A 56,406-nucleotide genomic window follows, 5' to 3' on the forward strand; every position below is an offset into this window, starting at 1 on the left:
AAGTTTAAAAAAACATTTTGATGAATTTTATCCCCAATTAGAAAAAAGAGCTGATAAAGGAGTAACTCCTTATAATCTTAGAAATTGTGCTTATTTAGATGAATTTGAAAAGGAAAAGATAGGTTGGCAAAGAATAACACAAGAGCCAAGTTTTATCTTGGAAAGAGAATGTATTTTGTTAGACTCTATGGCTTTTATGGTAGCAAATTCTAAAAATGAACTCAAATATCTTTTAGGGTTTTTAAATTCTAGTTTGATATTTTATTATTTTAAAAATATAGGACATTTGTATTCTGACAAAGGTTTTTTATTATCAAATCAATATGTAGAAAAATTTCCCATTCCAAAAATAAATTCTAAAAATCAAAAAACAGCCGATGAGCTTGTCAATTTAGTGGGTGCCATTTTAAATTTAAAAGAGCAAGATAAAAACGCAAACACCCAAGAACTTGAAAACAAAATCAATTCTTTAGTCTATAAACTCTATAATCTTAGCGATGATGAGATAAAATTAATAGAACAAAATTTAAAGGAGCAAAGATGAAAATACGCGTGTATTATGAAGATACCGATGCGGGCGGGGTGGTGTATCATAGTAATTATTTGAAATTTTGTGAAAGGGCTAGGAGTGAAATTTTTTTCAATAAAAAAGTGGATATTTTTAATGCTTCTAAGGGGCATTTTTTGCTAAGAAGGGCAAATTGTAATTTCTTAAGACCCGCAAGACTTGGCGACATCCTAGAAATTCAAACAAAAATCACAAAAATCAAAAGTGCTTCTGTGGAACTTTCGCAAGAAATTTATAAAGAGAGCTTGCTGCTTTTTAAAATGGATTTAACCCTAGCCTTTGTAAGAGAGCAAAAACCTGCCCCAATGGGATTGCAATTAAAAAAACTTTTTGAAGAATTATTTTAATTCTTCAAAACTTGCTTCTTTGCCTTGCATAAGACGCACCCCATAAGACACTTGAGAATTTTCAATTTTTTCATCAAATAAACTATTGCTTTTTTTGTTTAAAAATTCCGTATAAAAATAATCCACTCCTATACTTGTAGCATAGGCAATCCAATTATAGTCTATGCTTTGATTAAAAATTTCATTAAGATAAACAAGAGTATCGTCTTGATTATGAATGGAATTAGCGATAATGAAATTTTCTCTATCGCCTTGCTGAGTAAGGCTTAAAAAGGTTGGATTATAATTGATTTGAGTGGATAAAAGCACAAAAGGACGGATATTGTAAATTCTTAATTGTGAGCTTGTTAGGGCTGTTTTGATTAAGGGAGTGTTGAAAAATATCGAAGCGTTATTAAGACCCCCTTGAGCTTTTAAAAGCCTGTTAAAATCAAGCTTTTCTCCTTCTAGGGTGTAAATTCTAGCGTTTTGATTTTGGCTTAATATGCTTGAATTTAAATTGCTAGATAAGGCAGAAGAGTCGCTAAAGATAGCGATATTATCATTTGCTTTTTTCAAAAGCGTGGCAATTTGAGCGTCATAATCTATGCTTCCAAAAATGATATTTGGGTTTGAAATTTGGACCTTGTTTTTATGGATAGTGGGGATGAAAATTTTCATAGAACCTGAGTAGTTTTTTAGCTCATTAACACCCTTTAGAGTAAAACCCGCTATGGCATACTGGTATCCTTGAGCTTGAGCTTGACTAAGTGCTGATTGAATTTGGCTACTTTCTTCTGTCCCTGTTAAAAAAACCTTCACTCTAATTTCTGCCCTTTGTCTTAAAAGATAGGCTATGCTTGAGTTAATCAGGGTGCTTGAGTAGCTTTTAATGGTTTTTTCAGGGATAATAATGGCAAGTTTGACCGAAGTGATTTTTAAGAGATTGTTTTCAAAATCCGTAATGGAATTTAAAAGTTTGGCATAAACATTGGCTAAAAATTGGTCGCTTTGCTCGCTAAATTCACTTAAAAAACTAAGATATAATCTTCCTTCTAAAAGCTCAAAAAGACAAGAAGCACTGCAAGTTTGAGTGCTTAATTTGGGATAAAAATTTTCAGCCACTTTTACATCGACTAATTTCTGCTCTTTTGCGTAAAGCAAACAGCAAAATAGAAAAAAGGTCAAAAATATTTTTTTCATAAAAATCCTTTAATTTTTTTTAAATCCTGTATGAAATTTTTCTCATAGCTTGGGTTTTTTTCTATAAAATCCAAATCATAACTTGGCATTATAAAAAAATTGTGATAAGCAAAAATTTCGCCTTTTAAAATATGGAAATCCTTAAACCCTAAGCTTTTAAAAGCGTATTCTCCTAGACAAAGCAAAAAAGTGGGCTTGATTAGCTTTAGCTCATTTAGAAAAAAAGGCAAACAAGATTGTAGCGAAAAATCATCAAATTTTCCATTACAAAAACATTTAAAAAGATAAGAAAAATAAAAATCTTCATCGCGAAGTCCTAAATTTTCGTATAAATAATGTTTTAATTTTTCGCCTTTTTTGGAGTTGAGTAAAATTCCACTTTCATTTTCGCTTTTTGTAGCGAAAGTATCAACAATGAGTAGTTTTACTTTTTTTATATCTTTTTCCATTAGGCTAAATTGGCGTGTTTTAGAAAAAGAGCAGAGCGTGCAAGATGATATGAGTTTTTTTAAATCCTTGAAATTTTGTGCTTGCTCGGGGCTTTTTGTGGGTGTATTTAAGGGCGTATCGATGAAGCTAAAACCCATAGCTTTTAGATAATAAAGAGAGCGTATCATTTAGCTTGGCTTTTGCGTTTTAAATTGAGTTTTAATTTTGGCTTGTTAGCTTTTAAGCTTTGCATTTTTGACCCTTGAAAAAATAATTTTGAAATTTAGCAAAATTACCCTTAATCAAAAGCAATTTATAAGTAAGATTAAGATAGAATACCAGCTTATTTTATAATTTTTTAAGGAAAAATCAAATGAAAAGAACTTACCAGCCACACGGCACTCCAAGAAAACGCACTCACGGCTTTCGTGTTCGTATGAAAAGCAAAAATGGTCGCAAGGTAATCAATGCAAGACGCGCTAAAGGTAGAAAAAGACTTGCTGTGTGAGGAATTTTGATAAATTTAGCACCAGTGGGGAATTTGCCTCTGTATATAAAATGGGTAAAAAATGGCACTGTGAGGGTGTAATCATTTTTTATCTTAGTGGTTATGAAAAAAAAATAGCCGTTGTGGCTAGTAAAAAAGTTGGAAAAGCAGTGCTTAGAAATCGCTCAAAACGGATTTTAAGGGCTTTGTTTGCTAGATTTGAAAAAAATCTTCAAGCGGGTAAATATATTTTTGTAGCTAAAAGCGAAATCACCGAGCTTTCTTTTTCTAGCTTGGAAAAAAATCTAAAATGGGGACTAAGAAAACTAGAATGTTTCAAATAATATGCCTAAAAATACTCCGTTTTTATCAAAAATTCTTAAGCCCTTTAAAACCCTCTGTTTGTAGGTATTATCCTAGTTGTTCTGAGTATGCGCTTTGGCAGTTTCAAAAAAAGAATCTTTTTTTGGCTTTTTTTTCTACTTTTTTTAGAATTTTAAGGTGCAATCCTTTTTTCAAAGGGGGCTTTGATTATCCTAGAATTTCTAAGAATTTCCATACTATGAATTTATGCTTTAAGCCTATATTTTTGGCACAAAAGCAGCTTTATTTTTTATATATACCTTATAAAAACAAAAGTTTTTATCTTGTAAAAATTATCTTTAAAAGGACAAATCAGTGAATAATTCAAATAATATTTTTCAGCAAAAACGCATACTTTTGGCTGTTGTGCTTTCTTTTTTATTTTTTATTGTGTATGATTATTTTTTCATTCCTAAGCACCCTTTAAAAACAGAGCAAAATATCACACAAGAAAAGACACAAAATGCCAGTGTGAATAATACTCCTAATATACAAAATACCCCTACGCCAAATACAGATTTACCTTCGCAAAATGCTGTGATAGCTAAGGTTGAGAGTGCGCATTTTGAAGCAGTTATTGATTCTTTGGGTAGAATTTCTGCCTTTTATCTTAAAGACAAAAAATACCAAAATGACAAAGGCGAATTTATCAATCTTGTTAGCAAGGAAAATAGTCCCTATCCTTTAGAAATGCGTTTTAGCGATACAAACATAAATTCACAAGCCTTTAAAACCCCTTATATCGCAAGTGCTAATAAGCTTTTTGTGGATGAAAATGGAAGTGGGGTTTTAAAGCTCACTCAAAAGCTCTCAAGCTTAACCGTTGAAAAAGAACTTATTTTTTATCCTAAGGGAAATTATGAAATAAATATAAAGCTCACTCAAAATGCGACTTATTTTATCAGTCCGGGTTTTCGCCCTAATATCGCTGTGGATAGCTATACAGTGCATGGTGCTTTGGTGATGGACGATAAAGATACCATTCATACCTATGAAGATGGGGATGTAGAAAAAGATGAAAGCTTTAATAATGCCCTTATGACTTCGGCTTTTGATAGATACTATGCGACTTTCTTTTATAATTTTGACAAGCCTCTAAATGTAGCCCTTAGCAAGGATGCTAACAACAATCCTTTGATTTTTGCTTATAGTGATAATGAATTTAAGGCAGGGGGCTATATAGGCTCTAAAGAGCATGTGATTTTAAGAAGCATAGACCCACGCCTTGAAGCTGTTGTTGAGTATGGTTGGTTTACTTTTATAGCCAAACCTATGTTTGAGTTTTTGAATTTCTTGCATCAGTATATAGGAAATTGGGGCTGGGCTATAGTAGTGATGACCCTAATCGTGCGAATTATTCTTTTCCCGCTTACTTATAAGTCTATGATTTCTATGAATAAGCTTAAAGATTTAGCTCCTAAAATGAAAGAACTAAGGGAGCGTTATAAAGGCGACCCGCAAAAAATGAATATGCATATGATGGAGCTTTATAAAAAACACGGAGCCAATCCAATGAGTGGGTGTTTGCCTATACTCTTGCAAATTCCTATTTTCTTTGCTATTTATAGGGTTTTGCTAAATGCTATTGAGTTAAAAGCGGCTCCTTGGGCTTTGTGGATACACGATTTATCGGTGATGGACCCTTATTTTGTCTTGCCTATTTTAATGGGAGCTACGATGTTTTTACAACAGCTTATCACTCCTATGACCATACAAGATCCTATGCAGGCTAAGATTATGAAATTTTTGCCTGTGATTTTTACCTTTTTCTTTATCACTTTCCCTGCGGGACTTACGCTTTATTGGTTTGTGAATAATCTTTGTTCTTTGGTGCAACAATGGGTGATTAATAAAATTTTTGCCAAAGAGCATGCTAAAAAACAAGGGGAGCAAGAAAAATGAAAATCGAAGCCATTGACCTTCAAAGTGCTTTAACCGAAGCTTCAAGGAAGTTAGAATGCTCTGTGATGGATTTAGAATATGAAATTATCCAGCATCCAAGAAAGGGTTTTTTGGGTTTAGGAAGAAAAAAAGCCATCATAGAAGTGAAGGCTAAAAAAAGAGTTTTCAAAAAAACTCCTAAAAAAGATTTTTTAAATTCAAAAAATCACAAAACACACTCGCAAGAAATCAAGCCCTTAGAAGCGAATTCTTATGAAATCAAGCCTTCTTTGGAGCAAGAAAATGAAAGTAAAAATGAGAAAAATCAAACTCAAAAATACGCCGTTAAAAGCGAAGCTATTTTTGATAGTTTTCACAGGGGAAGTAGGGCTAAGAATGAAGATATTTTAGAAGAGATTCGCGTTCAGCTTGTAAGACTTTTGGAAAGTTCGCAGTTTAAAATAGGGCTGAGCGAGCTTAAAATGTATGATGAAAATTGTGTTTTGATTTGCTTAGATGGCGAAGATGCTGCTTTGATGATAGGCAAAGAAGCACATCGTTACAAGGCTATTTCTTATCTTTTGCATAATTGGATTAATTTAAAATACAATCTTCTAGTGCGTCTTGAAATCGCTCAATTTTTAGAAAATCAAACTCAAGCTATGCAGCTTTATTTGCAAGGTGTTATTGAAAAGATTAAAACTCAAGGACGCGGACAAACTAAGCCTTTAGATGGGGTTTTGATTAAAATTGCTTTAGAACAATTAAGAGCTGAATTTCCAGACAAATATGTAGGAATCAAGCAAAATAACGAGCAAAGATTTGTTGTGATAAATGATTTTTTAAAAAAAGATGAATGATACCATAGCAGCCATTGCCACAGCTTATGGCGTGGGTTCGATTTGTATTGTGCGACTCAGTGGAGAAAAAGCCTTAAAAATTGCTTTAAAGCTTAGTCGTAAAAAAAATCTCACTCCGCGTCAGGCTATTTTCACAAAACTTTTCAATCAAAATAATGAGCTTATAGACGAAGCTATAATGATATATTTTAAAGCCCCTTTTAGTTTTACAGGCGAAGATATAGTGGAATTTCAAACTCACGGAGGATTTAGTGTGAGTGAAATTTTGCTTGAAGAGCTTGTGGGTTTAGGTGCTAGGCTTGCCTTAGCGGGGGAGTTTAGCAAAAGAGCGTGTTTAAACGGAAAAATGACTCCTTTAAAGGCTTTAAATATACAAGAATTGATACTTTCAAAATCCGCATTAGCAGCTAAAATCATAGCACGCAATCTGCAAGGAAAATTAGGCGAGCTTTTAGAAAAAATTCGCACAGATTTGGTTAAAACCTTAGCCTTTGTAGAAGTTAGCATTGATTATGCTGATGATGATTTACCAAGCGATTTACTAGAGCAAATTGCTAAAATGTGTGAAGAAAACGCTAAAATTTTAAAAGAAATTTACACCCTATCTCAAAGCAAAAAAGGACTCATAGAAGGTTTTAAAATCGCCATCATAGGTAAGCCTAATGTAGGCAAATCTTCGCTTTTGAACGCTTTGCTTTCTTATGAAAGAGCCATAGTTTCAGATATAGCAGGAACGACTCGTGATACCATAGAAGAAAGCTTTAAGCTTGGCACACATTTATTACGCATTATCGATACAGCAGGCATTAGAGAAAGTAAGGATAGTATAGAGCAAATGGGCGTAGCCTTAAGCAAAAAAAGTCTTGAAGATGCGGATATTATTTTAGCTGTTTTTGACGCTTCAAGAAAGGAAGATGAAGAAGATGAGAAAATTTTTGAATTACTGGCAAATACGGATAAAAAAATCTTTTGGATTTTAAACAAAAATGATTTAGAAAGGGTTTTTAAAAATACTCAAAATAAAAATTTTATCAAGCTTAGCGCTCAAAAAGACCTAACTTTGTTGAAAAAGCAATTACAAAATTATCTTAATTCTTTTGATAGTGAAGGTATTATGGTGAGTTCTTTAGAGCTTATTCAATCTTGTAAAATTTCAAGCGAAGCGATTTTTAGAGCTAAAGAACTTTTGAAAGAAAATTCCTTAGAGCTTTTTGCTTTTGAGCTTAATTTAGCCCTTAGCGAACTTGCAAAATTTACCAAAGATTTCCAAAGGAGTGAAATTTTAGATGAAATGTTTGGTAATTTTTGCTTAGGAAAATGAAAGGATAAAGATGGATAAACAAACCATAAAAGCACACAAAATTAGCGATGAAGAATACGCACAAATTTTAGAAATTTTAGGGCGTGAGCCAAATTTGCTTGAACTGGGTGTAATTTCTGCGATGTGGAGTGAGCATTGCTCTTATAAATCCAGCAAAAAATACCTTCAAGGTTTTCCCACAAAAGCACCTTGGGTGATACAAGGACCCGGAGAAAATGCAGGAGTGATTGATGTAGGTCAGGGTATGGCGGCGGTTTTTAAGGTGGAAAGTCATAATCATCCTAGCTTTATCGAGCCTTTTGCAGGTGCGGCTACGGGAGTGGGGGGAATTTTGCGTGATGTTTTCACTATGGGTGCAAGAGTGGTTGCGGGTCTAAATTCCTTAAAATTTGGCAATATCCACGATGAAAAATGTGGCAAACATCAAAAATACCTTGTTAAAGGTGTAGTGAGTGGAATTTCACATTATGGAAATTGTATGGGAGTGCCAACTATAGGCGGAGAATGTGCTTTTGATGAGTGTTTTAATGGAAATATCTTAGTCAATGCCTTTGCCTTAGGGCTTTGCAAAAGTGAAGAACTTTTTTACGCTAAGGCTGAAGGAGTGGGAAATCCTGTTATTTATGTGGGGTCAAAAACAGGGCGTGATGGACTTGGCGGGGCTGTGATGGCAAGTGATAGCTTTAATGAAGAAAGCAAGTCTTTGCGTCCAACCGTGCAAATTGGCGACCCTTTCAGTGAAAAACTTCTTATGGAAGCTTGTTTAGAGCTTTTTAAAACAGATTATATCGTAGGTATTCAAGATATGGGTGCAGCGGGGCTTACTTCAAGTTCTTTTGAAATGGCAGGAAGAAGTGGGAGTGGTATGAAGCTTTATTTGGATAAAACTCCTATGCGTGAGAGTGCTATGACGCCTTATGAGCTAATGTTAAGTGAGTCTCAAGAAAGAATGCTTATTTGTGCTAAAAAAGGCTGTGAAGATAAGGTTATAGAAATTTTCAAAAAATGGGATTTAGATGCTGTGGTGATGGGCGAAGTTACGGATACGGGAAAAATGGAGCTTTTTTGGCAAGGTGAGCTTGTAGGGCTTATACCTATCGAGCCTTTAAGCGAAAAAGCACCGATTTTAAGCCGCCCTTTGAGTGAGCCAAAGTATTTAAGCGAAAATAAAAACTACAAATTTGAGTTAAAAATAAGCACCAAAGAACTTTTTATCCAAATCTTGCAAAATGAAAATGTAAATGATAAAGCCTTTATTTATGAGCAATTTGATTCTAGCGTGCAAACTAATACCCTAAAAGCAGATGGAGCCTTAGGTGCTAGTGTTATTCGTGTTAAAGAAAATGGAGCGGGTGTGGCTATGGCTATGGAGTGCAATTCGCGTTTAAATTATATTAGTGCTAAAATAGGAGCGGCTTTGGCTGTGGCAGCTGCCGGTAGAAAAGTAGCTTGCACGGGTGCTAAACCCCTAGCCATAAGCGATTGTTTAAATTATGGCAATCCGCAAAATCCTGAAGTGATGTGGCAATTTGCGCAAGGGTGTGAAGGCATTAAAGAAGCGTGTAAGGAGTTAAATACTCCCGTAGTTAGTGGTAATGTTTCACTTTATAATGAAAGCGAAGGACTAAGCATTTATCCAAGCCCTACCATAGTGAGCGTGGGTGTTTTAGAAGATGCGAATAAAACCTTAAAAGCCAGTTTTGATAAGGAAAATTTAAGCATTTATCTTTTAGGGGAAAGTTTTGGGGAATTTGGGGGTTCTTTGGCTATGAAAATACAAGATAAAAAAGTATCAGGCACACTTAAAGAGTGTGATTACAAGGCTGAACTTGCACTTTGGAATTTGCTTTTTAAGGCAAATCAAAATTCTTTGCTTGAGTGTGCTAATAGCGTAGGAATTGGGGGTATTGCTATAACTTTGGCAAAAATGTGTGCGATTTCTAATGTGGGACTTGAGTTAAAAAGTGGTTTTGATGATGAGAAAATGATTTTTGATGAGAGTGCAAGTCGTGCCATAGTGGGAGTGGAAAAAGAAAACGAAGAGGCTTTTTTAAATTTGGCTAGAGAATTTGGAGTGAAGGCTTATAAATTAGGCTTAAGCACGAAGGATAAGCGTTTTAAGCTTGATAATATTGATTTAAGCAAAAAAGAGCTTGATAAGCTTTATTTTGAAAGTTTTAAAGAGCAAATTCAATGATTTTAGTTTTGATTATACTCGCTATTTTGGCGTTTTATTGGTATTATAAGACTTGGGGAAAACAGGATTTTTTCAACTCAGCCACAAAAGGAGCTAAAGGCTTTGCAAAGGGCTTTGTCCGCGGGGTTATGGAAGAAAGAATAGATGAGTTTAAAAGGCGTATGAATTATTATGTTATCGCACTTCTAGCCAAAATTGCAAAAAGTGATGGCAGGGTAAGTGAAAATGAAGCAGAGTTGATTAAGGAGCTTTTGAATGCAAATGCCAAAGATGATAAAGAAAGAGCGTTTTTAAAGGCAAGTTTTAATGAACACAAAGAAAATTTAAGCGATGCTTTTTATGTGGCAAAAGACTTTTTAAAAGAAGTGCCTTTGCCTAAAAATGAGCGTTTTAATGTTTTGCGTGTGCTTGTGTTTATGGCTTTAATCGATGTAGATTTTAATGACAAAAAGCGTGAAATTTTAGAACAAATCGCTAGGGCTTTTGATATAGCAAAAAGTGAGCTTGATGCTTTTATTTCTAGTCTTTCAAATTTAAAAAGCACGAGAGAGGGATTAAGTTTAGATGAAGCTTTTGCTATTTTAGAACTTCCAAATACTGCGGATTTAAATGCAGTGAAAAAACAATACAGAGCCTTAGCGAAAAAATACCATCCTGATATTTTAAACGCAAACAAGGTTAGCGAAGAAGAGCTTAAAAGGGGAGTGGAAAAATTCCAAAAAATCAATGAAGCGTATGAAAAAATCAAACAACATTTAGAAAGGTAAAAATGAGAGCATTATTGAGTGTAAGCGATAAGGAAGGTATAGTTGAATTAGCCAAGGAGCTTGAAAATTTAGCTTTTGAAATCCTTTCAACAGGGGGGACTTTTAAGCTTTTAAAAGCTAATGGCGTTAAGGCGATAGAAGTGAGTGATTTTACAAAAAGTCCTGAGCTTTTTGAGGGACGAGTAAAAACCTTGCACCCTAAAATTCACGGAGGTATTTTGCATAAAAGAAGCGATGAAAATCATACAACACAAGCTAAGGAAAATGAAATTTTAGGCATCGATTTGGTTTGTGTGAATTTATATCCTTTTAAAAAAACAACAATAATGAGTGATGATTTTGATGAAATTATTGAAAATATTGATATAGGAGGACCCGCGATGATAAGAAGTGCGGCAAAAAATTACAAAGATGTGATGGTGCTTTGTAGTCCTCTTGATTATGAAAAAGCGATTGAAACTTTAAAAAAGGGTGAAAATGATGAGAATTTTCGCTTGAAGTTGATGATAAAGGCTTTTGAACATACGGCAAATTATGATGCTTATATTGCAAATTATATGAACGAACGCTTTAATAATGGCTTTGGAGCAAGTAAATTTATCGTAGGGCAAAAAGTATTTGATACCAAATATGGAGAAAATCCACATCAAAAAGGTGCTTTATATGAGTTTGATGCTTTTTTTAGCACGAATTTTAAAGCCCTTAAGGGTGAAGCGAGTTTTAATAACTTAAGCGATATGAATGCGGCTTTAAATTTAGCAAGTAGCTTTGATAAAGCTCCTGCTGTTGTTATAGTCAAGCACGCAAATCCTTGCGGTTTTGCCATAAAAGAAAATTTAATTCAAAGTTATACGCACGCTTTAAAATGCGATAGTGTGAGTGCTTATGGTGGTGTGGTTGCGATAAATGGAACTCTTGATGAAGCTTTGGCAAATAAAATCAATGAAATTTATGTAGAAGTTATTCTTGCGGCGAATGTTGATGAAAAAGCTTTGGCGGTGTTTGAGGGTAAAAAACGCATTAAAATTTTCACTCAAGAAAGTCCTTATTTACTTCGTAATTTTGATAAGTATGATTTTAAGCATATTGATGGGGGATTTGTGTATCAAAACAGCGATGAAGTAGCCAAAAACGAGCTTAAAAATGCTAGTTTGATGACCCAAAGAGAAGCCAATGAAGAAGAGTTAAAAGACCTTGAAATTGCTATGAAAATCGCAGCATTGACTAAGTCAAATAATGTTGTTTATGTAAAAAAGGGCGCTATGCTTGCCATTGGTATGGGTATGACAAGCAGAATCGATGCTGCAAAGGCGGCTATTTCTAAAGCCAAAGAAATGGGGCTTGATTTGCAAGGCTCTGTTTTGGCAAGTGAAGCGTTTTTTCCTTTTAGAGATAGTATAGATGAAGCGAGTAAAGTGGGAGTAAAAGCCATAGTAGAACCCGGTGGCAGTATAAGAGATGATGAAGTAGTAAAGGCTGCTGATGAATATGGTATGGCACTTTATTTTACAGGAGTAAGGCATTTCTTGCATTAATAAATTCTCATTTTCACATAAAGTTTAATAAAAATTAAATAAACTATGTGTAAAATGTTTCTAAAAATTTCTGTTTTTAGGAAGTTATAATGTTTAAAAGTATAGGTTTTAAGGTTTCTGCTGCGATTTTTGTTGTATTGTTAATCAGTTTTATCATAATGCATATTATTTTGAATTTAGATTTTAAAAATACTGCGGATAAAATGAGTAGGGCGAATTTAAACACCATAAGCACTTCTGTTTTTCAAACGATGAGAATGGCTATGAATTTAGGCGACCCTGAAAAAATTCAAGAAGCCATCAACGATGCAAAAGCTATAGATGGCATTAGTGATATTAAGATTTATCCTTCAAAGGATACCATAGAGCTTTTTGAAATGAAAACCCCGCAAATTTCGAATGATAAGCGTATTGCAGAGCAGTTTTTGAATCCTAAAGTTCAAGCTTTGGAAGAAGATGCAAATGGAATTATACATTTAAGACTGATACGCCCTTTGATTGCCGATGAAAGTTGCGTAGCTTGTCATGTGAATGCAAAAGTAGGTAGTGTGATTGGGGTTATGGATATATCACATTCTTTAGAGAATGTTCAAAGGGATATTAATAGGACTAGTCATTCTTATATTATTATCTTTACTATTGCTTTGATTTTCACTCTTTGTGTGGTTCTTTTAATGCTTAAGCTTGTTGTTGGTAAGCCTGTTTTGGAGCTTTTAAATCACGCTAAAGAATTAGCTCAAGGAAGTGGAAATTTAAAGGCGCGTATTTCGGTAAAGGGTCAAGATGAAATCGCTTTGGCTTGTAGATATATTAACCAATTTATTGAGAAAACTCACAAGGCTGTCAGAGGAGCAAGTCATAATTCGAAAAATGTGGAAAAACAAAGCAGTCTTCTAAATTCAAACGCTCTTTCTTTGAGCGAAATCAGCTCACAAAGCCATAAGCAAATAGACCAGAGCTTTAAACTCGGTGCAAATGTTGGCAATGAGTTGGGTAATCTTGCGAGCTTATCAAATCAGGCAAATGAAGCCAATGAAAAATCTTTTTTGTTATTAGAGCAAATGCTTCAGTCTTTATTTAATGTTGCTAATAAAGTATCAATGGTGTCTGAAAATGAAAGCGAATTAGCTAAAAAAGTAGAAAATATGGTAAATCAAGCAGGAAATATACAAAAAGCAACCCAGATGATGGATGAGATTGCCGATAAGACCAACTTATTGTCTTTAAATGCGGGTATAGAAGCTGCTAGAGCGGGTGCTTTTGGGAGAGGTTTTTCTGTGATTGCTGAAGATGTTAGGAGTTTGGCTCAAAGCAGTGAAGAATTTCTAGGAAGCGTAGCACAGATTACAAAAGAACTTTTACAAAGCATTAATGAAGTTAGTGCAGAGTTAAAGAAAAATGCTCAAAGTGTGCAAGCGTTAAATGAAGACACCACCTTGCTAGTTAATGACGCTAATGAAGTTAAACTATGCAATGAAGATGCCAGAACCTTGGTAACTCAATGCACGGAAAAAATTAAAATTTCTCAAGAAAACATACAAAATTTACTTTCTCACATGCAAGAAAATGTCGAAGTTAGTGAAAAGAATGAAGAAATTTCTAAAATTTTACTTCAGGTTGCAGATGAGTTAAAAATAGTATGTCATAATCTTGAAAACGAACTTAATCAATTTCAAATTTAAAGGAAATATTATGAAAAAAATTCTTCAAATTGCTTTAGCTGCGGCTTTTTTTGCAGGTTGTGCGAGTAATTCAGTCAATTCAAATTCTACAAAAAGCGTTGAGCTTACACAAAATCAGCCCTTGCAAATAGAAAAAATTATAGTCAAAGGTAAAATGCTTGAAGCTAAAAATGCAGAAGAAATTCCAAACATTAGCTTTGATAAAAATAAATTTTACGGCTATGCAGGGTGCAATCGTTTTTTTGGCTCTTATCAAAATAGCGGGACTTCCTTGCAGTTTGAAGGTGCAGCTTCAACTCAAATGCTTTGCCATCCTTTAGATGTAATGGATTTTGAAAATTCTCTTCTTTCGAATTTAAAAGGGGAATTTAAAATGACAAAAGAAGACAATAAGCTTATTTTAAGCAGTGAAAATATGACAATTTATTTCAAATAAAAGGGCATTTAGCCCCCCCCCTTTTTTTTTTACCACTTATACCCCACTTGAGAATAAGCCATATGGGTATTTCTATCTTTGTTAAAATTTCCTCCATAACTTAGAGTAAAATAAAAATTATCTTCCAAAGGAACAATCATAGAAGCATTTAAATTTCCTTCCACTCTTGCTATGTCATAATCATCTCTTAATTCATTTGTTCCTATTTTAGAATGTAATTCTATATTAGGATTAAGATTATACTTTACTCCTGCTTGTAAAAGTGTTTTTAATTTCTCGTGCCAATCCTTATACCAGCTTATATTAGTTCTTAAACTAAAAATATGTGTATCATTAGCATAAGTCTTTTCTCCCCCAGCTATGGTTGCATCCCCTATCATATCAAATTCTTGAGTATGAGAACCTTCATAAGCTATACCTATTTCTGGGGAAATAATATGACTTTGTTTATAAAAATTGATACCTATATCAGCTCCTGCACTATAAGAATAAGTATTTGGTTCAGCCTGAGAAGTTTTAATCCCTGTTACATCAATCAGTCTTTTACTCAAATCATTTTTTAAAAGACCAAACTGAGTATTGGCTTTAACATAAACTTCATCTAAATTCTCTAAAGTATAAATACCATTATAATACTTTAAACCCACATAATAACTTCTATTATCCAAACCATAAAAATCAGAGTCGATATCGTTATCTTCATACCCTGCATAAATTCCCCACAAACCACTTTCTTCTAAAGTGCTAGCTCCTACTAAGATACCTTGAGTGTGTGCTGTATCGTCTTTGCCTTGTTCTAAGTCTATATTTGTAGAAGAAAAATAAGGCAAGATAAAAAAGCTATGGGTATAGTCTTTAGTATAAGTGCTTATATCACTTTGCAAGAGCTGATTAGCACTAGCGTATAGATTATTCTTACCATCTAGGGAAGCAAGAGAGTGAGAATTTTGCATAAGGGTAGTATTCATAGCATTATTCATAGTAGTATTGATAAAACTTGTTTTTGAATTCAGCAAAGAATGATTAGCTCTAAACAAAGCTCCTTGAGAGCTTTTCTTTAAATTTATATTTACCTTGATATTTCCTGTGTTTTTATCGTAATCAAAGTTTATATCCCCTGAACCATTACCGACAATAGAACCTATATTATCATTATTTGCACCTTGTATAATATCTTGAATATGAGTAATCTTATCAATGTCTAAATTGCTTTGATTTAAAGTGATTTTATCAAAGCTAATGCCATTAGTATTGCTCCCACCTAGCTTGATTTTATCGATTGTGCTATCTTGCTTACTATATATAAGATAATCACTTACTCTAATCTTACCTGCAATGTCCGAATTTGTAAGATTATTTCCACTACTATCTTTTCCAATATGACCTTGATTGTTAAGAGTGATGGTTCCACTGCCTGCATTGGTAATGCCTGAATTTATGGTGTCATTATTGTTTATGGTTAAGTCATAATTTGACGTTGATATTATGCTATTAATCGTTCCTGAATTTAGTATAGAACCACCAACCTGAGAAGTGCTTCCTATGGTTATTTCTTTATTGATAGTTCCTGTGTTGATGATGGAGTCTGTGATTTTGCTGCTATTTAAATTGATTTCTTCCATAATTCCATTATTGATAATAGAACCTGTGATTTGAGCGTTTTTTTGATTTATAGTTCCTTTAATAATTCCGTCATTGATGAAATTTCCTGTTAATTGTCCCAAGCCTAATCGACCATTTATCACTCCACTAGAATGATTGATGAAATCGCCTTGCATATCTAGAACTAATATATTATTTACAGCGCCCTTATTTATGATAGAACCTATGATTTTAGAGTCGGTTTCCATTGACATTATATCGCCATTAATGACACCATCATTGATAATAGAACCTATGATTTGAGAATTTTCCTTTAATACTATGTTGCCATTGATAGTGCCTGAGTTGATGATAGAACCCGTCAAAGTTCTATCTTGTTGGATGGACAAATCTGTATTAATCACTCCGCTAGATTGATTAATGATATTGCCTTGTATATTATGGATATTAAAAAGCTGTGATATCTCGCCATAGTTAATCACATCTCCTTGAAGGTTAGCTATTTCTAACGCTTCTATCTCGCCGTAATTAATCACATTTCCTTGAGCTTTTTGGGGTTGTTTGGTGTGTATTGTAAGCATTTCTATTTTGCTATGATTGCTAACATTACCTAATAAATTTCCAGTCATATTAAAAAATTCCAAATCCCCCTTATTTACAAAGGCATCTTTTTCTAAACCCACATTTAAAGAGCCATTGGGTTCTATATAAAGCATTTTTGCTGAATTTACATTGCTAATCGTTTCAGTAATATTTGTAGTGATATTGCAAGTCTGTCCGTTACAACCCCCACCTTCAAAGTCTGCTAAGGCTGAAGTGCTTAAAAGAAGCGAAGCGCAAAGAAGAGAGAATTTTAATCCCCCCCCCCCGTTGTGAATTTTTTGGATATTTATTGTTTTCATATTTATCCTTTGTTTAAAAATTTCGCAATTATACTCCAATCATTATTAATGCTATATAAAATTTGACAAAAAGCTAAAAAATGCTAAAATACGCATTTTATTATCAAAAAAGGCATAAAAATGATAAAATCTATCCCCGAATGGAGTGAGCAGGAGTATTTACTCCTTGCCTTGCCCCATAAAAACAGCGACTGGAAAGAGTATTTAGATGAAATTACAAAGGCTTATCAAAATTTTGTAAAAGCTGCGATTCCTTTTCAAAAGGTTTTGCTTATAGCTCCTAGTTATAAGGACTTTGAAGTTTTTAAGGATTTTAAAAATGTGGAATTTTTTCAGTGCGATACAAACGATACTTGGATACGCGATTTTGGTGCGATTGATGTGCTAGAAAATGGGCGTTTAAGGGCAATTGACTTTAAATTTAATGCTTGGGGAAATAAATTTCCAAGTGAGCTTGATAATGCTGTAAATTCTAAGCTTTTTAAGGATAAATTTAAAGAAGAGCTTAAAAGGGTTGATTTTGTTTTAGAAGGCGGGAGCATTGATTTTAATGGCGATGGGGTTATGCTTACAAGTTCGCATTGCTTGCTTAATGCAAATCGCAATTCTCATTTTAATAAGCTCCAAATCGAAGAAAAATTAAAAGAATTTTTTGGCTTAAAACGCATTATTTGGCTAGAAAATGGCTTTATCAAAGGCGATGATACAGACCATCATATCGATACTTTAGCAAGATTTATCGATAAAAATACCATAGCTTACTCTGTTTGTGAAGATGAAAAGGATGAGCATTATTTGCCGCTAAAAAAAATGAAAGAAGAGCTTGAAAAAACAGCCTTTAAGCTGCTAGAGCTTCCCTTGCCTAAGCCTTTATTTTACGAAAATCGCAGACTAGGGGCTACTTATGCGAATTTCGTTTTTATCAACAAGGCTTTAATCGTGCCTTTTTACGGGGATGAAAAAGATGAATTAGTAGCACAAAGATTGGCAAAAGCTTTGCCACAGCGTGAGATTATAGGAGTGGATGCAAGGGTGTTTTTGCGTCAAAATGGCTCTTTGCACTGCTCTTGCCAAAATCGCTTTAAGGGTTTAAGATGAGTTTGCAAAAAAGAGCCACACTCATAGCTAGTTTATGTGCTATTGTCTTAGCCTTAGTCAAATTTATCGTAGGCTTAGCAAGTGGCTCTGTGGCGGTGCTTTCAAGTGCGATTGATTCTTTGATGGATTTTGCTATTTCTGCCTTTAATTTTTTGGCTCTTAAAAAAAGCTCTCAAAAGGCAAATGAAAATTATAATTTTGGTTTTTCTAAAATCGAAGCTTTGATGGGTTTGTTAGAAGGCTTTTTTATAGTGGGTGTGGGGGTTTTTATTTTCTATGAAAGCATTTTGAAAATTTATTATAAAGAAGAAATTTTAGATTTAAACTCAAGCATTTATGTAATGGTTTTTGCTTTGCTTGTAACCTTTTTTCTTGTGCTTTTTTTAAATTATGTGGCTAAAAAAACTAAAAGTTTGATTATAGAAAGTGATGCCTTGCACTATAAAAGTGATTGTTTAACGAATGCTTGCACTTTAGGGGCTTTGGTGTTGATTTATTTTACAAATTTACATATTATCGATGCGATTTTTGGGATAGTTATTAGCCTTTATACGGCATTTTCTGCCTTTAAAATCATCAAAAAAGCTTTGAGATTTTTAATGGACGAAGCTTTACCTAAAGAGCAAGTAGAGATAATTTGTGCTTTGATAGCCAATAATCCTGAGATAATCTCTTATCACGAGCTAAAAACCCGCAAAACTCCAAGTTGTAATTACTTAAGCGTTCATTTGGTCTTTTGTCCTATAATCTCGCTTTTAAACGCACATAAAATTTCAGATGATATAGAAAATGGCGTTCGTGAAAGGTTTAAGGAAGAAAAATGGGATATACAAATTCATTTAGACCCTTACGATGACGCCGAACAAGAAAGGCAAAGACAATGAAAATCGCTTTAATACAGCAAAAATTCCACTCCAATAAGCAAAAAACCATAGAAAAAACTTGTGAATTTATAACTAAGGCTGCAAAAGAAGGAGCCAAGCTTGTTTGTTTAGGGGAGCTTCACCAAAGTGAATACTTTTGTCAAAGTGAAAATGTGGAGTTTTTTGACTATGCAAATGACTATGAAAAGGATGTGGAATTTTGGTCGGGTGTGGCTAAGGAAAATGAGGTGGTGCTAATCACTTCGCTTTTTGAAAAACGCAGTGCGGGGCTTTATCATAATACAGCTGTGGTTTTTGAGAAGGATGGAAGCATAGCGGGAAAATACCGCAAAATGCACATACCTGATGACCCTTGTTTTTATGAGAAATTTTATTTCACGCCGGGGGATTTGGGTTTTTCGCCTATTGATACGAGTGTGGGAAGGCTTGGAGTGCTGATTTGTTGGGACCAGTGGTATCCTGAAGCGGCTAGGATTATGGCTTTAAAAGGGGCTGAAATTTTGATTTATCCCACGGCTATTGGGTGGTTTGATAAGGATCAAATGCAAGAGAAACAAAGACAGCTTCAAGCTTGGCTTGGAGTGCAAAAAGGCCACGCCATAGCCAATGGCTTATATGTGGTAGCTGTCAATAGAGTGGGCTTTGAAAAGGATAAAAGCGGAGTAGAAGAAGGCATAAGATTTTGGGGGAATTCTTTTGTTTTTGGACCCCAAGGTGAGGAGCTTTGTCTGCTAGATAGTCAAAATGAATGCGTAAAAATCATAGAAATAGATAAAAAAAGAAGTGAAAATGTGCGTCGCTGGTGGCCCTTTTTACGCGATAGACGCATAGAATATTTTAAGGATTTGACAAAAAGATTTATTGATTAAATTTTTTAGTTTTAGGGGTTTTAAGGACTGGAATTTATAACCCTTTTTTGCTAGTTAAGGATTGTTTTAATTTGACTTAGCTTTGCTATGATGACATTGTCGCCCCAAACTTTCACTTGTGAAAGTGAAGCTATCCTTATCGCTTTAAACTTTTAAGCTTACTTCGTAGAGCAAGGATTAAACCACACGCAATTTGTCATTGCGAGACTTTAGAAAAATCAAAGCAATCCATCTGCTTTTTAAAATTAAGGGGAATATTACAAAAGCCCGTAATAGCGACTTTTGTGTCTGCTCTAGTATTGAGTGGGACTACCTTAGTTTGACTAAGTCAAATTTCAGGGTGGCTTTGCTTTTTAAATATTTTATTTTTCTATATTTTGAAGATAAGTTGCGATTTGCTCTTTTTCTTCTTTGCTTAAAGTAATGAAGCTTACTTCTTTAAGTCTTGATAAGAGTAAATTCTCTTCTAAAATTTCATTTTTTCCTATTTCCAAAGAGCTGATAACGCTAGAGCCTATGAGAAGTCTTTGTGTGGCGTTTTTTCTTAAGCCCCAGATATTGTGTATGGCAACATCGGTTTGAGAAATTTTTCCTGCATAAAGCATAATATGCCCCGGCAGATAAAGCAGACTTAGATAAGCTTTTCCAAAACGATTTAAAAAATCTTTTTTTTGCGAGTTGCTAAGAGTGCTTATATCAAAATGATTAAAGAAATTTTTTTGTGCTGCTGAATTTCTTGGCAGATAAAGTCCAAAAGCTGAAAAAATATCGCGTGTGAGCAAAGAACAATCCCTCTCAAAATCAAATCCACCCCAGCCATAAGGCAAATTTAAAACTTGCGAAAGCTGATTTTTTAAATTTTCATCACTAAATTTTAAAGGGAATTTGGCGGCATTTTTTTTGGATATTTTGTATTTTTTAGACCCTATTTTGCCATAAAAATAGTTTTTATCTTCCTTATAATAAGGATAAATCGCACCGATTCTGCTTTCAAAGAAAAAATTTCCATCATCACTAAAAACAGCTAGTTTTTCTTTTAAAGGAGTGATGAAATCTAGCTTTTCATAAATTTTTGCCCTGTGATTTGAAAAAATTTCCAAATTTTTACTTTCTACAAAACCCACTCCAACTTCACTCAATATAAAAGCATAGCGTTTGTCCTTGCTAAAATGAGAGATTAAAACAGGAGTGCCAACATTTAAAATGCTATCACTTGCATAATCAAAAGGAAAGCCTTCATTTTCAAAAAAAGGATTTTTCAAAATGGCTCTTTGAGTGGGGAGATTTTTAGAAATCGTATTTTGCACGATGAGAGCTTTTTGGTTAAGTTTGCCTAAATTTTGGGTGTTTGCATTAGACACAGCGTCTTTGAACCACGCAATTGGAATTTTTTGTTTGTTGAAAAAATAATAAGTATTTTTTGGATTTAAATACGCAGGAAAAGACCAAAAAAGATTTTGAGCCTTGTAGTTTTTAAATGAGTCGTGCCAAGGGCTAAAAAAGCGTTTTTTGTATTCTTTTGCGTTAAAATGGATATTTTGCGTAAGTTGGGGCAAGATGCTTGTGTTTTGCTCGAATTCAAGCTTGGCGTAGTTTGAATTTTCTTTTTTTTGCTCCAGTTCTGGGCTTTGGGGCGGGGTTAAATTTTTTGTTGAACAAGCGGTTAAAAATAAGAGCAAAAAACCCATATATAAGCAAAATTTCATAATCAACCTTTTAGAAAAAATAGTTATAATTAAAGCTAAGGAAAAATAATGCTTGATAAACTAGAGAAAATTTTAGCCTATGATAATGTTTTTTTAAGCGGTGGAGCTGGGGTGGGCAAAAGCTTTTTAACCCACGAACTTATCAAATCTTATAGAAAGCAAAAAAAATCAGTCGTAGCTCTTGGTTCTAGCGCTCTTTCAGCGTTTAATATAGGTGGGCTTACCTTGCACAGCTTTTTTTGTTTAGGGTATTGTGATGATATGATGAAATTAAGCGCATTAGACCGCAATCAAAAGCAAAAAGAAAAATTAGCAAAGCTTAAAGAGCTTTTAAAAACAACCGAGCTTATTATCATCGATGAAATTTCTATGGTAAGTGCGAGTGTCTTTGAGATGATAGCTTTTAGGCTTAGAAATTCTAATTTTAAGGGCAAAATTTTAGTTGTGGGGGATTTTTTTCAGTTACCTCCTGTGATTAAGGAAAAGAAAGAAAGCTTATTTAATCATTCTCACTATGCTTTTTCGTCTTTTTTCTGGCAGGATTTAAATTTTAAATACCTTAAACTCACCCAGCCTAAAAGAACGCAAAATATGGAATTTTATGCTAATTTATCTTTGCTTAGACAGGGTTTTTTAGATGAAAAAATTTTAAGTTTTTTTGAATCTTTGCGAATTGATTATAAAGAATTAGAAAATTTAGAAGATGATTATACCTTGCTTTGTGGTATCAATAAAAAAGCAAATCATATCAATCAAGAAAGGTTAAACAAACTTAAAACTCCGCTTGTATGTTTTAAGGCTGAGCTGAAAAAGGAAGAAAATAGCCTAAAAGACGAAGAGCTTGCTGCTTGGCTTAAGGGGCTAAATATAGTAGAAGAGTTAAATATCAAGGTGGGTTGTCGTATTATTTTTTGCGTGAATAATTGGGATAAAAATTATTATAATGGAGAGCAGGGGATTGTAGAAGATATTATTTATGAAGAAGAAAAAACTTATATTTCTATCCTTAAAAATAATAAAACTCAAATTTTGCTAGAGCCTTATACTTTTTTTATGGAAGAATTTGAGCAAGTAGGCAAGGAAATTATCATCAATACCCTTGCGAGTATGACCCAATTTCCCATAAAATTAGCCTATGCGATTACCATACATAAATCGCAGGGTATGAGTATAGAAAAGCTAGTTTGCGATATTGATTATATTTTTGAAAGGGGTCAGCTTTATGTGGCTCTTTCTCGTGCTACAAATCCAAATACTTTGAAAATTTATTCTGCGAAAAATATTAATTTTAGGCTTTATTTTGCTAATATTTTAAAAATAGATTCAAGTGTGAGTGATTTTTATGAAAGACACGATTTTGTAAATCTTGAATTACAAGAGCAAATCCTTTAAAGGCATTCAATGAAAAAAATATTTTTAAGTGTTTTTTTGGCTTTGAGTTTGAACGCTCAAAGTCTTGAAATAGATAAGTTAAGAACAGATTTGTATTCTAAAAGCGGAGCTAATGTTCTTAAAAAAATTGAAATTTCTTTAGAATTTGATGGGGATAATTTGAAAGAAAATGAAAATAAACTCATTGATGCTATAAATACGGTAATTTCTGGGTTTTTTTATGAAGATATTTTCACAGAAATGGGTAAAAATAATTTTAAAAAAACTTTAGAAAAATTTTTAGACAAAAAATATAAAATCAAATTAGACGATGTATATATTCTATCTTTAAGCGGGGTTGAAAAATTTGACTTAGAAGAATTTAAGCGTTTTTTAGAAAGCTCAGAAGCCAAACAAAAGGGTGTGGATAGTGAAGTGAAAAAAGCCCTTGAAAATTTAGAAGTTCCTAAAATTCAAGCTCCTCAAGTCTCCAATGTCGAAAAGGTCCCAGCTCCTAGTGTGCCAAATATAGAGACTAAGCAGGTGGAACAACTTTTCAAAGAACCAGATGAAGAAAATCAAAATGACAATGGAGAAATCAACATAGAGAATTTAAATGTGCCAAAAATAAGCCCTGATTTAGAAGAAAAAATCAAACGGGATTTGATTGCCAATCCGCCCCAAATTTTTAAGGATAATAATACAAGCTCATCCTCGCCACAAATTTTGCCACAAGGTTATGATATAAAGCTTGATGAAAATTCAACGCAAAATTAACGAACTATGTCATAATTTTGCGGAATGTGTGCCTTGAAAATTTTAGGGTCGATTTTTGGATTTTTAACCTGATTGTCTAGTTTAATCACAACATCATTTTCAAATTCGTCCTTGTAAGCTATGCTTTGAATTGTATTTTCGTAAAGTTTAATTGTGTAATTTATGTTTTCGTATTTTGCTATGAATTCATCTTTGCTTTTGGGGCTTGCTTTTTTAAAAATTTCACCAAGATTTGGGATATTATCAAGTTTAGAAAAAACAACTTGTTCTAAATCGTGTTCTACTAGGGTTATTTGATTTTTGTTAATATAAATTTCTTTTTTGCTAGGCAGCTCATAGCTCCAATACGCCTGATTTTTGTCTAATATAAAATGTCCTGAATAAGAAAGTGTGGAATTTTTGGATTTTACTATTTGAGTAAAATCGCTTGAAAAAGTGTTAAAATCAAGCTCAAGAGCGAAAATTTGCCCTATAAAAATAAAAAATATCAAGCATACTTTTTTCATTTATTTTCCTTAAAAAAATTATATTTTTTGTGTCATTCTAGCTAATTTTAATTAAATAATCGTTATAATGACAGCTTGAAAAAATTTATAAAGGTTTAAAAATGTTTTTAAATGCTTTAAAAGCTGTGTTTGGCACGAAAAACGAAAGAGAAGTGAAAAGGTATTTTAAGCGTGTAGCACAAATCAATGCTTTAGAAGACAAGTATCAAAATTTAAGCGATGATGAATTAAAAGCCGAATTTGCGAAATTTAAAGAGCAAATTTTAAGTGGAGAGAAGAAAGAAGATGATATTTTAAATGAAGTCTTTGCCATTGTTAGAGAGACAGGTAAAAGAACTTTAAATATGCGTCATTTTGATGTGCAATTAATAGGCGGTATGGTCTTGCACGAAGGCAAAATCGCAGAGATGAAAACAGGCGAAGGCAAGACCCTTGTAGCAACCTTGCCTGTGGTTTTAAATGCTATGAGCGGTAAGGGTGTGCATGTAGTTACGGTAAATGATTATTTGGCTAAAAGAGACGCCCAGCAAATGAGTGTGATTTATAATTTTTTAGGTTTTAGTGTGGGTGTGGTGCTTTCATCGCAAAATAGCGATTTAGAGCATAAGAGAGCCTATGACTGTGATATTACTTATGGAACCAATAACGAATTTGGCTTTGATTATTTGCGAGATAATATGAAATTTTCAAAAGCCCAAAAGGTTCAAAGAGAACATCATTTTGTTATCGTAGATGAAGTCGATAGCATTTTAATCGATGAAGCAAGAACTCCACTTATCATCAGCGGTCCTACAAATCGCACGCTTGATGGCTATATCAAGGCTAATGAAGTAGCAAAACAGATGAAAAGGGGGCAAAGCTTAGAGCCTAAGGATTTGGCTAAAGGAGCAAAGCAAGAAGGGGATTTTTTGGTAGATGAAAAAAACCGCTCTATTTTAATCACAGAAGAAGGAATAGCCAAGGCTGAAAAGCTCTTTGGAGTAGAAAATTTATACAGCCTTGATAATGCTATTTTAGCCCATCAATTAGACCAAGCTTTAAAGGCACATAATCTTTTTGAAAAAGATGTGCATTATGTTTTAAGAAATAAAGAAGTGATAATTGTTGATGAATTTACAGGGCGTTTGAGTGAGGGGCGTCGTTTTAGCGAAGGTTTGCATCAAGCCCTAGAAGCCAAAGAAAATGTAAAAATTCAAGAAGAAAGCCAAACTTTAGCCGATATAACCTTTCAAAATTATTTTAGAATGTATAACAAACTCGCAGGTATGACAGGAACCGCACAAACAGAAGCGACAGAATTTTCGCAAATTTATAGCTTAGATGTCATTTCAATCCCTACAAATATTCCTATTAAAAGACAGGATAAAGATGATTTGATTTATAAAACTCAAAATGAAAAATTTAAAGCCGTGATTGAAGAGATTAAAAAGGCTAATGCCAAAGGTCAGCCCGTTCTTGTAGGAACGGCTAGTATAGAACGCAGTGAAGTTTTTCACAATATGCTTGTGAAAGAAAAAATTCCCCATCATGTCTTAAATGCGAAAAATCACGAGCAAGAAGCTTTGATTATTGCTGATGCGGGCAAAAAAGGTGCTGTAACTATCGCTACAAATATGGCAGGTCGTGGCGTGGATATTAAAATCGATGATGAGATTAGGGCTTTGGGTGGGCTTTATATCATCGGCACAGAAAGACACGAAAGCCGTAGAATCGATAATCAATTGCGTGGTCGTGCAGGAAGGCAAGGGGATTCGGGGATTAGTCGTTTTTATCTGAGTTTAGAAGATAATTTGTTGAGAATTTTTGGAGGTGAGCGTATTAAAAGCATTATGGACCGCTTAGGTATAGAAGAGGGCGAAAGTATAGAAAGTAGAATAGTAACAAGAGCGGTTGAAAACGCACAAAAAAAGGTCGAAACTCTGCATTTTGAAAGCAGAAAGCATTTGCTAGAATATGATGATGTGGCAAATGAGCAAAGAAAAACTATTTATCATTACCGCAATGAGCTTTTAGATGAAGATTATGATATTAGGGCTAAAATTTCGCAAAATATAGCAGAATATAGTGCCAATGTGATGAATGATTATATGCTTGATGAAAGTGGCTCTAAGGTCAATTTTGAAAATTTACAAGCAAAAATTTTGTATGAATGCTCAACCCAGATAAGCGAAAAAGATTTTGAGAATTTAAGTGTCATTGAAATGCAAGATAAACTAAGTCAAATTCTTGAAAATTCTTATAATGAAAAGATGTCAAGACTTGAGCTTAAAGAATTGCGAAATATAGAGCGTATTTTATACTTGCAAGTTTTGGATAATGCTTGGCGTGAGCATTTGTATCAAATGGATATTTTAAAAACAGGCATAGGACTTCGTGGCTATAATCAAAAAGACCCTTTAGTGGAGTATAAAAAAGAAAGTTATAATCTTTTTTTAGAGCTTGTAAATCGTATTAAATTTGACAGCGTTAAGCTTCTTTTTAGCGTCCAGTTTAATCAAGAAGAGGCACAAAATTTAGAAAATAAAGCTAGTGAAGAAAATGAAAAGTTGCTTGAAAACTTAGTGCAAATGGGTGCAAGTGAAGATGAGCTTGGCGAAGCTGAATTTAAAAAAGTTCCACGCAATGCCCCTTGTCCTTGCCAAAGTGGAAAAAAATTCAAAGAATGTCACGGAAAAAGCGGTCCTAAGCAAGGAATTTTAGCTTGAATAAAAGCGTTTTAAAATATTTACTTTTTAAATATTTAAGATTTGATAAAGAACAGCCCTTTATCAATCTTTCTATGCTTTTGGCTTTTTTGGGTGTTTGTGTAGGACTTTGTGTTTTGCTTGTGGCTATGGCAATTATGAATGGTTTTGATAAGGAATTTGAAAAACGATTTTTTGTGATGAATTATCCCATTACCATTTTGCCTAAATTCTATGCTCCTGTAAATGATGAATTTATAGACGAGTTGAGAAAAACATTTCCAAATTTGCTATTTAGCCCCTATATAAGCACTCAAGTTGTGGCAAAGGGCGATAGCCGTTTTGAAGGTGGCATACTTTTTGGAGTGAATTTTGATGATGAAAAAAAAATCAACGAAGTAGTCGCTAAAGCTTTAAAAGATGAGAATTTAAGCGGTTTTGATATACTTGTGGGTTCAGCACTGGTTGATGAGCTTAATTTACGCAAAAACGATAAACTTTCGCTTATTTTTTCTAGTCTTAATCCCAGCGGATTTTCTTTGGTGCCGCAAACGAAGCGTTTTGATGTCAAAGCGTCTTTTAGCTCAGGGCTTATTTTTTACGATAAAGCCTATATGTATGCTGATGTAAATGCCTTAAGAAAGGTGCTTGGGGTATCTGAAATTTATGACGGGGTTCATGTATATAGTGATGATGCTTTTAAGGATGTGGAAAAAATAAAGTCCTATCTAAAAAGCGATTATGCGGTCGTAGGCTGGTGGGAGCAGAATAAAAATTTCTTTTCGGCTCTAAAGCTTGAAAAAAGAGCGCTTTTTATAGTATTAATGCTCATTATTTTGGTCGCAAGCTTAAATATAGTCAGCTCTTTGTTAATGATAGTGATGAATCGCCGCAGTGAAATCGCTCTTTTGCTCGCACTTGGTGCAAGTAAAAATGAGATAAAAAAAAGCTTTTTTGCCTTAGGTATGCTTATAGGTGGTGGCGGTATGGTGGTGGGTGTTTTGCTTGCTTTTTTTGCTTTATGGCTTTTAGGGAATTTTGATATAGTAAGCTTACCTGCTGATGTTTATGGAACGAGTAAATTACCGCTTGATTTATCATTTTTAGATTTTTCTTTGACTATTATCGGAGCTTTGATGATAATTGCTTTATCTTCTTTTTATCCTGCGAAAAAAGCAACTCAAATTAATATTTTAGATACTTTAAGAAATGAATGAAATTTTGGAGCTTTTTATTGTTCTTGTTTATTCAAAAAAATAAAAATTTTAAACCCTTAAAAGCCCTATCAAAACTTAAAATCATAAGCAATTTAATCTTTTTAGTTTTATTTTTGGTTTTATTTTGTTATTTTAGTTTTAGCATAAGTGCTTATCATTTTGATTTTAGTGTGCTTGTATCTTACAAAGAAAAATTTTTTCAAGGCTTTTTAAACACTTTGATAATAAGTTTTTTATCCTTGTTTTTAAGTATAATTTTGGGCGGAATTTTTTGTGCTTTTTCTTTAAGCTCGGTTATTTTTTTAAGATTTTTTTCTACCTTTTATATAGAGCTTATCAGGGGAACTCCTTTGCTGGTGCAAGTATTGTTGATATATTATATTATTGCCAATAACTGGGGTTTTGATAATCGCTATATGGTGGGTGCGATTATTTTAGCAAGCTTTTGCGCTGCTTATTTGGCTGAAATATTTAGAGCGGGTATTTTAAGCATTAGCATTTCTCAGCTTGAAAGCGCTAGAGCTTTGGGCTTAAAAGAGCTACAAATTTTTATTTATATAGTATTTCCTCAGGCTTTAAAGAATATTTTAGCGCCTTTAAGTGGGCAGTTTGCGAATTTGATTAAGGACAGCTCCTTGCTAAGTGTCATTGCGGTCAATGAACTTACCCAAAATGCACAAGAGATAAATTCCTACACCTTCGCCACTCTTGAAGCTTATGTGATTTTGGCTATTGCTTATCTTATTTTGACTTTGCCCATCAGTGTAATTTCTCGTTATTTAGAGAGAAAATATCAAAAATGATTTGCAAAAGCTTGACAAAAAAAGCTAATTTTGGCATAATCACATTTTTGTTTTTGTCTCGTTAGCTCAGCCGGTAGAGCATCTCCCTTTTAAGGAGAGGGCCGTTGGTTCGAATCCAACACGGGACACCATCAGGTCGCTTAGCTCAGTTGGTAGAGCGCCACCCTTACAAGGTGGATGTCATAAGTTCGAGTCTTATAGCGACCACCATATTCTTACTACTCTTATTTGGATGCAGCGGTAGTTCAGCTGGTTAGAATGCCGCCCTGTCACGGCGGAGGTCGCGGGTTCGAGCCCCGTCCGCTGCGCCACTTTTAAGGAATGATAATGTTAATTTTTGGGCATAAATTGTTACAAAATACCCATTTTCACTTTGTTGAAAACATTACAGAACTTCAAAATGATAGCATTTCTTGTATTTTTTATGATGAAAATTTAATTTCTTCTTTAAAGGCTCAAAATTTAGCTTTTGCTGTTTTAATCAAAAATAAAGATGAGATTTTTTTAGCAAGTGCCTTGGGGGCAAAATTTTTAATTTTTCAAGATGAAAATTTGGCAAAATATGCTAGTGAAGTGGCTGAATTTTATCTTTTTGATACTAAGCTTTTATTTCTTGTCAAGGAGTTAAAAAATTTGGATTATTTTTATGCCTTAAAAGTAGATGGAGTGCTTTTAAAAAGTGCCATTGATAACAATCAAAAATTAATATTTCTGTGATAAAATCGTTAGTTTAATTTTTAATCAAGGCTTAAAATGCAAAAAAAATCTTTTTTGAAAATTCATGGTTTAATGCCCTTTTTACTCGTTGCTTTTATCAATGCTTTTGTGGATTTAGGACATAAGATTATCATTCAAAATACCATTTATAAGCTTTATGAAGGAAGCACTCAGCTTTTTTTAAGTGCTTTAGTGAATGCGCTTATTTTACTTCCTTTTATTTTAATGCTTTCGCCTTCTGGTTTTTTGGCTGATAGGTATCCTAAAAATTGGATTATGAAGCTTTGCGCGGCTTTTAGCGTAGTGCTTAGTATTATCATTTGTATTTGTTATTATAATGGAGCTTTTTGGACAGCTTTTGCCCTTACCTTTGTTATGGGAATTCAAGCTGCGATTTACTCTCCTAGCAAATATGGTTTTATTAAGGAACTTGTTGGCAAGGACTTGCTTTCTATGGGAAATGGTGCGTTGAGTGCTGTGAGTATAGTAGCGATTTTAGCAGGAATGAGTCTATTTTCCTTTAGTTTTGAGGCTCTTTATAAACCAGAGTATGCAAATAGCGAAGAGCTTTTAAAAGGAGTTGCACCTTTAGGCTTTTTGTTGATTTTATTTTCTTGTATAGAATTGTTTTTAGCGTGGCGTTTGCCAAAGCTTAGAACAGGCGATAAAAAACTTGTTTTTGACAATAAGCAATATCTTAGCGGCAAACTTTTAGCAAAAAATTTAAAGCTTATTTTTGAAAATAAAGTCATTTGGCTTTGCGTGGTTGGAATTTCTTTATTTTGGGCTATTTCTCAACTTTATCTTGTGAGTTTTCCTGTATTTAGCAAAAATGAGCTTTTGGAAGAAAACACCTTTTATGTGCAAATTTCACTTGGATTTTCAGGCATAGGGGTGATTTTAGGCTCTTTGCTTGCGGGTAGATTTTCTAAAAACTATATAGAACTTGGGCTTATTCCGCTTGGAGCCTTAGGTGTTTTTTTAATGGCTTTGATTATGCCTTATTTTACGAGTTTATTGACTTATAGTTTGATTTTTTTCTTCTTTGGTTTTTGCGGTGCGCTTTTTATTATTCCTTTAAATTCTTTGATACAATTTCACGCTAGGGAGAACGAACTAGGACAAATTCTCGCAGGAAATAATTTTTTTCAAAACATTGCTATGCTTGGATTTTTACTCCTTGCGACCCTATTTGCGAATTTTAAAATAGACACTATATATTTATTTCATTTTATCAGCGTAGTGGCTTTTTTTGGAGCCTTATATGTGATTTTAAAGCTTCCTTTTTCTTTGGTTCGCATACTTTTTAGCTTGGCTTTTTTACAGCGTTATCGTTTGCTTGTAGAAGGCTTTGAAAATATACCTGAAAAAGGCGGTGCCTTACTTTTAGGAAATCATATTTCTTTTATAGATTGGGCTATTGTGCAAATGGCAATTCCTAGAAAAGTTTATTTTGTTATGGAAAGAAGTATTTATTCTAAGTGGTATATAAAGCTTTTTCTTGATAAATTTGGAGTTATTCCTGTTTCAAGCGGGGCGAGTAAGGCGAGTTTAGAATTAATTGCAAGTCGCATTAGGGAAGGTGATTTGGTGTGCTTATTCCCAGAAGGGATACTTTCTAGACACGGACAATTGAATGAATTTAAAGCAGGTTTTGAGCTAGCTTGTGCGTCTTTAAATGAAGACGAAGGAAGGATTATCCCTTTTTATATTAGGGGGCTTTGGGGAAGTGCTTTTTCAAGGAGCGATGAAGAATTTTCAGCTAGAAATAGAACCTTGAGTAAGAGAAATATTGCCATAGCTTTTGGCAAAGCTATGCCCTTACATTCAAAAAGAGATGAAGTTAAAGCTAGGGTTTTTGAGCTATCTTTTATGGCGTGGAAGTCCCAGTGTGAAGCTATGCACACTTTAGCTAGATTGTGGATAAATACTGCGAAGAAAAATTTAAGTCAAATTGCGATTATCGATACCTTAGCGGGTGCGGTTACTTACCGAAAAATGCTAAGTCTTAGTCTTATACTTAGCTCATTTATCAAGCAAAACACTCAAAGATTAAGCATCCACACCCAGCGGGGTTCTTATAGCCCTAAAGAAGAATGCGTGGGGATTTTGCTTCCCGCTTCTTTTGCAAGTTCTTTGCTAAATTTAGCTGTTTTACTTGCGGATAAGGTTGTGGTGAATCTTAATTTTACAGCAGGAGAGAAGGCTTTAAAGGCAGCGGTAAAAGAAGCGCAAATTTTTCAGCTTTATACTTCAAGAAAATTTTTAGAAAAATTAGCAAGCAAGGGCTTGAGCTTAAATTTAGATGAAAAAGTTCATATAATTTATATGGAAGATATAGTGGCTGATTTGAAAAAGCAAAAGATGAAAATTTTATCTATGATGAGCTTGGTAAGTATTTTGCCAAGCTTTATTTTAAAGGCTATTTTTGCTCCTTCTAAAAACAATCTTTCCATAGCTGCCATACTTTTTAGCAGTGGTAGCGAAGGCACTCCAAAGGGAGTAATGTTAAATAACCGCAATATTTTAAGCAATATCGCACAAATTTCAGATGTGCTTTGCACTAAAAATAATGATGTAATGCTTTCATCTTTACCGCCTTTTCACGCTTTTGGACTTAGCGTTGCTACTTTTTTACCCTTGCTTGAAGGGATTAAAAGCGTTACTTTTGCTGACCCTACTGATGCCTTAGGTATTGCTAAAGCGGTGGCTAGAAATAATGTTACTATTATGTGTGGAACCTCTACTTTTTTAGGAATTTATGCGAGAAATAAAAAGCTTGATGCCTTAATGTTTGAAAGCTTAAGAATAGTAGTAAGCGGTGCTGAAAAACTTAAAAATGAAGTAAGAACTGCTTTTGAGATGAAATTTAAAAAGAGTATTTTCGAAGGTTATGGGGCTACTGAGACTACGCCTGTGGCAAGTGTGAATTTGCCTAATCGTTTTGATGCGGATTATTGGGTGGTGCATAGAGCAAATAAAGAAGGTAGCGTAGGAATGCCTTTGCCCGGAACAGCTGTTCGCATAGTGGAGCCAAATACTTATGAAAATTTAAAGACAAATGAAGATGGACTCATACTTATAGGCGGACATCAGGTTATGGTTGGTTATCTTAATAATAAAGAAAAAACCGATGAAGTGATTAAAGAAATAGATGGGATAAGATGGTATAACACAGGCGATAAGGGACATTTAGATGAAGATGGTTTTTTGTATATAGTCGATAGGTATTCGCGTTTTGCAAAGATTGGTGGCGAGATGGTTTCTCTAGGGTCTTTAGAAGAAGAGCTTGCCAAATTTATAGACACTCAAATCGTAAAATTTTGTGCTGTGGCTTTAGAAGATGAGAAAAAGGGCGAAAGGGTGGTTTTATTAATAGAATGCGATGAGGAGTATTTTCAAGGTGTATGTGAAGCGATAAAAGGCTCGGATATGCCTGCTATTTTTAAGCCAAGCCTTTATTTAAAAGTAGAAAAAATTCCGCTTTTAGGTTCTGGAAAAGTGGATTTAAAAGGAGCTAAGGAGTTGGCGAAAACTTTGCTTGTGTAGGGTTTTATAGAAGTGTAAGATAGAATTGCAACTTTTCACAAGATGGATTGTGAAAATAGCTTGGTGTCTATTGTAAGAAATATTATTGAAGTTAAAATGGGTCGGATAAAATTAATTTAAACTGACATTATGTTTCTTGATAAAAAAGAATTAATGTAAAGTTAAAAAATATTTAAAATTTAGGATTATATGATGGATAGAACAGATTGTCAGATAAAAATAATTGAAAGTTTTTGTGAAGATAAATTTGAAAAATTAAACCAACAAAAACCTTTTTTTCATACTTTTTTGGCGCAGAATTTAGAGATTTATATAAATAAGGAAGATGAAAAATATACCAAAGGCACATTAAGAGTGTATAAAATATTTAATATTATTTTTATATGTATAAAAGATTTTGTGTTTGTTTCTAGTCAGTATTGTAAATTTCGTAAAGATGTAATAGAATATAAGGCTATATGCACAGACGAAAAAAATATAACAGATGAAGAAATATCGCAGAATTTAAGGGGTAGTTTTACTTTAAAAATTAACGAACATAATTGTTATGATAATCCAGATGCTAAAGTTATATTTTCAGAAAAAGGTTTTTTATTTCAAGGTAAAATCGGCTCTTATGAAAGCAAATTTCAAGATGTTTTAAGTATGTTTATACTTTCTTTGGCTTATCGTGAAAAAATAGAGTATTATTTAAATTTAACTTCCAGTATTATAGATGGAGAAAAATATAATAATATCATTGATATAAAAAAAGATTTTTATTGCTTTAATCTAAAGTATTTTTTCAGTAATCCTATACATTATAATTATCAGCAAAAACACGCGATATGGATGATTATCTTCGAGTATTATAGTATTTTGAAAAAACATCAAGAAGTTAAAATTCAAATAGAAAATCTTGTAGATATTTTATATATAGAACAAAAACAACGCGAGGAAAAGATTGAAAAAATTAAAGAAAATAAAAGAAAAAAAATCGAATTTATTTTTTTATTGATTGGTTTTTTAATTACTCTAACTTCTTTAATTAGTGCCTATAAAGATGCTGTGGAGTTATTTAAATAAAAATTCTTTAAGTGTTTCTTGCGCTTTTTTATGCTGTTTATTTTAGAAAAATATTAATATAAGGTTTTAGGGTTATGTGTTTAATCGTCTAAAAAAACTAATAAAATATAGCGAGTGATTTTATCCCAAAAATTTAGGGAAATTTTTAAAATATTCAATGGTGCTGTATAGCGGATATACACTAGGAGCGTAGTATTCTTCAAGCTTTATTTTAATAACTTCGAAATTTTTATTGAAAGTATTAAGCTCAGGGTATTTTTCCTTGACAAGTTCAACTCCGCTTTGAATGTCCTTTTGTGCTTCAGTGATGGCGGTATAAATATTTTGTATATTTGTGAAAGTTGTACTGATTTGGGTATTTATTCTTTCTATTTCACTTCTTTTGTTTTTAACAAAATCAGCGTTATTTTGTGTTAGCTCACTATTTTCTACAACCAAATTTTTAAGTTCTAAAGTTTGGTTATAAAGCCTATTGATTTGTTCTTTTAAGCCTACGACTTCTTCTATTCTTGTATTATCCAAAGCAGTCGCAACATCTGCAATTCTTGCTAAAACTTGATTTATAATTTCAAGTTTTTCCCTGCCTGTTTTTAACTCATTTAAACTTGTTCCCATTTTTAACCTTCGTAATAATCACTATCTTTAATTCTCTTTTCGCAAAAGAAAAGTAAATCATCCATAGCCAAAAGCCATTTTTTATCATCTAAATAAGCGATAAAATCAGCACTATTTATACTTTGCAAATAATCCCTATAAGTTAAAACTCTATTAAAATTTTTTTGTGAAATTAGGGTTACAGCCATATTCTTTCATCATCAAGCTCCTTGCCATCATTGGCTATATACTGATTGATTGTCTTGTCGCATAATGCTAAAAAAGTCTTTTTCTTCACATCTTGTTATCAAAAAACAAACATAATTAATCACAGCAAAACTAAGTGTTTCGTCTATCATTAGATGTTCTTCTTCATTATCAAAATCAGGTTCATCAGGAATAATCAAAAAATGATTATTTCTAACTTGCCTAAAAACTCTTTCGCCTTGCTCTATATTTTTTAAAAGAACACTAGGCACACATTTTGATAAAATATAATAAAAGCTTTCCATAAAATAAGCTTTTAAAACTTCATCATCTTCTATCATTTTGTAAGAATTTTTAACCTTAGCGATGACGAGTTTTTTAGCCGTAGTGCAGAGCATTATGTTCCTTTTGCTGCTTTTAAAATTTGTTTTGTTTTGATATTTGTGCCACTTGCCAAACCTACACCTATGGCAAAAGCATCAGCATTTCTTACTTCTAAAGTGCTTTGTGTGTAAAATCTTTTTGCTTTTGCGGTTATATCTGTTGGGACATCTTCTATGATGGTAGGAATATAAAGTCCATGCTTCATATACTGAAAATCCCCAGCAATTAAAACATCTCCTAAGCCGTATTTAGCACTTAATAATCTATGCAAATGAAAATTTACGGTTCCAAAATCTGTTTCAAGGCTAACCACTTGCCCAACAAGTTTTGTTTCATTCCCTAAAATTCTTGTAGCAAATTGATTAATCGCTCCTTTTAAATCCGCTCCTAAAAACACATCTTTAGGTGTAACTCCGCTATTCCAAATGGTTTGCAAAATTTGATTGAGTTTATCTTCTGTGAGTTCTGTTGCTGTTCCGCTCCAATCTTTTGCGTCATCAAAAGCTAGGATATTGCCACGTTTGCCATCTACAAAGGCGTCTTTTTCTTTAGCGATATAATGAAAAAGTCCCGCCATTTCCCCGCTTGTGTTTTCTTGTGCTTGGATATAATCTTTAAAAACAGACTTTTTGACATCCGTATCACGTCCCAAACCAAACAAAGCATATTCCATATCCATTTTATGTTCTTTGGTTTTTTTACCGATTTGATACTCCATTTCATTGCCACCATATTGATTAGCCTTAATCAAAGCCTTTGATACCATAGCTTCAGTGATAAAGATTTGTGTAGCATTCGTGGTTTTTTGAGTGGTATTTCTTGTCTCACCTACAAATTTACTCAGCTCTAAATTTGCATTCTTTTTTGGCTCTTCAAAAGTGTCAGTAAGCCAACTATGAGTTAAAGGATTTGTAACCTTTGTAGTGCCTATTTTATTTAAAATCGGTGTTTCGGTGGCTCCAATTTTAATAATCGTTTCGTATATTGATTGTTTTAACTTGACATTTTCTGTTGCGGGGGCGGTATGCCCCATTGATGGTAAAGCCATTTTGAATTCTCCTTAGTTTAGTTTTAAGGATTTTTCCAAAAATGACTATTTCAAAAATAGTGTGTTTTGAAATGAAATTTAAATTCTTAAGTATTTTTTATATATAATTTTATAGTTTTAAGGATGTCTCTTTGAAGACTTTGTAAAAAGTTTGAAAGGAGATTAAGAATGATAGAAGTAATCGCTTTTATGATAATTTTAGTCGTTCTTATCTTAGTCATAAAAAACTAAGATAAAAACTAATCTTTAAAAAACACAGCAATATTTTAAAGAAACCCTGCTTAGTTTGTCCTTAAAACACCAAAAAGTCTTCAAAAAAAGCAGGGTGAAGACTTCAAAGATTTATACTTTTATAAAGTTCTAAACATTCTAAGAAATCATTTTGCATTCTTAAGAGTAGTTTATTTTCTTTGCTTTTATCATCTTTTAAATCTTTTAACATTTTTTCTAGCTTTAAAGCATAATTTTTAAAAGTTTTAAAATCAAAGGCATATAAACCATTTTTAGCCAATATACAATTTAATTTATCTTTAAAATTGTCTTTGCTTTGCTCCAAATCATACTTTAAAGCTTTAATCTCATTTTCATACTTTTGCTTTTGCTGTGCTAATTGAGATTTATAACCTAAGCTTTGATGAAAAGCTAGTTTTTGCATTTTTTCAGCTTCAAGGTTTTTAAGTCTCTTTTCCATTTCATTAAAAGCCTTGATAAATTCAATTTTGAATTTATAAGCCTTTTCGCCTGTAAAACCCATAACAAGCAAAGAAAAACCATCACGGGTTAGGTTGTAGCAGGGTCTTATTTCGCCTTTTCCGTCTTTATATTTAACCGCCTTAAAATTAAGGGCGTTAAACTCATCTTGCGGTAAAGCTTTTATTTGTGATATAATATTATCGTGGCGTTTCTCAAAAACCGCCGCGATGTCTAATGAAGTGGTGTAGGTTTGGTCGCCAACCACTTCAAAACCCACATTCTGTCCATTTATAACAGCTAATTTTTCCATTTTTTTCTTTATTGTTTTGATTACAAATTAACCAATTTAATTAATTTGTAATATAATTATATATTATTTAAATTATATAGTCAATATTTTTATAATTATTTTAGTTATTTTTTTATATAATAATAATTAAACTGATTTATACTAAGGTTATTTTATGGAAAATATAGAATTTGAGAAAAAACTACAAGAGTTAGAACTCAATAAAAAAGATTTTGTAAAAATTATAGGAATGCCATATCAAACATTAATGAATTGGAAATCCAAAGGTGAAACGCCAACATGGGTTGATACTTGGCTTGGGAAATATGAAGAAGAAAAAACATTTTCTAATGTAAAAGGCAAAATAACTATAAATAAAACAACGATGGAAAATACAAGAGAACTTTTAAAACAAAAATATTTAATGTTAAATTTAAGAAAACCTCAAGATTGTTTAAAGCTAAGTTATCAATATCATCAAGTAAAAGTTAATACTTATTTTGATTATTACGAAAATACTTTTAATTTATTTCTTGTGTTAAATTATGAAAAATCTTATTATTTTACACCACTTAATATTGATAATCTAATAGTAAAAAATCCATATTTAAATGATGTTCCAAAAGAAATATTAGGACAAATATTAGATAATGGCAGTCTAAAAGATTTTTATGACAATATGAGAGAACATATGATACATGATGATGTTCAAAAAAGCAATTATGAGGATTATGAATTTAAAAATGGTTTAAAGTCTAATAAAAATAATGATAAAAATCCATTTTTATCTCATTTAAGAAAAATGCCCATGTCAGAAAACCATTTAAACTTCTTAAATGTTCAATTTAATATTTCAAAATATATTTTGCAAAGAATAAGAGCAAAAGGATATACTATAGTAACTACTGCAAATTTTTCAGAAAGAAAATCTCTTACTTTGATTTTAAATGAAAGTAGTATAAAGCTTTAGTTTTTTCTAATTTTTTAGAAAAAGTCTATTATATCACATTTGGCCAATTCTAAAGTTGTTATATTCATATTAATTTAACTATGAAAAAAGCTTAGCTTTAGATGAGCTATTAAATATAATAGAAAAATATAAAAAAATACATAATTAAGGGGCAAAACCCTTAATTTTTATTTATCTTCGTTCCTTTCTTTTAATTTAATAAGATTTTTTAGCGTATGAGTGCCTATTTTTCCTGCTATTTTTTTGTCTGCAATCTTATCTGTTCTTTGCTTTCTAGCTATAACTTGTTTTATTTTCTCAATTCTTTCTTCACTAGCCTTTTTATCCTTTTGTATTTTCTCATCTAGTCTTTGTTTTACGCTTTTCTTATTCTTGTTTGCTATTTCCTTAGCCTTGATATTCTCTTTTATATCATCTATTAAGTTTTTTTTAGGCTTAGCTTGGGTAGAATTAGGATTATTTAGGGAATGTGCATTTGCACCAGCCTTCTGTCCGTGCTGATAATCATCAGCGACACGGAGTGTGGGAGTAGGCGACCCCACCCCTAAATGTTTCTTATTTCTATCGTTTAGCCTATCAATTTCTTTTTCTTTATTGCTAGATATACTAAGATGTCCAACTTTACCTATATTTTCACCTTGATTGACTATACCCATTTTACCTAATTTACCATTTTTCAAATCCTTAGCAACCAAAGAAATATCTAATTTATTGTTTGCATAGTATCTATTAGGATTATTTGCTATTTCTTTAATCACTCTTGCTACACTTCCATTTGTTTTAAACATTTCAGGGTGTTTTTCTTGTAGTCTATGTAAGTTAGCTTTTAATTCATTTATATTTAAATTTAAATTCTTTTTCACATTATCATTTAAGCTAAACTCTACATTATAATTATTTTGTTTAGGCTTAGTTTGATACATCACAAAGCCATTCCCTTGCACTAAATCCTTAACCTTAGCATTAAATTCTTTTCTAGCTTCTCGTGCTTCTTCTTTAAGTGCCTTATCTTTAATGCTTTCTATAAATTCTTTAGCCGATATATCAAAATCTTTAAGCGTGTTGATATTGCTAAATCCCCTTCGCATTTGTATCCTTGTCCCAGCTCTTTTACCAACTTCCCATAATCTCATAAAATAAAAGGCTATATAATCAGTAAAATTATTAACAAGCATTGTTTTGGCTCTTTCCATAAGATTAGTGCTTATCCCGTGTCCTAATTCTTTTGCTTTTGAGTTTAAAATCCCATCGATTATAGTCTCAAAATGAGAACGCATATTGCCTATGGATTTTAACACTTCCATTTGCTCTTGTCCTGCTTTGCTTTTTGGTTTGTAGTTTTCTAAACTCTTCATCAGTGCTTTATAATTGGTTACAAATTTAGGGCTATTCTCATCGCCTAAGTTGATTTTATGTTTGTCTAATGCCCTTGCGATGATTTGATTGTCTAGGGTTTTTACTTCACTATCATTAAGTCCTTTTGTTATAGCTTCATAATTCTTTTTTGAATTCGTTTCATTAAGTATCTTATTTATATCCTTTGATATATCTTTTTCACTTCCTTTTAATTTTTCGCCTAATTTGCTTTTATCATACGCTTTAAAATCCGCATAATCTTTTCTTATTTTGCCTAAAATATTTCTTGCTTCTTGTGGATTGGTAGCATTTTTTACCATACTATCCAATAGATTTTGTTTTAAGTTTTCTAAAAAACTATTAAAATCATAATTTTTATTTGTTTTTATTTCTTCACTAAGCTCTTTAATGCGTGTATTAAGCTTTGTAGCACTCATAGGAGCATTGCTATTTAATTCTTTGAAAAAGTCTTTTAAAGCTTTAGGTATGTTTTGTCCAAAAAAATCAGCATTTTGGATTAAATCATTTAAGCCTTTTTTATCTATTTTTATTCCATTTGGATTAAGTTTATCTAGCTCATCAAGTCCTTTCCCGAATTCATCATAAGCTCTTTTTGCTCTAGCTTCTCTTAGTTTATAAAGTTCATCGGCCTTAAAACCATCATTAAGTTTCAATTCTTTAAGCAGGGTTTCATCTTGCTTGGATAAAGAGTTTGCTACTTTATTGGCTATTTTAGGGTCATTTGCCAAAACACTTCTTGCCATATTGGCTAAGTCATTGTTGTTAAAAGCAAGATTGATTAAATCTTGTTGATTGAGTGCTGCTTCTTTTGAGCCTATGTTTTTACTCATACTATTTAGCGAATGAGCTATGCTATCTGCTGTATTTTTTACAAAACCATTTTTTGCAGTATTTGAAAAATCTCTTATTTTACTTGCTACTCCATCAACTAAAGCGTGTCCTTGATTGACTTCTAAGGGCGTAGTCCTTGCATTTTGCAACATAGCATTATAGTCCCCATTTGCACTTTCTATGAGTTCTCTTGCATAAGCTTTTGAAGTTTCACTTCCTTGTGAAGCCAAATCGTTTAAAGCACTAGGGCTTATTTTTCTAAATTTATCCCCTATATTTTCTTTCAAATGACTTCCATTTACAGCCATACCATCTATCATATCTCTACCAGCCCTTGCTCCTGTTTTTGCCATATTATAGGTATTTTTTAAAGCCCTTGCTCCTTTAGCAATTCCAGTAAAAGCCGCATCGCCTATTAAAGAAAGTCCCGCATTTTCCCCCATAAGCATAAGAGCTTCTTTTAAATTTACATCTTGATTTGTATCTTTTGTATTTCCATAGTAATCATATCCAGCACCCAAAGAAGCACCTAATGCACCCCCAGCGACCATACCAGCTCCACCGCCTAGCATTGTGCCACCAATTGCACCTGCTGTTCCTAGAGCTATACTAGCACCATTATCTCTTAATCCACGATATAAATTACCCATTGTGCTACCTTGCACTTTGGAATAATTTCCGTTATTATCTTGCACCCAATAAGAGCCATCATCATCTTGTATTAATCTTCCACGCCCTGATTTTTGTAAATCATCGCCCAAATCTCTCATAAATTGATTGCTTTTTATTGCCACTTCGTTATCATCAGCAAAAATAGGTTTAGAAGCATTAAATTTAGACTGCTTATCTAAAATATAATCACTCAAATCATCAGCGTTCATAGATGGATTTTTATTATAATCATATAAATCCCTTTTATACTCACTAATATAACCCATAGGATTTGTTAAATTTTGGTCTTTTATGTTATATTTTTGATACTCTTTAGCATATTTGTCTTTATTTTTGTAAAAATCATTTATTGCTTCATTTTTTAAATTGGCTAAATACTCATTTGTGTCTTGATTTTCACTTTGACTTGCTCCATCTTGTAAAAAGGAAATAATGTTATTTTCTTGCGGTTTTTCTAATAAAAATTCTCTTATATTCATTGTATTAATCCTTGTTTTCTTAATTCTTCTATGCTTACTTGCATTTTCCTACCTGCTTGATTGACCAATATTACATTACCATTAGCATCAGGCTCTGATATTTGAGCATTAATTCCATTAAAACTAATGTTATATAATTTTGGAGTATTTTGATTTTGCACTGCTAATATATTTTTACCCAAATCATTTTGCATATTTTGACTAGTTGCCAAATTGTCTATAACTACTGCATTTTTACTAGGTTTAGATATTTTCTCATCCCAGTAAAAAGCCCTTACTTTTGGGGCATACCTATTGTAATAATCCATATTTTTTTGATATTCTTCTATGGCAGTTTGTTTTTCAATGTTTGTTTTAGCATTCCCTAATTTTTCTACTAATTCCATTTTAAAAGAATTTGGAGCTTCGGCTAACCATTCTCCTGCTAATGCTTGTGCTACTCTTTGATTATTTGCTTCTAAAATATAACCATTAATAGGAAAATTTGCCTGTATATTTTCCAAATTCCATTTAGCATTTTTTCCACCCCTTAATAAATCACTTTGCATTCTTTTTAAAAGCAAATCACTAGCTTCATTTAAATCCGTGCTTTGACTTCCCCAACCACCAAAACCACGCTCTAATACTCCATTCCAAAATCCGTGCGTAGTATCGTAAGTTTTGCCTTGATTACTTGCTAAATCCAAAAACTGAGCGTCGGCCTTATATTTTATATCGTTTAAGATATTTTTATTCCCTAGACTGCTTAATTCTTGTTTATTATCAAGCACCCCATTTAACAAATCCTGCTCTTTTTGTTTCGCATTTATCTCATTTTGTAATTTTTGAAGCTCTAATAATCCTTTATGGTAATTTAAATCCTTATAAGCCTTATTAGCATTTATTTCTTGCTCTCTTAAAGCATTTTGCGCAGCGTATTGTCTAGCTTTTTGATTATAATTCATTTGCCATTGCAAATCTGCTATATTGGCTCTTTTCTTTTGATAGTCAAAATTTCTCTCATTTTGTAACAATTGATTATTCTGTATAGCCTGATTAAATTCCATTTGTTGCTTTTTAAAATCTTGTTCTTGTTGCCACTGGCTCGCTTTTACTTTGTCATCATAATTTTTACTCATCACATCGTATAAAACACCGCCAACTTTTCCTGCGTTTTGTATAACGCCTGTATCAGGATTAAATACTACTCTTTGTGGGTTATAAAATGCCATTTTGTTTCCTTTATTCTTTCTTTTAAATAAAGGATTTAAGGAAGTTTATGTGTAATTTTAAAAGGGTGCAACGCCAAAGGGTCGCCACCTTTTAGCGTTAATTTACCGCCCAGTTGGGAGATGATTAAATTGCTAAATCAAATAATACTTATAATTATACTACTTTGTATAATTATAGTCAAGGCTTCTTAGCCTTGCCCCTTTTTTCAAGGGGAGCTATAATTTCCCTTTGGCTTCCTTAAATCCAACTTTATTTAATTACTCCAAACATTTTGAAGTTTATTTTCCATATTTTTTCTTCTGTTTAATTCTTCATTAGCTAAAAACTTATTAAAGTTATAAGCATCTTTTTGTAGCTCATAATTCTTTTGTGCCATCTTTTGCTGATTATAAGCACCATATAAAGCACCAGCACCGCCTAAAACATTTCCTAATCTATCAAAATTAGTTATTTTATTTGCGTCGCTACCCTTAAAGAGCCAGTCTGTAAATTTCCCTGCGGAATTTTTAATCCCGCTTAAAAACCCCCCGCTATTACTTGCTAGATTTGGAGTAAAATTGCTTGTTTTCATCAAATTATCTGCAAAAGTTGAACCCAAACCTACATTAGTCAAACCCCCACCACCTTTTAATGCTGTTAAAAAATCCATTATTTCTCCTTTACACTAAACTTAATAATTCTTTTCCAAGATCTATTTCGCTGACTTCGCCTTTTTTTAACCTATCATTAAAATCACTAGATTTGATATTACTGTTCGTGTTTGATAAATCTTCTGCTTTTTTAGCATTATTTGATTTTCCAACCAAATTAAGCAAGGTTTTCCAGCTGTCAATATTACCTTCGCCTAAGCCACTTAACTTTGTAGCAAGTTCTGCCATAGCCTTTAAATCCGCATCAGGATAAGCTTTTCTTAACTCGCTTTCTACTTGTGCGTATTTGGCGATTAATGCGTCTTGCTCTTCTTTATCTTTTTGCTTCTTATCAAGCTCTTCAAGTCTTTTTAGCTTTTCATCAAGCCCGTCAAGCCCTAATTCTTTTAAATACTGCTTTCTTTGTAGGTCTTGTTCGCTTGGTTCTTTTTTTGGATTTTTTAAAGCTTCAAGCTCACTCATTAAAGCATTTAATTTGTTATCATTTTCACTTTTATAAGTTTCAAACATTGCTTTATAATCAGGTTCATTTTCTACTACTTGAGTAGGCTCTTGATTTATTTCTTGTGTAGGTTCTTCGCTATTAGCAACTTCTCCTGTATCACCTTCATCTGTTATTGCATTCATTAAATCTTTTAAAGCTTCATTTTCCATCTTCTTCATCCTTTATTTTATTGATTATTGTGTCTAAAAAAGCCATAGTATCTAAGGCTTTTAACCTTGCTTCTTTTTCATCATTGTTTTTAGCTATATAAAAACTTTCGCTATATTTTGCTTTTATAAAATCTATTAATTTCTTTCCTCCTTTAGTTTTGGATATATCACTCTTAATTTCAATATTCAGCAATGTTTTCTCCTTGCATTTGTGGATTAATCTCCCCATTATTTTCAAAAGCAAACAAGCTATTTACATTTTTTACACCCAGTATTGGCAATAATTCTTTAGTAAGTTCTTTACTAGCATTGACAATCCCATAAGCAGAATTTGCATCGCCTATACTCATATACATTTGATAAAGCTGTGAAAACACTTGCATACTTGCTTGAATTCCTGCACGTCTAACTTCTTTATTCATAGCACCTGTGCCAGTTTGAATTTTAAATCTAAAACTTGGAACATCTTCTCTTTGAAAACCATTGAAAAAACTATCTTCCCCGTATTTAAAAACAAGCATAGCAAATCTGTCAAATAAAGGTTCTATAAAAGTTTCGTTATATTGTCTTATATAATCAGCACTTCTTCTTCCGCCTTCTTGTGCTTTTATGCTAATTTCTGTTGCGGTTTCATTTTGTGCGGTTTGCGCTCCATTATTTTGCGGACTAACTCCTGTTACTTCTGTGAGTTCGCTTTCTAGTAATTGTAAATTCATTCCCGCACTATTTACATTTGGCTGTGGTAAAATTTGCACAGCTTTAGGGTCATCGCTATGTATGGGTTTGCCTAAAGTTTCTACATCTTCTCTGCTTATACCCATAGATTTAGGAATGATGATTTTAGGATTAATGTGGCTTCTAACAGCGTCGATTAAAAGATTTCTTGTGATATTAATCTCATCTTGTAAGGGCATAGCCGAAGCCATTATAGGCTCACCATAAGCACTTACATAGTCTTCATTGTCTATTTTCTTAAGTTGTGGAAGCATAGACCCCCAAACAAAAGGTTGTCCATCTTGTAAAGGCACTTCATTTCTTAGTAAATTATTTTCAAAAAGCGTCGAAACAACCCATTTATCATCATTTTTTCTTTCATAAATATCATAAAGCTTAACTTTTTTATACTCATCATCTTCATCAAAAAGCTTTTGGATTTCAATTTTTTTATAAAACCCTAATTTCTGTCTCTCATAGATTTGATTGTAGGTTAGATAAATTTCATTGACTATATAACCTACATCTTCACTATTTAACGCATTTGGGTCAAAATAAATACTATCAATATCCACTCTTTCAATGCGTGGCATTCCCTTATGCCAAGTAACCTTAGCTATACTTGTTCCTACAAGTAAAACATCTAAAAAAAGTGGTTGAAAAATCTTAAACATATTTATTTTTCCACTATAAAAATCAATAGCGTTTTGCCATAGTTCTATAATCATATCATCGCTATTAATGTAAGTTTCAATATCTGCCATTCTCTCGCTATTAAAATACACATCATTTAAACTTGTGATTAAATACTTCACTTTCGAATTAATTTTAGGGATATAAATGCTTGATTTATTTCTTTTTCTTAATTTTTGCATTGCTTTATTTTCAAGCAAATAAGCATCTTGCAATTCTTTAAAATGTGCTTTGTAATTCTCATATCCACTTTTACTTTCTCTAATTAATTGTGTCAAAAAAGCCACTCTTTCATCATTAGTTCTTTTTGTTTTCATTCATAATTCTCCATATTGTTGTTTTGCTTAAATTGGTTATTTTTAAAATATCTTTTTCATTCACTCCTTTATCGAATAAAAACTCCGCAAATTCTCTTTTAAATTTCTTTTTAGAGATATTGTTAAATCCAGAAACAAGCTCTAAAAACTCATTAGCCAAGCTTGACTTTATTGCATCATCACTTAAGCTTGAAAGTTTTTTAATCTTGTTTGCATCAATTGCTTCATAAATCATAAAAAATTCACCAGCCATCATAGCTCCAGTCTTCGCCTGCGTCGCTTCTAGTATGCAGTCTCTCAAAAAAGGTCAAGGCTAAAGCGTCGCTTACATCAGGACTTTTGCCATAATTCTTTTTTAAATACTCTTTTGAAACTATCTTTAAAAGCCCTTTATCGCTATACTCATACTCAATCATCCGCATATCTTTTTTTAGCTCTTCATCTCTAACAAGCTCCATATGCTTTAAATTTTTAGCAAAAGTAAAATACATCTGTGCTCTTTTGTTTAAGTATTCATTACTTGTGGCAGAATTTGCAGAATTAGCTTCAAACACAGGCAAACCATAATTTTGCAAAACATCATACACCCCGACCCCAAGTCCGCAAGTATCTACAAAAATACCCTTTGGCTTTTCTTCGCTTTGATTGTATTCAGCCAGTATTTTATTTGCAAGTTCCATAGTCCCAAGTTGTGAGTATTTTTTAATCTCATCAACTACAAATCCTTTTCTTTTTGCCAATACGCTTTTATCATCCCCAAACCTTGCTACATCAAGCCCCCAAACATTTTCCCCTTCCATTTTTTCAATACTAAAAGAGTTTTTACTCATCGCATTTTCAATTTCACTTAGAGAAAAAAGCTCCGCACCCCCGCTATCGATAAATTCCCCGTAAATCTCCTGCTTTACCACTTGAGTATCTTCCCCGCCGACTTCATCGATAAGCTCTTTGATTTGTTCTTGCTTTAAAAAAGGATTATCATAACTTGAGAATTGAAAATGCTTCCAATTCTTATCGCTTAATTCTTTTTTGCAAAGCTCATAAAATAGATTTTTTCCTTTAGGAACTCCACCGATAATCGCTCTTGATTTAGGATTATCAAGCAGCATAGGTCTTATAGCGTTATACCAAAGATACTCCCCTTTGCTTCCTTTTAAAATAATCCCTGCTTCATTTAAAATCACAAGGTCATAGCCAAAACCTTCGATATTTTCACTTCTTTCAGCACTTCGCATATGAAGAATAGTCCCATTAATGATTAATTTCTTATCTTGCACACTCCAAGAATAAAAATCTTTAGGCAAGTTTTTAAGCTCAGGTGTAAAATATAATTCATAGTAGTTTTGTAAGTTTGCTTGTATAGTATCCACCCATAAAACATTTTGCCCCATAAGCAAATTTTCGATAACAAACTTAGCACAACCCCTTGTAAAACCTAGCCTTCTTCCCTTAGCCACGGTTATAAAGCGTGGATTTTTATCATCAAAAACTTTAAGTTGTGCGTTAGTGTAAGAAAAGTCAAGTTTTAATTGCATTTGATTTCACTTCTTATGATTTCGATTTTTTGCGTGTTATCACTAACTATTTTTTGCTCCTTACTCAAAACCTTCCCCTTTTTACCATATGCTTTTTTCTCTTTAACCGCAAAAAGACCCCGCCAACCACTGCTTATGCTATTATCCAAGCTTTGCTCTGCTTTATCCCTAAAAGAAATAAGCTGATTAAGATTGTGATTAAAAGTCGTCATCGTCGGTTCTTTTTCCTTCTCAAGCTTATAATCCACCCATAAAATCCAGCTTTCCAAACTAAAATTACTGATATTTCTAGTCTTATAAGCTTCAATAGCCTTAAATCTTAGTTGTTCTTTCTTGCTTGTTTTAGCCATTTGTTTAAAATCCTTTTCGTCAAATTTTGTGAAACTCACCACAAAAGATGCATTTGCGTTAGCAACGCTTTCTTTCTTTTCTTGTTTATTTTCTAAATTTATAAATTCTTTATTTATATTATTTATAAATTTATTATTATTTATATTATTTATAAATTCTTTATCGTGTGCGTGCGTGCGTGTTTCTATATATAGGGAATTTTCATTTTTTCGTTTTCAGTAGTTAATTTTCTGTCGATTGATGAAGCGTTATTTTTAAGAGTTTTGCTTAGCTTTTCATCGCTGCTTTTAAGTAAAGTTAAAGCTTGATTAAAATGTCTTTTAATGTTTTCGTTTTCATCTTTTAAAATCCACTCATAAAAATTTAAAGAACCCTTTCTAACTTTTTTAATTTCCAAAAGTCCAAGTTCGATTAATTTTTTTTAGCAATTCTTAGTCGATTTAAACTAATTCTTTGATTGTCTTTAACCTTGATGAACTCTCTTAAGTATATCTCACTTACAATCGTTTTTTCACTCAGTTTAGCCAGTTGAATATACAAGGTCAAAGCATCAACACTAAGTCCCCCATAGGCTATAGTATTTGATAGTCTTAAATAGCCTTTTCTTTCCCTTAAGCTTTTACGCTCTCTAGCCACTTCAAAACTTGCTTTAAATTTTGGTATCACACACACTCCTTTATGTTATAATTCAAATTAAAAAGGCTTTTTATGTTCCATTCTTTTTTAGCCCAAATGTTAAAAACAGCCACCTTAGAGAATTTCTTATATTTTTTAATAGGTGTTTTATTTGGTTTAAGTATCCGTCCTTTGTTTTTATATTTAACTAAAAAACAAAAACTAAAAAGAGTTTGTATTAAAGATATGAAGCTAGAAAACGATTTAACAAAAAGGCTGTATCTAATTTAGGATATAAATTAGATACCCAAAAAACGCCTTTTGAAATGGTTTTTAAAAAAGACACATTCAAATACATTATTTGTCCTTATTACCGCAATAAAATATGTATTTTAGATAATGATGAATGCAAGATATTAGCAACCTAGCCGAAATACCAGCCACTAAAAACAGACCAAAATGCAACATCATTAAAGTAAAAACAAACAATCCTATCATTTCAAATACTCTATCAATCATATTTTAAACCTTAAATCCGTTTTAAAAAGTCCTTTGCTATAATCTTTTTGCACCAAATCAAGAAAGGACTTATCAAAATGGATTTAAATTTTATAGCTACCTATCTTAATACACTTTGTGCTTTGGGGATATTTCTTTGCGGCTTTTTCATAGGCTTTATATCTTGTTACTATTTCATCAAATTCTTTAGCACTAGGGAAAGAATTGACACTTTCACTTGTAAAATAGGAGATGATGAAAATAGGTTTAATGCCGACATTAACGTCTTTGCTATCTTTAAAGGAACTAAACTTAAACAAGTTCGTTGTCCTTATGCGAAAAAACTTAAATGCACACCGAGTAATAAACCTTGTTTTATAAACAATTTTTAGCATTTTTTCTCCTTTCGCTTTCTCCCACGCTTAGGTATGTTTGTAAGATTACTACGAACATCCACCCAAAATTCATGCGGTATGCCGTAGAGTTTTTTAAACTCTATTTGTTTTTTAAAACTAGACCCCATTTTGTTTGTTCTAATCTTTTTAATAGCTTCATCTTTGTAATATTGATTGATAATTTTGTAAAAGTTTAAATAATTAATTTTCATATTTTATAAGCACCATTATTTTTTAAAAAAGTGTATTAAAAAAACACTTAAAATATATTTAAATTAATGTATTTTATATACTCTTATTTATTTATTTTTTATGATATAATGTGTATAAATAATACATAAATTTAAAATAAAAGGGTGCTGTTATGGTTAAAGGAGGCTTTAATTATCTACTTGTAAAAAATAGAATGAAAGAAAAAAAAATAACTAATCAAGATTTAGCAGATTACATTACTAGAAATAGTCCAAACGATAAAACCACAACTTTAGAGGCTGTTAAAACTTGGTTTAGAACAAACGATGCTACTAGAACATCGCCAGAACTTTTTAAACTTAAACTTATAGGCGATTTTTTAGATTTAAGTGCGGAAGATTTATTGTTAAATTTTTTTAAAAACGACAATCAAATCAATTTTAATTATTTCCCAGATATTTATGCAAGTGCAGGACTTGGAACTTCATCTCAAAGTGAAGAAGTGAAAATCGTTTCTGTTGATGAAAATTTTCTAAAAGAAATTTTAGATATACCCATAAAAAAGAGCTATGATATTATAAAAATAAATGGCGATAGTATGGAACCTATTTTATCTAATGGGGATTTTATTATTGTAGATAGAAGCAAAAATACCCTTACAACCATTTCAAATGCAGATATTGTTATTTTTAGAAAAGATGATGATTTGTTTTGTAAAAAAATCAAAAAAGAACCTTTTGATGATTATCTTTTTTTAGTTTCCGAAAATAAAAAATACGAAGACAAAAAAGTAGCCAACGCCGAATTCGAACAATGCCAAATACTAGGTGCAGTAGTATCAAAAATGACCATTGAAACCTTTAAAAATTTCATAGAAGTGGCGGGATGAAATTAGCTTTAAATACTTTTGAGATGTCTAACATTATAAGGGTTACTGATTATGGAGTTAGTTGTCCTTTAGAAGTAAGTATTAAGGATAATTCTAAATTTATATTAAAAACTAAATATAACAGTGTTTGCGGAACTGGAAAAAGCTTATTTGCTGAACTTTTTTGTTATTTATATTTACGACAAATAGGATTTGAGAATATTTCTAGTATTGCTTTGTTAAAAATAGATGATAATACCATAAAATTGGCAGACAACAAATAAAAAAATGGAACTCAAAGAGACAAAGAAGCATTAGAAAATATCAAAAATTCAAAAGGTTTGAATTTGGGAGTTTCATATATTTTCAATGCGAGTAAAATTTACCCATTAGAATTAACAAATAAGTTTAAAATTATACTTGTCTATATGATGGAATTTTAATGAATAGCGATAGAGATTTTAAAAATCCAAATATTTTAATTGATGATTATAAAAAAATATTTTTGATTGATTTTGGCTTAGCTTTTGATATATTAAAGGCTTTGGATCTAATTTTAAATAATGAGATTAACTCTAATCAATATTTTAATAAAAATATTTTTGATAACAACTATTTATTATTTGGTTATTTGGAAAATATCACAATCAATAAAAAGAAATTAAATTGTCAAGAAATTTTAGATATAATAAGCACTATACCATTAGAATGGCTAAGTTTGTCATCGGCAGAAAAACAAGCTTTAAGCAATATGATATATAAAAGACAAGGACGAAAAGCGATATATAGCTATGAAAATATTTAAATATAAAATGATAAAATATTTTCCTTACTCAGCCAGTGAAGAATTTATAAACATAGGTTTTTGGCTTTGGGATGAGAGTGGAAACAAAATACAACATTATATTAGCGATACGCATTTAAAAAAGTTATCTAGATGTCCTTTTAAATACTAATTTTATTAAAAATAGTATTGAAAGACTAAAATTAGAAACAAATGAAAAATATTGGTATGGTAATCATTTTAGGTTTAGCGAATTTGATACTATATTGTATGATACTTTAGAAAGTGCAAAAAAATTTTTATATTATGAAAAAATAGGAGAAAAATTTAAAAATTTTGAATCAAAAGAAAGAAATATAAGATACGAGGAAATAAAAAATAATGCTATTAATTTAATAGATACTGATTTTAAAAATGATTTAGAGCTAATATCTGAGCGTGGAGAATATAATTTTCATATTATCAATAAGCATTCTAAAAATGAAATATTTTCAAGACTTGGAAATATAGCAAACATAGATGATATAAAAGAAGCTTTTGCAAAAACTTTAGAATATGATATTATGCTTTTATATTTCTTACAATGCGAACAATTTACGCTTAGTAAAAAAACTCAAAAGGGTAGAGAAAATTTAGAAAAAGTGCATTTTAATTTTGAACCTTTTTATGATGAAGAAAACCAGAGCAGAACTTTAAAAGAAATGATTAAAGCAACAAGTTAGACAAAATGAAAACTCATAATCTTACCATTATTAGCAACTCTAGCCTTAGCTGATTATACACATTATAAGCGAAGATTGAAAGTTTATACAATTATAGTTTGTGTTGTTTAAATTAGTTTTTTAGCTTCTTTAATAAATTTCTTGCTTAAATAAGCTCATGCATCAAACAAGCCCTTCCATCTTAAAGCTTCATATGTATTTTATAAAGCCTTTTCTTATAATTAAGCTCATTTTACACTCCTTAATAAATCCTAATTTTATCCTTAAAAATTATACTAAAAATATTTTTTAAAAAAAAGTGTATATTTTTTACATTATTTAAGAAAAATATAAGTGTATTGATATTACACTTATATCAACAAAAAAAGGAGAAAAAAATGAGTTTTACAGATTTTTATTTTGATAGAGAAGAAAAAAGAAAAGAAGACTACGCTAGAGAATTAAAACAGCAAAAGTTCGAAACAAGAGAAAATTTTCAAAGCATTTTTAACGACTTGCAAGAGCTTAGAGGCACACTAGAACTAAGCCTTGAAGATGATGATGAGAGAAGAGTTTCTTTGGAAACTTACGGCGATGAATTTATAAACGACGCTTATGCTTTGCTAGAAAAAGTAAGAAAATTCGAAAAAAATACGAAAAGCTTTACTAAAAGTTTAACAAGTCCTTTAAAAAATGGCTTTCTTAAGCTTTTGACTGCTTGGAAATTAAGCTTAATTGCTAATGTTCTTTTCTTTGTTTTACTCTGTACTCACGAAGTGGGACGGGGGCTTTAGCAAAGCGGTTTTAAACGAATTTACTTCGATTAAACAATAGCAATAGCATAGCAGAAGGGTTAGCAAGTTATCCACAAACTTGGCTCGTGATTATTGTTTATAGTGCTATTTTTAAGGTTTTCTTGCACTTTAAAAACGACAGAAAATCAAGAGTTTAAGAAAAAGAAAGTATAATTATAAAGTTTAAGTGGCTAATTTCTCTTGGTGGGGAAGGAGCTGTTTTTGATGATAGAAAAGATTTTAAATATTATTTTCTTATTATTGAAAATAGTAAAAGAGCTGATTAAAATAATCAATCAACTCCATTAAAAAACCTACCAAATTATAAAATAGCCTTGCTTAGCCTATACTTAAACAATACTTACGCCAAGAGAGCAAGGCTCTTGGCTTTTCTTAAACTCCTTTAATGCTTAAATGGGGCAACCTTATAAACTAGTTTTTATCCGCAATTTATCCTTTTTTAAATACAAGTTGTCCCTTTTAAGCATTAATCTAAAAGGAGAAAAATTGAAAATCTATCATTCAAAAGAACAAATCATCATAAAACTAAGTAAAGATGAGTATCGAAAAGAAATAAAGCTAAATAAAGCCTTAAAAGCTGAAATTTATAGTCTTGAAAACGAAAAAATAGAGCTTTTAAAAGAGCTAAAAGAGCAATTAGAAACAAATATGAAAAATATAAAAGAGATTAATTCTTTGCAAAATAGAATTTATGAGCTTCTTTATGTAAAAGAAAGGTCAAAAATATGTTCTTAAATAGCAAAAAAGATGAAAAAATCAGACATTTAGAAAGAGAAATCCAAAGACTAAAAGACATTATAGCACTAAAAGACACTGCTATAAATGAAATTTCTTTAAAATTTGAAGAAGAAATCAAAATCAATGTAAAACTTAGCAATTTTCGCATAAAAATACTTGATGCTTTGGGGCTTATAGGTGTTTTAAAAAACGATGAATTAGCCATCAAAGAAACAAAAAGATTAAAGAATAAAGAATTAAATCTTTAATGTGAAATCCAAAAAGTAAAACACAATGCAAAGATTAGATTTTTGCCAGAGATAAAGAAATTTTAAAATTATTAAAAGGAGAATAAAAAATAAATTTAGAACTTTTTAGAAAAGATGAAAACAAAGAAATAAGCTTAACTTCTTTAGAGATAGCAGAGCTTACAGGAAAAGAACACAGAAATGTTACAAGAGATATGCGAACTTACTTAGAAAAAGTGGTTGAAGGGGGTGTTATCAAATTTGAGAATACCTACCAAAACCCGCAAAATAAGTAGTTTTACAAGTATTACCGCTTGCCAAAAAGAGAAGTGCTAATTTTAGTTAGTGGATATAGTGTGGAGCTAAGAACAAAGATAATTGATAGATTAGAATACTTAGAAAATGAGCTTAAAAAACAAAGTTATAAACCGCTTTTATTAAAAGAAAGTTTGCAAATGCAATTAGAACTTTTAGAAGAAAAAGAAAAACTAGAGCTTGAAAACACAAATTTAAAAAACGAAGCCAAAGAAAACGCACCGCTAATTCACTTTGCAAATCGCATAAAAGATACTAACGACGCTATTTTGTTAAGAGATTTCGCAAAAATCTTACACGAAAAAAACAAAATCGAAATCGGCGAAAAAAGACTTTTTGCTTTTTTAAGAGACAAGGGTTTTTTAATGAGCGATAACAAGCCTTATCAAAGATATGTCGAGCAAGGACTTTTTAAGGTAAGTGAAACAACTATCAGCACCATAAACGGCGATAAATTAGTAAGCACAACTAAAATCACAGGCAAAGGACAAATTAAAATATCCAATTTATTATCACAAAAGGATACTTATGCAGTATAAAATAATCAACTTAGAACAAGGTAGTCCTAAATGGTGTGATTTTAGAAAAGGAAAAATAGGGGCTTCAATGGTAGCTTCTTGCGTAGGGATAAGAGGGGCATTTCACACCAAAGAAAGAGCAAGAGATATTATCTTAGGACTTAGAGAAGTCTATCAAAATGAAGCTATGAGAAAAGGCAGCGAATACGAGCCTTTGATTAGGGCTAGAGTTGAGTTTTTGCACTCTGTAAGTATCACGCCCGTAGTCTTACAAAGCTTAGAAAATGAAATGTTTATAGCAAGTTTAGATGGCTTAGATGAAAACGGCATTATTTACGAGTTTAAATACTCACAAGATGAATATAACTTTGTGAAAAGAAATAAAAAGCCAAGCGAAAAATACTACGCCCAAGCACAATTTGGGCTTTATATCAGCGGTAAAGAAAAATGTATTTTTGTAGCTATGAATAAAGAAGAAGAGCTTATAGAATGTGAAGTTTTAAAAGACGAAGTTTATCAAAAATGGTTAGTTAAAAATGCAAAGCAATTTATATTAGATTATATCATAGACCAAAAGAGCGATTATAAAGAGCTTGAAGATACTAAAGCAAAAAATCTAACCCTTGAAATCATAAGGCTTGAAAACACCCTTAAACCCATCAAAGAAAAGCTAGAAAGTCTCAAAAAAGAACTCATAGCCTTAGCCGATGGCAAAAAGGCAAGATGTTTAGATGTTAAAATCTATCCGCAAAGTAGAACTACGATTGATTATGAAGGCTTTTTGAAATTCGCAAAGCTAGAAATTCCACAAGAATACAAAAAGCAGAGCGTAAGCTGGTGCGTTAAAGTATCATAAAGTGCTTTTTTGATAAAATTACAAGAACAAAAGAAAGGTTAAAATGATAGAAGACAATATCACTTACGCAAGGGGGCGTTTAGTTGAACTTAAAGATAAAAAAGATGAGTTAGAAAGACTTATCAAAGATAGCAAAAACCTAGCGATTAAAAATATACAAAATGATGATTTAAGCGGTGCTAGACTTTATATTGATAAACTAGAACTTTATTTTGATGAGCTTTTAAAGACAAACACAGATTTAAATTTAATTTGTAATAAATGGGAATTTAAATGAGTGAAAACATCGAGCTTTTTGAAACTTACACAGCTAAAACATTAGCAAAGCTTTATAGTTCTTTTCCAATTCCAAATGATTTTAACTTTTTTGATTTTATTCCAAAACTAGATTATGAAGAATTTTTAACTCATCAGCTAAACGCATATCACACGATAAATTATCTAAAAATTAATCATTTTTTAGATTTTGAAAGTATAGATATGGAAAATGGGAAAATTGAAAAAGCGATTTTAAAACCAAAAGCATTAGAACTTTTAAAACAAGATGGCTTAGGGGTGCAACTTAAAAAGGCTTTAAGCACAGGAAGGGAAGAGCTTATAAGAAGTATCGTAAATAAGGCGTTAGAAATGAGCCTTAAATTGATGTTTTAAATAAAGGATAATGAATGCAAAATCTTAAAGCTTTTAAATTTATTTCAAAACGAATTATAAAAACACTTTTAAACGATTTTCCAAATCAAAGCATACTTTTTTTAGATGATTTTAATCAAGATTGCAAAGACTATAAAATAGACTTTAGCTCTTGTATTTATTTTTTAAAAGAATGCAAAGTTTTAAAATACGAAAAAGAAAACAATGGCGATTTTTTAGGAGTTTTAATCACTCCTAAATCCTATTTATATTTTTCTAAAAATGATTTTACCAACATCGATGATTTAATCGAATTTTGTATGAGATAAAGGAGCAAATATGAAAAGTTATAAAATCACTTGTAAAAACTGCGATACGCAAATCATCGCAAGAGTTGAGCAAAGCATTCTTTTTTGTCCTGCTTGCCATACAAACTTTTTCAATTCTTACGATGAAGCACCTTTTAAAACTTTGCGTCAAAGTTTAAAAGCCTTTGATGATAAAAGCAGTATTTTAAAATTTGAGCTTATCACAGATGAAAAGGAGTAAAATGACAGCAGGGGAGATTAAGGATTTTTGTAAGGATACATTATGGCAGATGTGATTGAAAATGTAAATATAAGATTTACTATACAAAAAGATAATCCAATAGATATTAAAATTTTATCTAACGCACTATTGGCATTAAACAATTCTATAGATGAGTATATCTATATAACTCAAGGAACTAGCGGTATTAAAACAACTTTAAAATCAGTAGAAAAAGGAAGTGATGTTTT

The 56,406-nt window shown here is 31.9% G+C and carries 62 protein-coding genes, 3 tRNA genes and 2 pseudogenes (1 of these 67 only partly in view); 44 read left to right on the forward strand and 23 right to left on the reverse strand.

The window, feature by feature from the left end:
- Both ACLL8X_RS03225 and ACLL8X_RS03230 read left to right on the forward strand, forming a co-directional pair.
- Window positions 1-544, forward strand: a 544-nt coding sequence (locus tag ACLL8X_RS03225; protein WP_411989510.1) for a TaqI-like C-terminal specificity domain-containing protein, incomplete at its 5' end; no start/stop codon positions are given.
- Complete coding sequence (locus ACLL8X_RS03230) at window positions 541-915, forward strand: YbgC/FadM family acyl-CoA thioesterase (protein WP_411989511.1); 375 nt, start codon at window positions 541-543, stop codon at window positions 913-915. The genes ACLL8X_RS03225 and ACLL8X_RS03230, both read left to right, overlap by 4 nt.
- Here the strand turns inward: ACLL8X_RS03230 and ACLL8X_RS03235 are convergent.
- Together ACLL8X_RS03235 and ACLL8X_RS03240 are read right to left on the reverse strand one after the other, a co-directional pair.
- Window positions 907-2,097, reverse strand: a complete 1,191-nt coding sequence (locus ACLL8X_RS03235) for a hypothetical protein (RefSeq protein WP_411989512.1) — start codon at window positions 2,095-2,097, stop codon at window positions 907-909. The two genes, ACLL8X_RS03230 and ACLL8X_RS03235, sit on opposite strands and share 9 nt — an antisense overlap.
- Window positions 2,094-2,714, reverse strand: coding sequence for a uracil-DNA glycosylase family protein (locus ACLL8X_RS03240; protein ID WP_411989513.1), 621 nt, complete (start codon window positions 2,712-2,714; stop codon window positions 2,094-2,096). The genes ACLL8X_RS03235 and ACLL8X_RS03240 overlap by 4 nt, the downstream gene beginning before the upstream one ends.
- Before the next feature lie 185 nt (window positions 2,715-2,899).
- Between ACLL8X_RS03240 and rpmH the strand changes: the two genes are divergently transcribed.
- From rpmH to ACLL8X_RS03295, 11 genes are all read left to right on the forward strand, one after another.
- Window positions 2,900-3,034 (forward strand): 50S ribosomal protein L34, encoded by a 135-nt coding sequence (rpmH, locus tag ACLL8X_RS03245; protein WP_087723277.1) that lies wholly within the window; start codon window positions 2,900-2,902, stop codon window positions 3,032-3,034.
- A complete protein-coding gene (rnpA, locus tag ACLL8X_RS03250; RefSeq protein ID WP_411989514.1) occupies window positions 3,031-3,357 on the forward strand; it encodes a ribonuclease P protein component in 327 nt (108 codons plus the stop codon). The genes rpmH and rnpA overlap by 4 nt, the downstream gene beginning before the upstream one ends.
- Window positions 3,354-3,695, forward strand: a complete 342-nt coding sequence (gene yidD, locus ACLL8X_RS03255) for a membrane protein insertion efficiency factor YidD (protein WP_411989734.1) — start codon at window positions 3,354-3,356, stop codon at window positions 3,693-3,695. Before rnpA ends, yidD begins: the two co-directional genes overlap by 4 nt.
- Entirely contained in the window at window positions 3,692-5,278 is a 1,587-nt protein-coding gene (gene yidC / locus ACLL8X_RS03260) for a membrane protein insertase YidC (protein WP_411989515.1), read from the forward strand. Before yidD ends, yidC begins: the two co-directional genes overlap by 4 nt.
- Window positions 5,275-6,117, forward strand: a complete 843-nt coding sequence (locus tag ACLL8X_RS03265; RefSeq protein WP_411989516.1) for a Jag N-terminal domain-containing protein — start codon at window positions 5,275-5,277, stop codon at window positions 6,115-6,117. Before yidC ends, ACLL8X_RS03265 begins: the two co-directional genes overlap by 4 nt.
- The gene (gene mnmE, locus ACLL8X_RS03270) at window positions 6,110-7,438 is read left to right on the forward strand and encodes a tRNA uridine-5-carboxymethylaminomethyl(34) synthesis GTPase MnmE (RefSeq protein ID WP_411989517.1); all 1,329 of its coding nucleotides are present in this window, start codon (window positions 6,110-6,112) and stop codon (window positions 7,436-7,438) included. The genes ACLL8X_RS03265 and mnmE overlap by 8 nt, the downstream gene beginning before the upstream one ends.
- Before the next feature lie 10 nt (window positions 7,439-7,448).
- Window positions 7,449-9,635 carry a phosphoribosylformylglycinamidine synthase subunit PurL gene (gene purL / locus ACLL8X_RS03275; protein WP_411989518.1) on the forward strand — a complete coding sequence of 729 codons (2,187 nt, stop codon included), beginning with the start codon at window positions 7,449-7,451 and terminating at the stop codon, window positions 9,633-9,635.
- Window positions 9,632-10,402: a DnaJ domain-containing protein gene (locus tag ACLL8X_RS03280; protein WP_411989519.1), complete on the forward strand. Its 771-nt coding sequence runs from the start codon at window positions 9,632-9,634 to the stop codon at window positions 10,400-10,402. Before purL ends, ACLL8X_RS03280 begins: the two co-directional genes overlap by 4 nt.
- Window positions 10,403-10,404: 2 nt before the next feature.
- Entirely contained in the window at window positions 10,405-11,937 is a 1,533-nt protein-coding gene (gene purH / locus ACLL8X_RS03285) for a bifunctional phosphoribosylaminoimidazolecarboxamide formyltransferase/IMP cyclohydrolase (protein WP_411989520.1), read from the forward strand.
- 89 nt (window positions 11,938-12,026) lie between these two features.
- A complete protein-coding gene (locus ACLL8X_RS03290; RefSeq protein WP_411989521.1) occupies window positions 12,027-13,619 on the forward strand; it encodes a methyl-accepting chemotaxis protein in 1,593 nt (530 codons plus the stop codon).
- 10 nt (window positions 13,620-13,629) lie between these two features.
- A complete protein-coding gene (locus tag ACLL8X_RS03295; protein WP_411989522.1) occupies window positions 13,630-14,055 on the forward strand; it encodes an META domain-containing protein in 426 nt (141 codons plus the stop codon).
- 29 nt (window positions 14,056-14,084) lie between these two features.
- Here ACLL8X_RS03295 and ACLL8X_RS03300 read toward each other — a convergent pair whose 3' ends face one another.
- Window positions 14,085-16,559 (reverse strand): hypothetical protein, encoded by a 2,475-nt coding sequence (locus ACLL8X_RS03300; protein WP_411989523.1) that lies wholly within the window; start codon window positions 16,557-16,559, stop codon window positions 14,085-14,087.
- Between the two features lie 120 nt (window positions 16,560-16,679).
- Here ACLL8X_RS03300 and ACLL8X_RS03305 point away from each other — a divergent pair, with 120 nt between their 5' ends.
- Genes ACLL8X_RS03305 through ACLL8X_RS03315 form a run of 3 tightly spaced genes read left to right on the forward strand, consistent with a single transcriptional unit; the run spans window position 16,680 to window position 19,410 of the window.
- A complete protein-coding gene (locus ACLL8X_RS03305; protein ID WP_411989524.1) occupies window positions 16,680-17,657 on the forward strand; it encodes an agmatine deiminase family protein in 978 nt (325 codons plus the stop codon).
- Entirely contained in the window at window positions 17,654-18,541 is an 888-nt protein-coding gene (locus ACLL8X_RS03310) for a cation diffusion facilitator family transporter (RefSeq protein ID WP_411989525.1), read from the forward strand. Before ACLL8X_RS03305 ends, ACLL8X_RS03310 begins: the two co-directional genes overlap by 4 nt.
- Window positions 18,538-19,410 (forward strand): N-carbamoylputrescine amidohydrolase, encoded by an 873-nt coding sequence (locus tag ACLL8X_RS03315; RefSeq protein ID WP_411989526.1) that lies wholly within the window; start codon window positions 18,538-18,540, stop codon window positions 19,408-19,410. Before ACLL8X_RS03310 ends, ACLL8X_RS03315 begins: the two co-directional genes overlap by 4 nt.
- A 362-nt stretch (window positions 19,411-19,772) precedes the next feature.
- On the opposite strand, the gene ACLL8X_RS03320 is transcribed toward ACLL8X_RS03315, so the two are convergent.
- Entirely contained in the window at window positions 19,773-21,116 is a 1,344-nt protein-coding gene (locus tag ACLL8X_RS03320; protein WP_411989527.1) for an SH3 domain-containing C40 family peptidase, read from the reverse strand.
- Between the two features lie 48 nt (window positions 21,117-21,164).
- Between ACLL8X_RS03320 and ACLL8X_RS03325 the strand changes: the two genes are divergently transcribed.
- On the forward strand, window positions 21,165-22,508 hold the full coding sequence (locus ACLL8X_RS03325) for an ATP-dependent DNA helicase (protein ID WP_411989528.1): 1,344 nt from the start codon (window positions 21,165-21,167) through the stop codon (window positions 22,506-22,508).
- Window positions 22,509-22,517: 9 nt separating this feature from the next.
- Window positions 22,518-23,264 (forward strand): hypothetical protein, encoded by a 747-nt coding sequence (locus ACLL8X_RS03330; RefSeq protein WP_411989529.1) that lies wholly within the window; start codon window positions 22,518-22,520, stop codon window positions 23,262-23,264.
- Here the strand turns inward: ACLL8X_RS03330 and lolA are convergent.
- Complete coding sequence (gene lolA / locus ACLL8X_RS03335) at window positions 23,261-23,770, reverse strand: LolA-like outer membrane lipoprotein chaperone (RefSeq protein WP_411989530.1); 510 nt, start codon at window positions 23,768-23,770, stop codon at window positions 23,261-23,263. The two genes, ACLL8X_RS03330 and lolA, sit on opposite strands and share 4 nt — an antisense overlap.
- Window positions 23,771-23,871: 101 nt before the next feature.
- On the opposite strand from lolA, the gene secA reads away from it, so the two are divergent.
- The 9 genes from secA (at window position 23,872) to ACLL8X_RS03380 (ending at window position 33,805) form a co-directional block, all read left to right on the forward strand.
- Window positions 23,872-26,475 (forward strand): preprotein translocase subunit SecA, encoded by a 2,604-nt coding sequence (gene secA / locus ACLL8X_RS03340; protein ID WP_411989531.1) that lies wholly within the window; start codon window positions 23,872-23,874, stop codon window positions 26,473-26,475.
- A complete protein-coding gene (locus ACLL8X_RS03345; RefSeq protein ID WP_411989532.1) occupies window positions 26,472-27,671 on the forward strand; it encodes an ABC transporter permease in 1,200 nt (399 codons plus the stop codon). The genes secA and ACLL8X_RS03345 overlap by 4 nt, the downstream gene beginning before the upstream one ends.
- Before the next feature lie 17 nt (window positions 27,672-27,688).
- Window positions 27,689-28,474, forward strand: coding sequence for an amino acid ABC transporter permease (locus ACLL8X_RS03350; protein ID WP_411989735.1), 786 nt, complete (start codon window positions 27,689-27,691; stop codon window positions 28,472-28,474).
- Between the two features lie 55 nt (window positions 28,475-28,529).
- A tRNA-Lys gene (locus ACLL8X_RS03355) sits at window positions 28,530-28,605 on the forward strand.
- A gap of 3 nt (window positions 28,606-28,608) precedes the next feature.
- Window positions 28,609-28,684, forward strand: a tRNA-Val gene (locus ACLL8X_RS03360).
- Between the two features lie 24 nt (window positions 28,685-28,708).
- Window positions 28,709-28,785: transfer RNA gene (locus ACLL8X_RS03365), tRNA-Asp, on the forward strand.
- A gap of 16 nt (window positions 28,786-28,801) precedes the next feature.
- Window positions 28,802-29,191 (forward strand): hypothetical protein, encoded by a 390-nt coding sequence (locus ACLL8X_RS03370; RefSeq protein ID WP_411989533.1) that lies wholly within the window; start codon window positions 28,802-28,804, stop codon window positions 29,189-29,191.
- Window positions 29,192-29,227: 36 nt separating this feature from the next.
- Entirely contained in the window at window positions 29,228-32,740 is a 3,513-nt protein-coding gene (locus ACLL8X_RS03375) for an acyl-[ACP]--phospholipid O-acyltransferase (protein ID WP_411989534.1), read from the forward strand.
- A gap of 192 nt (window positions 32,741-32,932) precedes the next feature.
- Window positions 32,933-33,805 carry a hypothetical protein gene (locus ACLL8X_RS03380; RefSeq protein WP_411989535.1) on the forward strand — a complete coding sequence of 291 codons (873 nt, stop codon included), beginning with the start codon at window positions 32,933-32,935 and terminating at the stop codon, window positions 33,803-33,805.
- 120 nt (window positions 33,806-33,925) lie between these two features.
- Here the strand turns inward: ACLL8X_RS03380 and ACLL8X_RS03385 are convergent, their stop codons facing one another.
- From ACLL8X_RS03385 to ACLL8X_RS03405, 5 genes and pseudogenes are all read right to left on the reverse strand, one after another.
- Window positions 33,926-34,420 carry a hypothetical protein gene (locus ACLL8X_RS03385; RefSeq protein WP_411989536.1) on the reverse strand — a complete coding sequence of 165 codons (495 nt, stop codon included), beginning with the start codon at window positions 34,418-34,420 and terminating at the stop codon, window positions 33,926-33,928.
- Window positions 34,421-34,422: 2 nt separating this feature from the next.
- Window positions 34,423-34,618 (reverse strand): annotated as a pseudogene (locus ACLL8X_RS03390) (hypothetical protein).
- Window positions 34,599-35,004, reverse strand: a pseudogene (locus ACLL8X_RS03395) (hypothetical protein). Before ACLL8X_RS03395 ends, ACLL8X_RS03390 begins: the two co-directional pseudogenes overlap by 20 nt.
- Window positions 35,004-36,038, reverse strand: a complete 1,035-nt coding sequence (locus tag ACLL8X_RS03400) for an SU10 major capsid protein (RefSeq protein ID WP_411989537.1) — start codon at window positions 36,036-36,038, stop codon at window positions 35,004-35,006. The pseudogene ACLL8X_RS03395 and the gene ACLL8X_RS03400 overlap by 1 nt, the downstream one beginning before the upstream one ends.
- Window positions 36,039-36,372: 334 nt before the next feature.
- On the reverse strand, window positions 36,373-37,041 hold the full coding sequence (locus tag ACLL8X_RS03405) for a Rha family transcriptional regulator (protein WP_411989538.1): 669 nt from the start codon (window positions 37,039-37,041) through the stop codon (window positions 36,373-36,375).
- 154 nt (window positions 37,042-37,195) lie between these two features.
- Here ACLL8X_RS03405 and ACLL8X_RS03410 point away from each other — a divergent pair, with 154 nt between their 5' ends.
- Window positions 37,196-37,990, forward strand: a complete 795-nt coding sequence (locus ACLL8X_RS03410; protein WP_411989539.1) for a hypothetical protein — start codon at window positions 37,196-37,198, stop codon at window positions 37,988-37,990.
- A gap of 167 nt (window positions 37,991-38,157) precedes the next feature.
- Here the strand turns inward: ACLL8X_RS03410 and ACLL8X_RS03415 are convergent, their stop codons facing one another.
- The 13 genes from ACLL8X_RS03415 to ACLL8X_RS03475 all read right to left on the reverse strand — a co-directional run bounded on the left by ACLL8X_RS03415 (window position 38,158) and on the right by ACLL8X_RS03475 (window position 49,195).
- A complete protein-coding gene (locus tag ACLL8X_RS03415; RefSeq protein ID WP_411989540.1) occupies window positions 38,158-41,349 on the reverse strand; it encodes a hypothetical protein in 3,192 nt (1,063 codons plus the stop codon).
- Complete coding sequence (locus ACLL8X_RS03420) at window positions 41,346-42,560, reverse strand: hypothetical protein (RefSeq protein WP_411989541.1); 1,215 nt, start codon at window positions 42,558-42,560, stop codon at window positions 41,346-41,348. The genes ACLL8X_RS03415 and ACLL8X_RS03420 overlap by 4 nt, the downstream gene beginning before the upstream one ends.
- Before the next feature lie 254 nt (window positions 42,561-42,814).
- Window positions 42,815-43,210 carry a hypothetical protein gene (locus ACLL8X_RS03425; RefSeq protein WP_411989542.1) on the reverse strand — a complete coding sequence of 132 codons (396 nt, stop codon included), beginning with the start codon at window positions 43,208-43,210 and terminating at the stop codon, window positions 42,815-42,817.
- Window positions 43,211-43,220: 10 nt separating this feature from the next.
- Window positions 43,221-43,865: a hypothetical protein gene (locus tag ACLL8X_RS03430; protein WP_411989543.1), complete on the reverse strand. Its 645-nt coding sequence runs from the start codon at window positions 43,863-43,865 to the stop codon at window positions 43,221-43,223.
- Complete coding sequence (locus ACLL8X_RS03435; protein ID WP_411989544.1) at window positions 43,855-44,058, reverse strand: hypothetical protein; 204 nt, start codon at window positions 44,056-44,058, stop codon at window positions 43,855-43,857. Before ACLL8X_RS03435 ends, ACLL8X_RS03430 begins: the two co-directional genes overlap by 11 nt.
- A complete protein-coding gene (locus tag ACLL8X_RS03440) occupies window positions 44,045-45,589 on the reverse strand; it encodes a portal protein (protein WP_411989545.1) in 1,545 nt (514 codons plus the stop codon). The genes ACLL8X_RS03435 and ACLL8X_RS03440 overlap by 14 nt, the downstream gene beginning before the upstream one ends.
- Entirely contained in the window at window positions 45,570-45,842 is a 273-nt protein-coding gene (locus ACLL8X_RS03445) for a hypothetical protein (RefSeq protein ID WP_411989546.1), read from the reverse strand. The genes ACLL8X_RS03440 and ACLL8X_RS03445 overlap by 20 nt, the downstream gene beginning before the upstream one ends.
- Window positions 45,832-47,124 carry a terminase large subunit domain-containing protein gene (locus tag ACLL8X_RS03450; protein WP_411989547.1) on the reverse strand — a complete coding sequence of 431 codons (1,293 nt, stop codon included), beginning with the start codon at window positions 47,122-47,124 and terminating at the stop codon, window positions 45,832-45,834. The genes ACLL8X_RS03445 and ACLL8X_RS03450 overlap by 11 nt, the downstream gene beginning before the upstream one ends.
- The gene (locus tag ACLL8X_RS03455) at window positions 47,115-47,474 is read right to left on the reverse strand and encodes a hypothetical protein (protein WP_411989548.1); all 360 of its coding nucleotides are present in this window, start codon (window positions 47,472-47,474) and stop codon (window positions 47,115-47,117) included. Before ACLL8X_RS03455 ends, ACLL8X_RS03450 begins: the two co-directional genes overlap by 10 nt.
- Before the next feature lie 185 nt (window positions 47,475-47,659).
- Window positions 47,660-47,872, reverse strand: coding sequence for a hypothetical protein (locus ACLL8X_RS03460; protein ID WP_411989549.1), 213 nt, complete (start codon window positions 47,870-47,872; stop codon window positions 47,660-47,662).
- A gap of 14 nt (window positions 47,873-47,886) precedes the next feature.
- Window positions 47,887-48,141: a hypothetical protein gene (locus tag ACLL8X_RS03465; protein ID WP_411989550.1), complete on the reverse strand. Its 255-nt coding sequence runs from the start codon at window positions 48,139-48,141 to the stop codon at window positions 47,887-47,889.
- 551 nt (window positions 48,142-48,692) lie between these two features.
- Window positions 48,693-48,908, reverse strand: coding sequence for a hypothetical protein (locus tag ACLL8X_RS03470; RefSeq protein ID WP_411989551.1), 216 nt, complete (start codon window positions 48,906-48,908; stop codon window positions 48,693-48,695).
- A gap of 68 nt (window positions 48,909-48,976) precedes the next feature.
- On the reverse strand, window positions 48,977-49,195 hold the full coding sequence (locus ACLL8X_RS03475; protein WP_411989552.1) for a hypothetical protein: 219 nt from the start codon (window positions 49,193-49,195) through the stop codon (window positions 48,977-48,979).
- Window positions 49,196-49,347: 152 nt separating this feature from the next.
- Between ACLL8X_RS03475 and ACLL8X_RS03480 the strand changes: the two genes are divergently transcribed.
- The 16 genes from ACLL8X_RS03480 to ACLL8X_RS03555 all read left to right on the forward strand — a co-directional run.
- On the forward strand, window positions 49,348-50,064 hold the full coding sequence (locus ACLL8X_RS03480) for a S24 family peptidase (protein ID WP_411989553.1): 717 nt from the start codon (window positions 49,348-49,350) through the stop codon (window positions 50,062-50,064).
- A complete protein-coding gene (locus tag ACLL8X_RS03485) occupies window positions 50,061-50,327 on the forward strand; it encodes a hypothetical protein (RefSeq protein WP_411989554.1) in 267 nt (88 codons plus the stop codon). Before ACLL8X_RS03480 ends, ACLL8X_RS03485 begins: the two co-directional genes overlap by 4 nt.
- 152 nt (window positions 50,328-50,479) lie before the next feature.
- Complete coding sequence (locus ACLL8X_RS03490) at window positions 50,480-50,848, forward strand: hypothetical protein (protein WP_411989736.1); 369 nt, start codon at window positions 50,480-50,482, stop codon at window positions 50,846-50,848.
- Complete coding sequence (locus ACLL8X_RS03495) at window positions 50,835-50,999, forward strand: hypothetical protein (protein WP_411989555.1); 165 nt, start codon at window positions 50,835-50,837, stop codon at window positions 50,997-50,999. The genes ACLL8X_RS03490 and ACLL8X_RS03495 overlap by 14 nt, the downstream gene beginning before the upstream one ends.
- Before the next feature lie 94 nt (window positions 51,000-51,093).
- A complete protein-coding gene (locus tag ACLL8X_RS03500; protein WP_411989556.1) occupies window positions 51,094-51,549 on the forward strand; it encodes a hypothetical protein in 456 nt (151 codons plus the stop codon).
- 377 nt (window positions 51,550-51,926) lie between these two features.
- Window positions 51,927-52,322 carry a hypothetical protein gene (locus ACLL8X_RS03505; RefSeq protein ID WP_411989557.1) on the forward strand — a complete coding sequence of 132 codons (396 nt, stop codon included), beginning with the start codon at window positions 51,927-51,929 and terminating at the stop codon, window positions 52,320-52,322.
- Window positions 52,323-52,829: 507 nt separating this feature from the next.
- The gene (locus ACLL8X_RS03510) at window positions 52,830-53,078 is read left to right on the forward strand and encodes a hypothetical protein (RefSeq protein WP_411989558.1); all 249 of its coding nucleotides are present in this window, start codon (window positions 52,830-52,832) and stop codon (window positions 53,076-53,078) included.
- Window positions 53,069-53,329 (forward strand): hypothetical protein, encoded by a 261-nt coding sequence (locus tag ACLL8X_RS03515; RefSeq protein ID WP_411989559.1) that lies wholly within the window; start codon window positions 53,069-53,071, stop codon window positions 53,327-53,329. The genes ACLL8X_RS03510 and ACLL8X_RS03515 overlap by 10 nt, the downstream gene beginning before the upstream one ends.
- Before the next feature lie 149 nt (window positions 53,330-53,478).
- A complete protein-coding gene (locus tag ACLL8X_RS03520; protein WP_411989737.1) occupies window positions 53,479-53,604 on the forward strand; it encodes a hypothetical protein in 126 nt (41 codons plus the stop codon).
- A gap of 33 nt (window positions 53,605-53,637) precedes the next feature.
- A complete protein-coding gene (locus tag ACLL8X_RS03525) occupies window positions 53,638-54,162 on the forward strand; it encodes a phage antirepressor KilAC domain-containing protein (protein ID WP_411989560.1) in 525 nt (174 codons plus the stop codon).
- Window positions 54,152-54,997, forward strand: a complete 846-nt coding sequence (locus ACLL8X_RS03530) for a YqaJ viral recombinase family protein (protein ID WP_411989561.1) — start codon at window positions 54,152-54,154, stop codon at window positions 54,995-54,997. The genes ACLL8X_RS03525 and ACLL8X_RS03530 overlap by 11 nt, the downstream gene beginning before the upstream one ends.
- Window positions 54,998-55,040: 43 nt before the next feature.
- Window positions 55,041-55,274 carry a hypothetical protein gene (locus tag ACLL8X_RS03535; RefSeq protein ID WP_411989562.1) on the forward strand — a complete coding sequence of 78 codons (234 nt, stop codon included), beginning with the start codon at window positions 55,041-55,043 and terminating at the stop codon, window positions 55,272-55,274.
- Window positions 55,271-55,648, forward strand: coding sequence for a hypothetical protein (locus ACLL8X_RS03540; protein ID WP_411989563.1), 378 nt, complete (start codon window positions 55,271-55,273; stop codon window positions 55,646-55,648). The genes ACLL8X_RS03535 and ACLL8X_RS03540 overlap by 4 nt, the downstream gene beginning before the upstream one ends.
- 14 nt (window positions 55,649-55,662) lie before the next feature.
- Complete coding sequence (locus tag ACLL8X_RS03545) at window positions 55,663-55,956, forward strand: hypothetical protein (protein ID WP_411989564.1); 294 nt, start codon at window positions 55,663-55,665, stop codon at window positions 55,954-55,956.
- A gap of 10 nt (window positions 55,957-55,966) precedes the next feature.
- The gene (locus ACLL8X_RS03550) at window positions 55,967-56,176 is read left to right on the forward strand and encodes a hypothetical protein (protein WP_411989565.1); all 210 of its coding nucleotides are present in this window, start codon (window positions 55,967-55,969) and stop codon (window positions 56,174-56,176) included.
- A 42-nt stretch (window positions 56,177-56,218) separates the two neighbouring features.
- On the forward strand, window positions 56,219-56,406 hold the 5' end (the start) of the coding sequence (locus ACLL8X_RS03555) for a hypothetical protein (RefSeq protein ID WP_411989566.1). 583 nt of this gene lie beyond the right edge of the window; 188 of the gene's 771 nt are visible here — the first part of the coding sequence; its start codon is at window positions 56,219-56,221; its stop codon lies off the right edge, out of view.

Origin of the sequence: Campylobacter parajejuni (assembly GCF_046764905.1) — a bacterium.
Classification (GTDB): domain Bacteria; phylum Campylobacterota; class Campylobacteria; order Campylobacterales; family Campylobacteraceae; genus Campylobacter_D.

What these genes read in the sequence shown, in the direction of transcription:
- ACLL8X_RS03230 (WP_411989511.1), top strand. Translation starts at nt 541, where the DNA reads ATGAAAATACGCGTGTATTATGAAGATACCGATGCGGGCGGGGTGGTG.
- ACLL8X_RS03235 (WP_411989512.1), bottom strand. Translation starts at nt 2,097, where the DNA reads ATGAAAAAAATATTTTTGACCTTTTTTCTATTTTGCTGTTTGCTTTAC.
- ACLL8X_RS03240 (WP_411989513.1), bottom strand. Translation starts at nt 2,714, where the DNA reads ATGATACGCTCTCTTTATTATCTAAAAGCTATGGGTTTTAGCTTCATC.
- rpmH (WP_087723277.1), top strand. Translation starts at nt 2,900, where the DNA reads ATGAAAAGAACTTACCAGCCACACGGCACTCCAAGAAAACGCACTCAC.
- ACLL8X_RS03265 (WP_411989516.1), top strand. Translation starts at nt 5,275, where the DNA reads ATGAAAATCGAAGCCATTGACCTTCAAAGTGCTTTAACCGAAGCTTCA.
- mnmE (WP_411989517.1), top strand. Translation starts at nt 6,110, where the DNA reads ATGAATGATACCATAGCAGCCATTGCCACAGCTTATGGCGTGGGTTCG.
- purL (WP_411989518.1), top strand. Translation starts at nt 7,449, where the DNA reads ATGGATAAACAAACCATAAAAGCACACAAAATTAGCGATGAAGAATAC.
- ACLL8X_RS03280 (WP_411989519.1), top strand. Translation starts at nt 9,632, where the DNA reads ATGATTTTAGTTTTGATTATACTCGCTATTTTGGCGTTTTATTGGTAT.
- purH (WP_411989520.1), top strand. Translation starts at nt 10,405, where the DNA reads ATGAGAGCATTATTGAGTGTAAGCGATAAGGAAGGTATAGTTGAATTA.
- ACLL8X_RS03290 (WP_411989521.1), top strand. Translation starts at nt 12,027, where the DNA reads ATGTTTAAAAGTATAGGTTTTAAGGTTTCTGCTGCGATTTTTGTTGTA.
- ACLL8X_RS03295 (WP_411989522.1), top strand. Translation starts at nt 13,630, where the DNA reads ATGAAAAAAATTCTTCAAATTGCTTTAGCTGCGGCTTTTTTTGCAGGT.
- ACLL8X_RS03300 (WP_411989523.1), bottom strand. Translation starts at nt 16,559, where the DNA reads ATGAAAACAATAAATATCCAAAAAATTCACAACGGGGGGGGGGGATTA.
- ACLL8X_RS03305 (WP_411989524.1), top strand. Translation starts at nt 16,680, where the DNA reads ATGATAAAATCTATCCCCGAATGGAGTGAGCAGGAGTATTTACTCCTT.
- ACLL8X_RS03310 (WP_411989525.1), top strand. Translation starts at nt 17,654, where the DNA reads ATGAGTTTGCAAAAAAGAGCCACACTCATAGCTAGTTTATGTGCTATT.
- ACLL8X_RS03315 (WP_411989526.1), top strand. Translation starts at nt 18,538, where the DNA reads ATGAAAATCGCTTTAATACAGCAAAAATTCCACTCCAATAAGCAAAAA.
- ACLL8X_RS03320 (WP_411989527.1), bottom strand. Translation starts at nt 21,116, where the DNA reads ATGAAATTTTGCTTATATATGGGTTTTTTGCTCTTATTTTTAACCGCT.
- ACLL8X_RS03325 (WP_411989528.1), top strand. Translation starts at nt 21,165, where the DNA reads ATGCTTGATAAACTAGAGAAAATTTTAGCCTATGATAATGTTTTTTTA.
- ACLL8X_RS03330 (WP_411989529.1), top strand. Translation starts at nt 22,518, where the DNA reads ATGAAAAAAATATTTTTAAGTGTTTTTTTGGCTTTGAGTTTGAACGCT.
- lolA (WP_411989530.1), bottom strand. Translation starts at nt 23,770, where the DNA reads ATGAAAAAAGTATGCTTGATATTTTTTATTTTTATAGGGCAAATTTTC.
- secA (WP_411989531.1), top strand. Translation starts at nt 23,872, where the DNA reads ATGTTTTTAAATGCTTTAAAAGCTGTGTTTGGCACGAAAAACGAAAGA.
- ACLL8X_RS03370 (WP_411989533.1), top strand. Translation starts at nt 28,802, where the DNA reads ATGTTAATTTTTGGGCATAAATTGTTACAAAATACCCATTTTCACTTT.
- ACLL8X_RS03375 (WP_411989534.1), top strand. Translation starts at nt 29,228, where the DNA reads ATGCAAAAAAAATCTTTTTTGAAAATTCATGGTTTAATGCCCTTTTTA.
- ACLL8X_RS03380 (WP_411989535.1), top strand. Translation starts at nt 32,933, where the DNA reads ATGGATAGAACAGATTGTCAGATAAAAATAATTGAAAGTTTTTGTGAA.
- ACLL8X_RS03385 (WP_411989536.1), bottom strand. Translation starts at nt 34,420, where the DNA reads ATGGGAACAAGTTTAAATGAGTTAAAAACAGGCAGGGAAAAACTTGAA.
- ACLL8X_RS03400 (WP_411989537.1), bottom strand. Translation starts at nt 36,038, where the DNA reads ATGGCTTTACCATCAATGGGGCATACCGCCCCCGCAACAGAAAATGTC.
- ACLL8X_RS03405 (WP_411989538.1), bottom strand. Translation starts at nt 37,041, where the DNA reads ATGGAAAAATTAGCTGTTATAAATGGACAGAATGTGGGTTTTGAAGTG.
- ACLL8X_RS03410 (WP_411989539.1), top strand. Translation starts at nt 37,196, where the DNA reads ATGGAAAATATAGAATTTGAGAAAAAACTACAAGAGTTAGAACTCAAT.
- ACLL8X_RS03415 (WP_411989540.1), bottom strand. Translation starts at nt 41,349, where the DNA reads ATGAATATAAGAGAATTTTTATTAGAAAAACCGCAAGAAAATAACATT.
- ACLL8X_RS03420 (WP_411989541.1), bottom strand. Translation starts at nt 42,560, where the DNA reads ATGGCATTTTATAACCCACAAAGAGTAGTATTTAATCCTGATACAGGC.
- ACLL8X_RS03425 (WP_411989542.1), bottom strand. Translation starts at nt 43,210, where the DNA reads ATGGATTTTTTAACAGCATTAAAAGGTGGTGGGGGTTTGACTAATGTA.
- ACLL8X_RS03430 (WP_411989543.1), bottom strand. Translation starts at nt 43,865, where the DNA reads ATGGAAAATGAAGCTTTAAAAGATTTAATGAATGCAATAACAGATGAA.
- ACLL8X_RS03440 (WP_411989545.1), bottom strand. Translation starts at nt 45,589, where the DNA reads ATGAAAACAAAAAGAACTAATGATGAAAGAGTGGCTTTTTTGACACAA.
- ACLL8X_RS03445 (WP_411989546.1), bottom strand. Translation starts at nt 45,842, where the DNA reads ATGGCTGGTGAATTTTTTATGATTTATGAAGCAATTGATGCAAACAAG.
- ACLL8X_RS03450 (WP_411989547.1), bottom strand. Translation starts at nt 47,124, where the DNA reads ATGCAATTAAAACTTGACTTTTCTTACACTAACGCACAACTTAAAGTT.
- ACLL8X_RS03455 (WP_411989548.1), bottom strand. Translation starts at nt 47,474, where the DNA reads ATGGCTAAAACAAGCAAGAAAGAACAACTAAGATTTAAGGCTATTGAA.
- ACLL8X_RS03475 (WP_411989552.1), bottom strand. Translation starts at nt 49,195, where the DNA reads ATGAAAATTAATTATTTAAACTTTTACAAAATTATCAATCAATATTAC.
- ACLL8X_RS03480 (WP_411989553.1), top strand. Translation starts at nt 49,348, where the DNA reads ATGGTTAAAGGAGGCTTTAATTATCTACTTGTAAAAAATAGAATGAAA.
- ACLL8X_RS03485 (WP_411989554.1), top strand. Translation starts at nt 50,061, where the DNA reads ATGAAATTAGCTTTAAATACTTTTGAGATGTCTAACATTATAAGGGTT.
- ACLL8X_RS03495 (WP_411989555.1), top strand. Translation starts at nt 50,835, where the DNA reads ATGAAAATATTTAAATATAAAATGATAAAATATTTTCCTTACTCAGCC.
- ACLL8X_RS03505 (WP_411989557.1), top strand. Translation starts at nt 51,927, where the DNA reads ATGAGTTTTACAGATTTTTATTTTGATAGAGAAGAAAAAAGAAAAGAA.
- ACLL8X_RS03515 (WP_411989559.1), top strand. Translation starts at nt 53,069, where the DNA reads ATGTTCTTAAATAGCAAAAAAGATGAAAAAATCAGACATTTAGAAAGA.
- ACLL8X_RS03530 (WP_411989561.1), top strand. Translation starts at nt 54,152, where the DNA reads ATGCAGTATAAAATAATCAACTTAGAACAAGGTAGTCCTAAATGGTGT.
- ACLL8X_RS03535 (WP_411989562.1), top strand. Translation starts at nt 55,041, where the DNA reads ATGATAGAAGACAATATCACTTACGCAAGGGGGCGTTTAGTTGAACTT.
- ACLL8X_RS03540 (WP_411989563.1), top strand. Translation starts at nt 55,271, where the DNA reads ATGAGTGAAAACATCGAGCTTTTTGAAACTTACACAGCTAAAACATTA.
- ACLL8X_RS03545 (WP_411989564.1), top strand. Translation starts at nt 55,663, where the DNA reads ATGCAAAATCTTAAAGCTTTTAAATTTATTTCAAAACGAATTATAAAA.
- ACLL8X_RS03550 (WP_411989565.1), top strand. Translation starts at nt 55,967, where the DNA reads ATGAAAAGTTATAAAATCACTTGTAAAAACTGCGATACGCAAATCATC.